We start from the raw sequence: 57,671 nt of genomic DNA on the forward strand, positions 1-57,671 counted from the left end.
CAGCGCCTTCTGCCCGCCGGTTGCAACCCCGCCCATGGAGCGGGTGAAGCCGTACTGATCGCCGGTCGGCTGCTGGATGGTGCTGCCGCCAAGTCCCTTGGCCCAGACGCAGGAGCCATCCGTCAGCATGATCCCGTCGCCCTCGAAGGCGGGGCAGGACAGCACGCTGCTGGCTGCGGCAATGGCGGAAGCGGGCGACAACGCCACGCCGGCGGCTGCCGTCTGCGAGGCGAGCTGCTGCAGATCGTCGGAGAGAGAGCTGGTGGTCGATTGCTGGAACGAGCCGAAGATCTGGCCGATGGTGATCTCGTCGGATGCGGTGGCTGAAGCCGTCTCGCCCGCCGAAAGGCGATCCCAGACCTCCTGCAGCCCGCGGGAAACCTCCGAGGCATTCTTGCCGAGCGACAGCCCGGTATCGGTGAAATGGGCGCTGTCGACCGAAAAGCCCTCCCAGCCATCACTACCCGTCGTCACATCGGTGAAGTCATAGATCAGCGATGACAGCACGGTGATATCGGCAAGATCCGTGCCCTCGACCTTGAGGAAGTCGGTGCGGGTGTTCGGAAGCAGCGACGTTGCATTGACATCCACGCCCCAGCTGCCGGCGAAATCGCCCTCAACCACCAGCGTGTCGCCGGTACCGCTCTCCATATCGACATCAAGGCCGGAGATCAGACCGCCACTGCTGGAAGTCGCTGTGCTCCAGTTTTTCACCGTCGAGCGGCTGTAATAGGTAAAGGCGGTAAAGGCGGCATCAAGGCCGAGCGTCTCGGCATCATAGGTGCTGCCGTAATCGGACGAGCCGATCCCGATGAGATCGCCGGAGAACACCGTCTGGATCACATGGCCTTCACCGCCGAGATTGATGGTGCCCGAATTCAGCACCGTATCAAGGCCGACGATGGAGCCGGTGACCAGCGTCGCTGCGCCGCGGTTGATCAGCAGCGAACTGCCCGAGGCGGCTGTTGTTGAAAGCGAGACAACGCCGTCGGCGGCCGCCACGGTGGTCGAATCATAATTGTCGGAGCTTGTCACGGTGCCTGCGACATTGGTGACGATATTGCCTGAAATCGTTCCGCTGTTGTCGAGCATGACCGTGCCGCCTGTGTCATGGGCCGCATAGATGGCGCCACCGGTTTCTGACGATGTGGTGCTGCCGCTGATCACGCCGGTGGAGCCGACCGTCACGGAAATGGCGCCATCCTGGGTCTGTGTCCAGACGGCCCATGAATTGTCCGATTTTACCTTGACGGTTCCATCGATGGTTATGGCAATGCTTGCATCGGCATTCGAACTGCTGTTGCGGTGCAGCGAACCGGCATAGGTCTTGCCGTTCTTCTGGAAAATACCGCCCGAACCGGCAATCGACTGGGCGATGATGCCGTCGGCATAGTCGCCGGTCGTTAAGATCGATGCGCCATCATCAACCGTCACGGTGACGGTTCCGGATGTGCCATTGGTATCGCCGCCAGCATAGCTGTAGCTGCTGTCGGAATTGCTGACGTAATAGGCATAGAGCCTGCCGGACGAAAGATCGGCAGCAAAGCCACCGCCGCCTGCGACCGACTGGGCAATGATGCCGGCCGCGCCATCGCCGCTGGTGGTGATGCTCCCGCCATCCTTGAGCGTGACGGTCACATCATCGCTGGAAGCGCGATGCTGTGACGTTTCAAAGCTGACAGAGGCGATACTGGTGCTGGAGGCAGACAGCATGCCGCCACCGCCGCCGATCGACTGGGCGACAATGCCGAAGGCGCGTGTGCCATAGGTGGTGATTGCGCCATAGCTGGTGACGTCGACGGTCCCGCCGTTCAGCGTGTCGGAATTCGTCTGATGCGAACTGGATCCAAGTGTCACCGAAATCACGTCGGAGATGGTGTCGTCATTTTCCGTCGCCGATGTGCCAAGCGCCGCAAGGATGATGCCGCCGCCAGCGCCGATGGACTGGCCGATGATGCCGCTGGAATTGTCGCCCTTGGTGGTGATGGTTTCGCTCTTGAGCAGGGTGACTTCGACTTTTCCGCCATAGCTTTCATCCGCGTCCGATTCCGTTGAACCCAGCGTCACGGCAAGCGATGTCGGCGCATAGCCGCTCATCACGCCGATGCCGCCGCCGCCGCCGATCGATTGGGCAATGACGCCGATGGAAGAAAAGCCTGAGGTGTAGATGTTCGAGACATAGGCATAGACGGAACCGCCTGTTCCGCCGGTTTCAGACGATGTCGTGCCAAGTGTCAGTTTGGCGCTGATGGTGCTGTCTTTGCTGATGACGGCGTCGAGTTCGAGCGACTGGTTTGAGGAAAGTGAAACCGAGCCACCGCCCGCGCCGATCGATTGCGCGACAACGCCGCTCGACAGGGCACCGGTCGTGGTGATGGTGCCATAGGCAAAATCGGTCTGATCCTTTTCGGGGAGGCCGAAGATCACGGTTCCGCCATTGCCGCCATTTCCCCCGGATGCAGCGACAGTTGCCGAAAGCGAGGTGTCGATATCAAGAGAGGCCTTGATGGTGACGCCATAGCTTTCGATCTTCTTCAGTTCCTTCTCTATGCCGAAGGAATGGGAAACCGATGACGTGCCGGAGCCGCCAATGCCGCCGCCGCCGCCGATCGACTGGACGACGACACCGCTGGAAGCATCCCCCGACGTGGTGATCTTGCCGGCATTCCAGGCATAGGCCTTGCCGCCGTCGCCGCCGGCGCCGCCTGTGCCGCCAACACCGATGTTGAGCGTCGTATCCGCATCGACATCGCCGTTGCCGGCCGCGCCGATCCCACCGCCACCGCCAATCGACTGGACGATCAGGGCTGCTGAATTATTGCCAGTGGTCTTAATCACGCCGCTGTCGGAGACGCCACCCTTGGCGGTGCCGCCCGAACTGCCCGTGCCGCCGGAGCCGCCGACCGAATAGGTCAGGGTGAAGGTGGAATCGCCGAACAGGCTGAGCGAGCTGCTTTCGCCAGTGCCGCCATTGCCGCCGCCGCCGCCGATGGACTGCACCAGTATGCCGGTGGCGAAGTCACCCGAAGTGGAGACCGTTCCGAGATTATGGGCATAGGCGAAGCCGCCTTCGCCACCGTTGCCGCCCGTGCCGCCGATCGAATTTTCGATGTTGAGGGTCACGGATTTGTCTTCGGCTGCCTTTTCGAATTCGGCCCAGCCGCCGCTCAGTTTTTCCACGACGCTGGCCAGCGTGGCTGTGCCGGAGGCCGCCGTGGAATCACCACCATTGCCGCCGCCGCCGCCGATCGACTGCACCACCAGGCCTTCCGCGCCGTCGCCGGTGGTCGTGATGGATGCGCCTTGCTCAACCCATGCTTCAGCCTTGCCGCCATTGCCGCCATTGCCAGCATTGCCGCCTTGCGATGTTGCGACCGAAAGCGCGAATGTGTTGCCTTCGGGATCGATCGGAATGCCGACGGCAAGCGACTTTGCCACGGACGATCCGCCTTCGCCGCCGCCGCCACCGATCGACTGGACCAGGACGCCGGTCGAATCCGTGCCGCTTGTCGCAATCTTCCCGCCGACATGGGCATAGGCATCGCCGCCATTGCCGCCATCACCACCGGTTCCACCCAGGGCGAAGGAAAAGGACCAGCCGACCGCGTAGGTGTGCGACTTTGCTGTGCCGCCGGAGCCGCCGCCGCCGCCGATCGACTGTACGATGATGGCCGTTGCATTGTCGCCCGACGTCGAAACCGAGCCACCGCTGGTCTTCTCATAGGTCGCCGTGCCGCCATCACCGCCGGAGCCGCCGGATCCACCAACCGCAGCACTAACATGGGTGAAGATCGACCAGGCTGATGCCTTGCCGCCAGCGCCGCCACCGCCACCGATCGACTGGATGATCACGCCTGATGCATAGTCGCCAGAGGTGGTGATCGCCGCGTTGTTATAGACGTAGGCATCACCGCCATCACCGCCCGAGCCGCCAGAACCGCCAACGGCGATAAAGAACCCGCTTTTGTTGCGGCCGGTGCCGCCGCCGCCGCCGATCGACTGGGCGACAATGCCATGCGCTTCAGATCCATAGGTCGTGAGCGCGGCATAGTTCTTGACGGTGACCGTCGCGCCGTCTGAGCCATCGCCGCCCGAGGAGCCGGAGCCGCCAATGCCGCCGATTGCACCCGATCCGGTATTGTCGCCGCCGCCGCCGCCGATCGACTGGGCGAGAATGGCGATGCCGCCGCCGAGTGAGACATTGTCGTCATCGCTGGTGTCGGTGTTGGACGCGGAATAGCCGCCATGGGTAGTGATCGCACCCTTGTTGATGACAGTAACATTGGCGCCATCGGCACTGCCGGCTGAACCGCCAACATTTTGATAGGTGGAGCTGGACGTGATCGCATTATAGCTGTCAGTCGACAGCTTGGAGGTTGATACCAGAAGGCCGCCGCCGCCGCCGATCGACATGGCGACGATACCATGGGAATCGACGCCGTCGGTTACAATCGTGCCGCTGTTGTAGACATAGACGTCGCTGCTGGTATTCGAGGCGATGTTGCTATCGCCCCAGGTGAAGTCGCTGTCGCCGGACCAGGCGTAAACGCCACCGCCAGCACCGGCCGAAATGGCGACAATGCCGTTTGAATTGCTGCCCTCGGTGGTGATGGAGAAGTCGTTCTTGACGGTCACTGCACCGGCCGTACCCCCGGTGTTGCTGGAGGAGGCCTGAGAGGCGATGCGACCGAGGCCGCCCAGTGAGACTGCTTTGATGCCGCTTGACGAGGCACCGTAGGTCTTGATGCTGCCAGCACCGGTCAGCGTGACGGTTACGTTGCCGGATGCGCCGCCCTGTTGGCCGCCGTCATAGCCGTTCTGGCTGGTGCCGCCATAGCTTGCAGCCAGAATGCCGTCTGAGTTGTCGCCAAGTGTTTTCAGCAGCGTCGCCGATGTACCATAGACGAGCACTGTCACATCGGCGCCGTCACCGCCATCGAAGTCAACGCCTGAGCCATTGGTGGTCGTCAATCCCCAGCCGCCGCCGCTGATCGCGGTAATCGCCGCGCCGCTGTCGCGATCTTCCGATTCCCAGGTCCTGGCGATTTTTCCCGACGCTGTGGTGGTGATCGAACCGGCAAAGGCCTGGCTGGAGGAGCCCAGGGTTACACTCACCGTGCCAGCCTGTCCGCCGATGCCGCCATTCATCGTCAAGCCGGGAGCGCCGGTGCTTTTCAGCCCGTTTCCGCCGTAAGAGGCTGCAAATATGCCACCGCCGGCAACTGTCGAGGCAATCGTTTCGACATCGCCGGTGACCGTAATCGTCACCGTTCCGCCGGTGCCGCCCGTGCCGCTATTGGCGGAAGCGCCAGCGCGGCTGATGGCAAGAATGGCGGTATTGTCAGCCGAGATCGAGGCGCTGTCGGTGATCGTTATCGTTCCGGCAGAGCCGCCATTGGCGTCGTCATAGGGGCTGCCACCGGCACTGATGGCATAAATGCCATTGCCGACAGTGTTGGTGATGTCACCGCTATTGGTGATCGTGATGTTGCCGCCATCGCCGCCATTGCTAACCTTGTGCTTCCCGTAATATTTGGAGTTGCCGCCAACCGAAACGACCCGGATCGCGTCAGATTGCTTACGCTTGGCGTCGAAATAATTCGTCCCATAGGGCGGATCAAACGATATCAGCGGCGAGACGGTTGCCGCTTCGGTAATATCGATCGTGGCGTCATTGGTGAACGAAATATTCAGGCCGGGAATGGGTTTCTCAGGCGGCCAGTAATAGCCGGTCTTGTAGTCATAGGGATTGGAGTAGAAAGTCAGCGCGCCGCCATAGACATATTGAGGCGTCGTGACCGTGCTGCCCGAGGGAATTGTGCAGCTGTAGACGCTTGTCGCCTGGGTCCCGTCAAACACATCTGCATGGGGGATCGAAGACGGATTACAGCTCGCCTGGGCATAGGCGCGCGAATAAAAGCCGCGACTGTAGAAAGGCAATGGTACACCGGCCAGCGTGCCTGCAAGCGCCGTGGTCTGGAATAACAGGGAAGATGCAATGAAGCTGAGGCGACGCTTTCTGACCGGGCGCTCGCTGAGCGGTTTCAAGTCATTGTCTTGGGTGGGCGAAGAAGATGAGGTTTGACCTTTATACCGCAACAGTTCTGCCACGCGATTCCCCTGATTATGGCCGTAATATGTTTCGCTGCAGCATATGTTAAGTTTTGTTTACATGTCAGACTTTTTTTGAATACTCGCCGTACTGAAAACCGGATCATTTGAAATTGGCGTTATTCTTTTCTTTTTCCAGCTGGGGGAAGGCGTGGGGCGATTAAGGCTTCAAGCTTGAGGATGCCCGGATGATGTTGTTCCGGAGCCGACTTAAAACTAGAGTGCCGTGCGTCCTTTTTGACGCACGGCACTCTATCTTATTGAATCTACACATTGTTTTTTCGAAAATCGATTCCGACTTTCGAGCCGATGCGCTAGAGCCAAAGCTCCGGCATTTTTGTGCAAACCATGTCCGGTCTGAACCCGCCGGCCTCGAGCTTGTCGAGTTTGTCAAGAAACGCCTCGATCTTCGGCTGCCAGCAATCTGGCCGGTCAACGTGATGAAGCTCTGGGGAAACCTGACACAACTTGAAACCGGCATCTCTCAGTCGCAGAAGCGCGTCATGCGCCAAAGGTTCGCCCGTAAAGCTGTCTACCCAAATCCAGTCGACCCGCTTGTCCTCCTTCTTCAGATAGTCCTGAAGGCGCAGGGCGGTCTCGATGCTTTCAAACTCCGATACGCGAACTGCAAAATTGGGCAGCCCCTGCAGCGCGAATTTGCGGATAAAAGGCAGGCTTTCATCAAGGATGAAATAGTCTTTCACGCCATATTTCTCAAAGAGTTCCAGAAGTTTAGGCTCGAGGCCTTCCTCCTTGACATTGGCAATCATGAAGTGATGGTGGTAGGAAGCCAGCCATTCCTCAAAATTCACTGCAGCATCGTTGAAAGGATCGTGGAACACGATCAGTTCCTTGCCATGATTGCGCAGGTCTATCTCAACGCCATATTCCGGCTTGGTCTGCTGCAGCTCGGCAACAGAATTGCGACGATGGTGAATGATGATCATGGATCTAGTCCTGTTTCCTCAGCGAATCCCGGAATTCGAAAATATAGGCGAAGGTTCTGCGAATGAGCTTTATCCGGGTCTTCCAGTTGCCGCCGCCCTTGGCCTCACCGAAGCGCCTTTCTGCGAAAAAGACAGGAACTTCCAATATCTTGTAGCCATTGGTGACGGCCTGATAGAGCAAAAAGAGATCGAGTGAAAAGTCGTGCGGAGCGCGCTCTTTGACAAAGGTCTCGTAAAACGGTCGGGTGAACACTTTGGGTTGTGCATTGACATCGGAGAGGTGCACGCCAAGCACCATGGATGCGACCAGCTGCATTCCGAACGTGAAAAACTCCTCCAGCTTCTTACGGTTCTGGCGTTTTCCTTTCACGATGATCTTGGCGTCTGCTTGCGCGCTCAGCAAGTCGAAAGCCTTGATAACGTCGTAAGGATCCGTCTGCATGTCTGCATGTGTCCATGCCAGAACATCAGCGTCACTGGCGGCAAGTCCGCTCAGAATTCCGTAGCCATAGCCCTGATTGACGGGCACATGAATGCTGCGGATGAAATCCTTCTCGTTAAGCTCTGCAGCGAGAACCTGCTGCGAGTTGTCGGTCGAGCCGTTGTCGACGAGAATGACCTCAACATCACTCCGCTGTCCGATGGTTTCGCGCAAACGCGACACGATGAGCGGGATGTTCTGGCTCTCATTGTAGCTGGGAATGATAATGGCAAGCTTCATGAAACCCACGGTTCCTTCTTTGCAAACTCTTCCCAATAGCGAATGGTATTCTCATAATTCTCGTATTCTGCAGGCGTTCCCCAGCAGACATAGCGGGAAATCTCGGTGACCCGGACATCACAGCCGCGGTTCACGAGATATTTGAAATTCTGATCAACGTAGAACTCGCCGTTGATGCGATCGTTTTCGGCAATCATTGCTTCGCTCGCCTCAATGAACAGCCTTCCGGTCCTGTACCAGAAGGTGCCGACGACGGCATGATCATTCATCGGTGTATCGCTGATTGGCTGCTTGATCGAAACGCCCGTAACCTGCTCTTCCGCGACCTTGACCCATCCATATGCCTTGGGATTTTCCAAAACGGCGTCATTGTTTCTGAAGGTAAAAATCAGTGCGTCGGCATTATTGCACTGCTCTTCGAAATGCTCACGAGAGATGTCCATGCCGTTATCGCAGGCCGCAATGAGCAGTGGAGCGTCGTTGTCGATATAGGATCGGGCCAGCAGGCAGGTGCTGGCCTGACCTTCGGTCAGCGCGCTGATAGAGACGAAATGCGCGCGCGGAAACCGTTTCAGAAGTATCTGATCGACACCTGCCTCAAGATGAAAATCGCGCACGACGAAAATCAGATTGTTCTCAGGATCGTCCAGATCCACCGGCAGATCTTCAGCAGCAGCCACCACCATCGGCACGGTCTTGTTGACCCAGCGACTGCTGACCGGAATGACCGGCTTATGCTGCTTGTAGCCCGCATCAATGAAGCGCGATCCTGCGCCAGCCATGGGAATAAGGATGTTCATGCTTGGCGCCTCCGCACCACGTCCTGCCAGTAGAGATATTCGTTGAGGTCCTCGGGCGTGCCCCATTGGCAGAAATGCTGGACGTTTGCAGGAACAGCCACAGCCAGCCCGTCCCGGACCAGATGGTTGTAGACCATGCTGACATAATACTCGCCGTTCAGGGCATCATCAGCCTGCATGAGCTTGTTGCAATAGTCCTTCATGATCCGCCCTGAGCCGAAATAATATACGCCGGGAGAATGGAGCGCCTTGGTCTTGTCCTTCTCGAAAGAGTATTTTTCGCGAATTTCCTCAAGCAGGCCGTCTGCATTGACACGGCAGGAGGCATAAAGGTTCTTCGCTGGCAGAAGGTGTGGATGAAAGCCCGTATAGCAAGGGATTGCGCCGGCATAATTGCCCCGCCGCAAGTCGTCCTTGAAGCCTTTGTAGTCCCATTGCATGTAGAAGTCGCAATAGCTGACCAGAACCGGGCGATCATCATCGATGTGATCGGCAGCCTGCATCAGGGCTGCGACCGGACCGAGCTTCGCGCCTTCAATCGCGTGAATACGAGCATCGGGCTTCAGCGTTTCCAGTGTTGCCCGCATGGCGGTTTCATTGAGGTGCTGTTCTCGGCAGATAAATAAGGGAGCGTCCTCCCCCGGAAACATGCGAAGCACCCATTCGATCATCGGACGACCATGCACCTTGATGAGCGGCTTCGGATCTTTATACCCCGCTCTCACAAAGCGGGACCCCAGCCCGGACATCGGGATTACCAACTGCAAATTCATGATCCAGATACTTTCTGCCTATATTTTTCAGATTCCATCTGAAGCAGCCGGTTCCTTTCGGCATCTTCCAGGAATTTCAGTGTCAATCCGATCTTCGGGATGAAACAGGCAAGGAACTGCACGGCCTGCCTTGTCTCAATCCCGGCTCGCGTCTGCTGCAGCGCGGCATTGCTATGATAAACGGCCTGATCGGGGAACAGCAGCCCGTCAACGGCAACAGTTTCGCAAACGGGGAAATCCAGGGCGGTATCAAAATGCGCCCGAATGGTTTCGTTGACCTTTTCATGCAGCGCGAGCGCCGCATCCTCGCTGTCCGCACTCACGATCAGCCCATGATTTTCCAAAAAGAGAATTCCTGGATGCGTGTCATCCGCCAGGACCGCAATTTTCTTGGTCAGGTCCAGGCCTGGTGTCGCGTAGGGAACCCAGAGCATGTCAGGAAAAAGCGCTGACGCCAGTTCTTCGCCTTCCTGCGAGCAATTCAGCAGATTGGCCCAGACCGAATGGCTATGCAGCACGCAGCGGCCGAGAATGGCGTGGAAGCCTGTCTCGATGGAGGATCTGATGGATGGGGTGTCCGACCATGAGCACGCCGTCATCAGCGCCGAATAGTCGTCCTCGCTCATACAGTTTGCGACGTCGCGTTTCATCCGCTGCCAGTCCACAGGTATGAAACCGGTTTCGGCGGAAATCCCGTCCAGCAACCGCCCGGAGGCCTTTACATACATGGTGCGCTCGTCGGTCTTGATCGACGTGTTGCCGCCGCCGCCCTGAACATAGCCGGTGTTCGAGCCCAGATACCGCGAAACATCGACGAGCTTTTGGATATCAGATGCCATTATCAGCCTCCCAGTCGCTGAAGATACAATAGCTTGCGATCAACTGAATGACACCTTGCCAACCCCCTTCCCAGGCGGGATCATATATCCCGAATTGCTGCAGTCCCTTTACGTGCTTTTCACCCAGAGCCGCGATATCCTCCAGCTTTGGTGGCGTGTCGAATTCGATGACCTGGGAGTCGTTCTCGTCATAGTAATGGTGAACTGCGCCTGGATGTGCGTCCATGAGATCCGAAACAACCGGATCAAGGAAATAGGCGTTGGAAAGCGACAGCCGCAGCCATTCGTGGACTTCATAGTCCTTGTTGCCGATCTGGTCTTCCGGAATTTCCTCCTGCAGCATGAAGGAAATGATGATATCGGCATAGCCTTCCTGCTTGATAATGTACTTTTCGGAATCCCCGCGTCGTTGCCGGATTGACGCAAGGACCTCTTCCCTGGGGTAATTGCGATTCTCCATATCCCGTAACACCTTGCGGTGAAGCAGAAGTGTGTGGTCCGGCTTCATGAAGATTTTCAGATCAAAGAGATCGCGTGCCGGCTTCAGGTAGAAGGAATGCAAGCCCTCAAGGATCATCACCGGCCGTGGGTTGACCGGAAGTTCATCCGTGAAGCGACCGGTATCATGGTCATAATGCCGGCGCCGGATCAGCTTGTTTCGCCGAAGCTGCTTCAGGTAAACGAGCTCATGATGCAGTTCATTTGCCCGCGGATCCAGATGAGTCAATTCGCTCCAGCGTTTATGCCCTCTCTGCCACTTGTGCATGTCGTCGCCGCAGATCACCCCGAGAAGGTTCAGGCCGAACAGGTTCTGAAGGCTATCGGAAACCGTAGACTTGCCGGATCCAGAATCTCCGGCGACACCCAGCATGAACGGTCGGGCGATGAGTTTGCTGCTCTGCGGAACATGAATGCCCCTGAAATACATCACCACGCTGCTAAGCAGCAGAAATGTCTGCAGTCCGGTGAAAGCGAGATTCACGAACAGCTCCGGATCCCAGCCGCGCCGGGCAAGCGCGGCATAGGCCGACGGAACGGTAGGCAAGCCCTTAATCTGCAGCAGCTGCGTGAAGTCTGAATTCGGTATCAAACCAAAATAGAGAAAATAGGACCCCTGCAGAGCAACGATCAGCAACTGGTACGGATAGGGAATGCGAGCGTAAAAATAGGCAAAGAACGGGATAACCCAGAAATACCAGCCCTGGGAAGGCGGCACGAACAGCAGAATGATGCTGCAGGCAAAACCGACGAATATCAGGAACAGATCCCTGTTCCGAATATGGATATGGCTGGAATATATGATCAGTCCCGTCAGGACGGACGGAATGATGTAGAAGTGTAGGTCCTGATAACCCGTTGAAATTGCAGCGAGTCCTACCTTGTTCTGCTCGGGGTTCAAGAACACCATGCCGATGAAGCTGCTGCTGGTCAGAAATGGCAGGTTCAAGATGATGAATACTGCGGCCGAGATCAGAAGATATTTGGCGATCGTCGAGCCACGCTGCGCATTCTGCCAAAGATAGACCAGAATGAAGGGCAGCATCAAAAACATGTGCGTTTTGGCACTGATCGCCAGTCCGAACAGGATCGCGGAAGCCAGGGGGCGCCTGGAAAAGAGGAAGTAGGCGGACAAGAGTGCCAATGCCATCGGAATAGCATCAAGCTGTCCATGCAGGTAGCTGATGTAGAACAGGACTGGGCTGGCCCAATAGAGCCAAAGCAATACCTTCACTTTCTGTCGCAGCCATCGGCAAAGAACGAGCAATATTGCCAGATCAGCCAGGAGGAGAGGGATGCGATAGACGAAGAGCAGGAAATTCTCGTTTTCGGAGGTCAGCCCAACAAGTGAAAGCAGCCAACGCGGGAATGCCATAATATAGAGCATCGCCGCCGGATAAGGGAAATTCAGCACATCTCCCCTGGACCAGAAGGTATGATAAGGGTTCCGTGTCGGGTCGGCGACAAAAGCTTCCAGAAACGGAATGAAAAGACCGGTCAGATAGCTGGATCCGAAGAGGCAGGATGCAACAATCTTGATGACCAGAACGGACCAGAAAACCTTCGATCGGATAACGGCCCGAGTCCAGTTCATTATGCGCGCACTGAAGTGCGTGTTTGCTGCTGCTGCCTTTTCGATCATGGCTGAGCTCTGAATACCAACAACCGCGTTCCGAGGAAATTTGTGCAGGTCGTAAGGCAGATCGTGATCAAATTGCCTAAAAGCGGATCCAAGCCAAATACCTCCACCAGCAACCTGAAAAAGGCTATCCCAAGACCAAGAGATACCATGTAAACGGCGACATATTTCGAAACCACCGCGAGGGTGGAGGCTTCGCGCACCTGGAATGTCCAGATTTTGTTGAATATGTAACCGAAACCCAAACCCGCCAGAAAGCCCACCACGAATGCCAGAGAATAGTCGGTGCCGGCAAGCTCAAATAGTACATAAAAAAAACAATAGTTGATAACTGTTGATGCCCCGCCCACGATCAGGAATCTGAGGAGCGGAGAACTGGGAATACTTTTAATCACGCGGCCGCCATTTCATTAAGATCTACCCGATAGCCCCGAATCCCGAGAGACAAAGCGCCTCTCACATCCTTTTTGAAGCTGTCTCCCAACATGATTGCGTCACGCGCATCAATGCCAAGCTTCTGTAAAGCCAGACTGAACATTCGGGCGTCAGGTTTCTCAGCGCCAACTTCTTCTGAGGTGACAAGCTGGTCAATAAATTTCCCGATACCGAGACGGTCGATCTTTCTGATCTGCACATGGGCTGTCATGTCGGTCACAATACAGACAGGGAGTTGCAGTTCCTTGCATCTTGCCAGAAAACCGAGAGCGGAGGCATGGGGTGTCATAACGGACAGAAATGTGTCCCAATAGACCTGATCCAGAGTGAACGCCTGTTCAAAAGGCTTTCTACAGTTGAGGTCTTCGCACATCATTTGAAAGGCGAAAAGCCTTGAGCGGCAGGCACCCTGACCAGCGAGACGTTTCGTCACCGCCGTCCGGCACGCTCTGTATGTGTTGAAGTAGTCATCCTTGGACAGTCCGAGATTGTCTCGTGAAAATGCGGCATCCAGCGCTGAAGCGTGGCAGGGGTCATAGCGGTAGATTGTGTCGTCCAGATCAATCAGAACGCCTCGAACCCCTTCAAGAGCGATATCATCAAATGCAACGGTCCTATCCTTGCATTCCATTCTCGTCCTCCGCATCGCGCTTTCTTTTGATATAGGCAATGATCCGGGCGCTTTGGCCCGTTTGACAGCATTTTCAAGGTTTAGCTAGCTTTTAAACTCAGTTGACCGCCAAGTCATTATGCCTCTTTGCAGGTTTTAGGTTCAAGCGCCGAATGTTGCCGGTCTTCGTTGCAGCCTTATGACGACATCTCGTTCGTCCGTTGACATGCTCGCATGATCGACGACGTCCAGAAAAATGCGCACCGCCAGGCATGCCATGACTGTCGATGCCAAAAGCCATGCTGCTTGGCCGGCCCCCCTGCTGTAACCGAAGGGAAGACGCTTGCCTTGCCTCGTTCACTCGCTCCCGTTCCGTCCGAAAACGAAGCTATAGGGAATTTTCGAATTCTGATCGCGCATTATCTGCACAGGCCTGTCGGGGATCAGCTCAATACTGCGGACATCGGGCACTGGCTTATCGAATGGAATGAACAGCACCCCGCCATTCCCTCCTTTGACCTTGGCATAAAGCGGACCGCGGGCATCAATGGCCTGTCCGTTGACGAGAATGTCGAAGCGCATTGTTTCATCGAAGGCACCGACTGTCCTGACATAGAGTAGAAAGCCCATGACCTCGGCTCCGGGTGCAAGGCGCTGTGTCATGTCGAACTGCATCGGCTGTTCCGGGCTTGCCGTCCCTTCCCAAACCAGCCGGCTCTCGACCGGCGCAGAATCGAGCAGCGCGCAGCCTTTTGTCGAATATGGTGCGTGGAATGTATAGGGTGTGGGAATACAGAAAGCCCGGCCATCCGGGAACTCCACGGAGCGCCAACCATCCTGCCACATCGACGCTGTGGCCTCCGCCCGGTACATCAAATCGGGCGGGGCGATTGACCGGCTCCAGCCGTGCAGCATCGCGAAGGCCAGAACCAGCGGCACGACCCGGGCAAAACCGGGCGCCAGCGGTCCGAGACGACGCGCCAGGCCAGACATCAGGGCATCGACCAGTGCCATGAACAGAACCAGCACGAATCCGTAAACGGGAAACACATGGTAGAACAGCATTCCGTCCGTGGTGAGGGCTGCCCAGTTCAGGAAACGTGTGACCACCATCGCCGCCGCTCCGGCATAGGCCAGGCATATGATCCACGTGCCGAACAGCCCCAGGGCTACGGGGCCACGCCTCAGGTTCACCGCGACAGCGAGTATCAACAGCGCTGCGCCGGCCAGTGCCGCAGCAATGGCAGACAGCCCCTCGACGCCGAGAAGCTGCATCAGTGCAGTGCCAGGAATGGCCAGGCCGGTGGCCAAACGCTCTGGCAGCGTGATGGCCGGGTTCGACAGCCAGGAGCTCATGCCCGGATTGCGGACCGCCACCGTGACGGCAACAGCAAGATTTGCGAGTGTCAGCAGGATCATGATGCCGGCCAGCAGGCGTCCGGTCCCGCGCTGCCGCACAAAGGCCAGCACCTGCAGCGGCAAGGTAATTACCGACAGAATCTTGGTAAGCGAGAGCACGCAGGCAACCATGAGAAGTCGTTCGATCCGCTGCCCCCGCCCCTGGCAGGCGAGTGCAAGGATCAGCGTCATGGCGAAGATCTGTGCATATCCAACATTGTAGACGAAGCGCAGCTGATGATTGCCGATCGTGACCAGGATAACGACGGCGAGCCAGCGCAGCCCGTCAGAACGCACCAGTGCACGAAAGATATTGAGCGCCAGAAGCCCGAGCAGCGCTCCTCGTAGCAGCGCACCGATGACCTGGTAGAAGAGACCCGCCTCGGCAGGCCTGATGTGCAGAAACTCGCCCACTCCGGCCAGCAGGCGCGGGATGAGGGAGATGTAGTTGAAATCCGGCCTGAAGATGGTGCGCAGTCCGTTCCACTCCGCATCCCTGAAAAAGGCCAGCTGGTCGGAAAACAGAGCCGTGCCGGGCTCGAAGAGCTCCGGGTAGCGCAGGTAATCGAGGAACAGTGTGCCAGCGGCGCAGGCTAGAACGATCGCAAACGCATAGCGGGTTCCGAACTCTGCCCGGTCAAAGTCGACCGGTGACAGGATATCCCGTAGCAACCTGAAAACTCGCCGTTGTTCGGTTGCGGCTTGCCTTTGCATGTTGCGCGTCCTCTCACATGCCATTGCGGTGATTCTGAAGCGCAAGTTATCTCAGATTGATGCGGGCGCACAATGTGACTTTCTCATGATTCGAATAGCTAAATACGGTTTCTACTGCTGAAAGCGCAGTATACCGTTTCATCGCCGTTCAGACAGAAAGGTCTCCTCAGATAAAGACGGCAGAAATGGCGATGGAATAGGCTCGCGTATCGCAGCCGCCCTCGGTATCCGTTTTCGTCTCAGAATAGTGACGAAGCTCTCTGCCTGATGGCCCGCAGGCTCATGCGGGGCCCTGAAAGACCGCTTCGATGTTATTTCCGGCCGGGTCGATAATGAAGGCCGCGAAATAGGCATCGTGATACTTCACGCGTATGCCCGGTCCGCCGTTGTCCACGCCGCCGGCGGTCAGGGCGGCTGCATGAAAGGCCACGACCTGCGCGCGGTCGCAGGCGCGAAAGGCCAGGTGAACCGGCGTCGGCTCTGCCCCTGGCGCCCCGCCGATGAAGAACTCGGCACGGTCGCGTCCAAAGCCGGCAATACCGCCCTCGGGTCGATCAACGAAGAACTTCCGCTCAATGCCCAGGGGCGCGAGTGCCGCTTCGTAGAAGCGCTGCATTTCCGTCAGGCGGGTAGTCTTGAGGCTGACGTGATCGAAGATGCTCATTTCGGTTTCCTCTCGTTCATTGTTTATGCGGGCCTGCACGCAAGGGGTCAGGTCGTCGGCAGCATTCCGCCGTCGAGGCGGAGGTTCGAACCGGTGATGTATGCGGCGCGCGGACTTGCCAGGAAGGCGATGGCATCGGCAATCTCATCCAACGTGCCGACCCGTCCGACGGGAACCTCGGCGAACAGCGGCAGGACTTCGGCTTCGATCTCTTTCCATGGCGCATCAGGTGATAGGTTCCTCTTCCGCGCGGCTGCGCGAAACGCCTTGTCGAGCTTTTCGCTGTGGATCGTGCCGGGCGACACGGTGTTCACCGTTATCCCCTCGGCGGCCACTGCCTTGGCCATGGAGGCCGACATTGCCAGCATTGCCGCCTTGGCAGCAGAATAATCCGGGTTCACCGCCGGTGGCATCAGGCCGGCGAGACTGGAGATATTGATGATCCGTCCCCACCGGGCGTGGCGCATCGGCGGCAGCACCGCCTTTGCCAGGCGCATGGCGGCGAGCACGTTGGCATCATAGGTCGATGCCCATGCTGCGGCCTCGGTCGTGCTCCAGTCGGAGCCACCACCCGAACCACCGGCGTTGTTGACGAGGATCTCAATGTCGCCGACAGCTGTGCGGGTCTCGGCCAGCATTGCATCAATCTGCCTTTCGTCAGTGAGGTCGCCGCTGATTGCATGGGCGGCTCCACCGTCCGCCTCAATCTGCCCGGCGACACTGCGGGTCAGGTCCGGGTCGCGCCCGTGGACGATGACAATTGCCCCCTCCCGGGCCAGCCCGCGTGCAATTCCGGCGCCGATGCCCTTGCTGCTGCCGGTTATCAGGGCAATCTTGCCCTTCAGGTCTAGATCCATGATCTGGCTCCTCTTGTCTTACGTCGGTGATGTAGGAGTGCTGTGATGGCTGGCGCAAGAACGCACTAAAAGGTGCCTATCAGTGAACTGGACAGACGCGCCTGTCTCGGGCCGGATGGTGACGTCGCCCATCTGACCCGTTGCCTGATGAGGCGCAAGAATATCCCGTGCGGTATCGCCCTTTGCAGCGCCCGCGATCGCGGCAGTCCCGGCGGGCGTCGGCGGTGCGATCGCAATCACCATTGCGGAATCTTGCGTTCATATGCGGGGTGTCAGGGAGGTGTTCGACCCCGCGGCCCTCCCGATCAGGACGAGACCGATCAGGGCTGGGAGTTCACATTCGCCGACTTTACCGGCGTTTTGAAAGGTGCCAACATCAAGATCTCGTTGGATGGCAAGGGCGCAGGGCGGGTAACAATCATTTTCGACGGGGGGATGTCGTGGCTTCACTGGAACTCAGGCACTGGGCGGCCTTCGTCATGCTCTCGGAAATCCGCCATTTCGGCCTTGCTGCCGAGCGGCTCGGGATCAGCCAGCCGGCGCTGAGCCAGCTCGTCAGGACCGCTGAAACCCATTTCGGAACCAGGCTTTTCGATCGCTCCCGCCGCCGCGTCGGCTTGACCGAGGCCGGCCAGGCGCTGTTGCCGGATGCGCGGGCGACGCTGGAACAGGCCCGCCGCGCCGAGCGGACGGGCGAGCTGTCCGGTCGTGGTGCCAATCGTGTCCTGACCATGGGGTATGTCGGTTCAGCCCCGCTCAATCCGCGCTTTCTCGCACTCGTGCGTGCGCTCAGCAGCCATGCGGAGGGGATCACGCTGTCGCTCGACCAGAGCCCGGTGACCGATCAGGTCGAGGCGGTCACCGAGCGCCGGCTCGATCTCGGCGTCATCCGCTCGCCGATGCCAGCGATCGATCCCTCGCTTGCCTCGGTCAATCTCGCACGTGAAAACATGATACTGGCATTGCCGGCAACGCATGAGCTTGCCCGGGCAGGGGAGGTTGCCCGGCTTGCGGATTTTGCCGCCGAGGTCTTCATCCAGTATCGGCCGCAGACAAGCGGCGGGCTCAACCTTCTGGTCAGGCGCACCTGCGAAATGGCTGGTTTCGCCCCCCGCGTTGTCCAGACCGTGCCGCAGATCGCCACCATGCTCTGCCTTGTCGGCACGGGGCTCGGCGTTGCGCTGGTGCCATCCTCGGCTACCCGGCTCGCGCTGCCCGACGTTGTCTACAAGCACCTTCCGGAACCCGTCGGGACCGATCTCAACCTGATCTACCGGCGCAGTGATACCGCGCCGGCGGTGAGGCTTGCGGTGCAGATAACCCGCCATTTCGATAAGCTGAACTTATGAAAACTACACCCGGCGCGGCTTGGATGCCGCCGCCGCTGGGCTATTCTTCGCAGCGCTCGTCCGTTTGAGGAGTACCGCGGCTCAGATGCCGTGGTGTGACGGAGCGCGCAATGCCAAGGGTTGAGGAGGAACCTGAATGAACGCCTTTTTCAAACTGTCCCTCGCTGGACTGACGCTGGCGCTTGCCGCCGGACCGGTGATGGCCGATGGCTTGCTGCCAGCCGGTGCCCGCCTGGTCGTGCCCGGCCAGCTGACGGTCGCCTATCGCACCGATGACCGCCCGGTCTCCTTCGTCGATGATCAGGGGCGGCCGGCCGGCTTTCTGGTCGATATCGAGACGAAGATTGCCGACGCACTCGGCCTCAAGGTTGAATTCGTTGCCACCGATTTCGCCAGCATGCTGCCGGCGATCCGCAATGATCTCTACGACACCGCCGCCTTTCAGGTTCTGGTGACGCCGGAACGCGAAGAAGTGGTGGCCTTCACCACGCCGGTCGGCTTTTCCCAGGCGCGGCTCGTCTCCCGCAAGGATGCCCCGATTGCCGAAATCACCGGCGCCGTCGGCAAGGCCGTGGCCATCACCCGCGGCAGCGCGCTGATCCCGAAGCTTCAGGAGCTGGCGCCCGGCGTCGAAGTGCGTGAATTTCCCAACATTGCCTCGAGCCTCAACGCGCTGATCGCCGGTCAGGTCGACGGGCTGTTCACCGGGCTCAACACAGCGGCAAGTCTCGTCGAGGAGCATGAGGAGCTGACCGGATCTCAGGTGGTTTCCACCGGCCACAGTGCCTTCCCGGTGGCGATCGACAATCCCGACCTGAAACAGGCCCTCGACGCTGTTCTGAAAAAAATCATGCTCGATGGAACCTTCACCCGCACTTACGCCGAGTGGATATCGGCCTCCGTGCCGATCCCGGATGAGCTCTATGCCCAGTATCCGGGCATGCCGCGACTTGAAACTATCGCCAAGTAACCGGGACGAGGGATGATGTTCGAAAGCCTGAGCCGGGTCCAGCAGACCTTCTTCGACTGGCATATCATTGCCAGGGTGATGCCGCAGCTGATCACAGTGGGGCTACCCAACACGCTTCTTCTTGCCGTCCTTTCCAGCCTGATCGGCGTGGTGATCGGCATGATCGTGGCTGTCGGGCTGTCTTCGCGCAGCCTCGGCATGCGCACGCCCTGTCGCATCTATGTCGATATCCTGCGCGGGCTGCCGCACATTCTCACCGTCTACATCATCGGGCAGGGCCTGCCGATCGCTGGCCTCGCCCTGTTCGGCCGCTCGCCTTACGCCTATGCGGCGATCGCCATCGGCATCATCGAGGCGGCCTATATGGCGGAGATTTTCCGCGCCGGCCTGCAGAGCGTGCAGAAGGGGCAGATCGAAGCCGCGCGCTCGCTTGGCATGTCGAAGGCGAGCACGCTGCGCTACATCATCATCCCGCAAGGGGTGCGCCGCGTGCTGCCGCCGCTGACCGGCCAGTTCATCCTCGTCATCAAGGCGACCTCGCTGGTCTTCCTGCTCGGGCTGACGACGAAACAGCGCGAACTCTTCTCGATTGCCCAGGATGCGGCGATCAATGGCGCCAACCTTTCACCGCTGACCGCCGCCGGCCTTCTCTATCTGATGCTGACGGTGCCGATGACCTATGCCGTCAACGCCTGGGAACGGCGCATGGGGCTTTCGGGATCAAGGGGACAGGCCGATGACTGAAATCACGACAGAAAGGCCGATGAGCGAGATTCGTTTCGACGCGCTCAACAAGAGCTTCGGTGCGCTTCAGGTCCTGTTCGACATCTCGCTCACCATTCCCGCCGCGGCGACGACCTGCATCATCGGCCCGTCCGGCTCGGGCAAGTCGACGCTGCTGCGCTGCACCAACCTTCTCGAACGGCCCGAGAGCGGACGGATCTTCCTCGGCGCGGAGGAGGTGACCGCACCGGCAACCGATATCGACCGGCTGCGTCGCCGGGTCGGCATGGTGTTCCAGCATTTCTACCTGTTCGAACATCTCGACGTGATGGGCAATGTGACGCTTGCCCTCAGAAAGGTGCGCGGCATGGGGCGGGAGGAAGCCGAGGCCCATGCCATGGCCCGGCTGGATTCGGTTGGCCTCAAGGGCTTCGAACGGCGCAAGCCAGCGGCTCTTTCCGGCGGCCAGCAGCAGCGCGTTGCCATTGCCCGTTCGCTTGCCATGGATCCCGACGTGATGCTGTTCGATGAGGCGACCTCGGCGCTCGATCCGGAACTGGTGAAGGGCATTCTCGAATTGATGGGGGAGCTTGCCCGCTCGGGCATGACGATGATGGTGGTGACCCATGAAATGCGCTTTGCCCGCGAGGTCGCCGGCAAGGCGGTGTTCATGGATCAGGGCCGGATCATCGAGGAGGGGGCGCCGGACGATCTCTTTGACCGTCCGCAAAGCCCGCGCCTGAAGCATTTTCTCGACCAGGTTCTGTGAGCGAAAGGCAATTCATGACCCTGAACACCGAAGGGCTACCCACCACGCTCGCCGAGGTCTCCGGCCTGTTCGAACGCCGCGCGACTTGGCAGAGCTGGCTTGATGTCGAAGCCAGTCTGGCCCTGGTTCAGGCGGAGCTGGGGCTGATCCCCGCTGCCGCGGCCCGGGAGATCGCGGCGAAGGCGAATTTCACCGCGATCGATCCGGGAGCGCTTGCCGCCGATATCGAAGAGACCCGGGCGCCGGTGGTTTCGCTCACCCGGGCGCTTGCGGCTGCCTGTGCCGGAGACGCCGGCGGCTATGTCCATTGGGGTGCCACGACCCAGAACGTGATGCAGACCGGGCTCGTGCTGCAGATGAAGAAGGCCGATGCCGCCTTCATGGCGCGCTTCGACGCGCTGCTCGTTGCGCTGGCCGACCTGGCGGAAAAGACCGCGACGACCGTGACGGTGGCGCGCACCAATCAGCGTCACGCATTGCCGGTCACCTTCGGCTTCAAGGTCGCCGCCTGGATCGAGGAGCTGCTGCGCCACCGCGAGCGCTTCGCCGAGGTTCGCAAGCGCGCCTTCCGGGCGCAGTGGGGCGGTACCGTCGGGGCCATGCATGTGATGGGCAGGGACGGGCCGGCGCTCAACCTGGTGCTTGCCGCCCGTCTCGGCCTCGGCGCCTATGAGGTGCCTTCACGCGCCGCCCTCGATGGGCTGGGGGAATATGGCATCTCGCTCGGCCTCTTTGCTGCGAGCGCCGGCAAGATCGCCCGCAATCTCTATCAGCTGATGGGCGACGAGACGGAGGAGGTTCAGGAGGCGCTTGGCGAGGCGGTGGTCGGCTCCAGCACCATGCCGCACAAGATCAACCCGAAATATTCGGTGCGGGTGATCGCGCTTGCCGCCGAGATCCGCGGCCGCGCGCCGGTGATCCTGGAGGCGATGCAGCCGAGCCATGAGGGCGATGCGGCCGCCAATTTCGTGCTCACCGATGCAATCGAGACGCTTTCACCTCAGGCTTTCGCGCTTGCGGATCAGATGGCCGACCTCATCGGCCGGATCGTCATCAATCCGGAAGCGATGCGCCGCAACCTTGCACTCAAGGGCGAACTCATCGCCTCGGAAAACGTGATGATGGCGCTTGCGCCAAAGCTCGGGCGCAACAAAGCCCATGATCTCGTCCATGACGCTGCGACGCAATCGCTCAGGACCGGCGCGCCGCTGATTTCGGTGCTGATGGAGGATGAGGCGGTGGCGGGCCTGGCCGATCAGGAGGCGATCCGCAAGGCCGCCGAACCGGAGCACTATCTCGGCCTCAGCGTTGCGCTGGCCGAGAAGATGGCGGCCCGCGCCCGGGAGGCGGTGGCGGGTTGAAGAGGGGACAAAAGGGAGGGACCCATGACAGTCACGCATCTTATTCTGACCATCGGCAACAGCCACACCATCGGCCGCGACGATGCGCTTTCGACCGACAGCTTCGCGGCAAAGGTGCTGCAATGGACGCAGGCCGGCGTGCTTTCGGCCCCCGGTGCGGGAGGTGCCGCACCAGGGCCGGCCATGCTCGACCATGTCAATCCCTATGACGGTGATTTCAGCCCTGACCTCTCCTTTGCCGAAGACTATCTTGCGGCCAATCCATCGGTCGACCGGCTGGTCTTCGTCCCGCATGCGGAAGGTGCAACGGCATTCTTCTCCGATACCTCCGAGCGCCGCTGGAGCGTCGATGCACTTTCGTCGGACAATCTGCTGAAACAGGCGACCGACCGGTTCAACGCCGCCCATGCCGCGCTCGTTTCGGCGGGCGACACCGTGGTTTCGGCGGCGATCCTGCTGCATTTCGCCAATCCGGACTACGACAACGCCCCCTTGTTTTCGGCAACGCCCTTCACGGCGCATCAGGAACAGATCGAGGCTTTCGTCGCCTATGTCCGTGGCGGGGCGCTCACGGGGGTGACGTCCTCGACGCCGGTGGTGATCGGCGGCGGCATGAACGAGGGCGAGTTCGATACGATCCCGGTCAATCAGGTGCTCTATCAGGCCAATCTCCTGGGATCGCACAAACGCAACGACCATGTCGGCACCTATGATACGATCAATCCGCGCTATGGCTATTCGACCGGTCTGCCCGTGCCGATGGTCGACAGCCATCACGCGACCCGCGCCGGCGACATCACCAAGGGACATTTGCGCTTCCAGGCACTTCAGCGTGCTGCGGCCAACAGTGCCTGCCATGCGCCTTTTTCCGGCCTTTCCTTCTTTTCACCGGCGACGACTACCGCGCTCTGGGATTTCCGCACCGGCACACCGCTCGATATCTCCGGCAATGGCAATCACCTGATCCGCTCAACAGAAAGCAATCCGCCGCTCTACCGGGTCGATCCGAAGACGGGGACGGCGCCGGCGCTCGATGAGCTCGCCTGGACGCGCACCGCCACCTCCACCCATCGGGTGCACCAGCTGCCGATGGCGCTGCCCGCCGCCTACACCATCGCGGTCTATCAGCGCTTCGATCAGCTGACCTCGGCCATGGCCTTCCTGCAGAAGGCCGACGGGGCGACCGCCAGCCAGCACCGCTTCCAGTTCAGCGCCTCCAACAACGATGTCCGCGCCGGCCACGGATCGGCGGCCGATACCGTCTCCTTCTCCGCAGCGGGCGTGCTCGACACGACCAGCTTTCATCTTCTGATGCTGAGTTTCGACGGCACGACGATGCGGCTCTATCACAACGGCACGCTGAAGGATCAGGCGGCCTCGGCCGCGCATGCCTCGCAAGCGGAAAGCTATCTCGGCGCGGCGACCGGCACGCCCGGAAATCCGCTGATCGGCACCATGGCCTTCGCGATGGTCGCTTCGCGCGCATTGACCTCAATCGAGGTCAGCGAACTCTGGACGACTGCACAGTCACTGCTGGCACCCTGAAGCGCCCGGCAATCCCGTTTTGGCACGATGAGCAATGTTCCGTCTCGACGGCTCTGGCTATCGATCAACATGAAACGGGCAATCTACTCCTCCAGCATGGTCATCGGCGAGGCCTGCGCTGCCACCCGTAATGGTGGCGGCGCAAGCAAGGCTGGAAGTCGTTGAGCAAAAGGCAGGGAACTGTTCAGACAACCGTGTCGGTTCTCGGTGTCCAGACGCGCTGCGACACCACGCGCGGGCAGGCGGGGCGGTGATCGGTTGGGCGCGATGCGGTGCTGATCGTCAACTGCCGAAGGGCCCGATTCTGCGCCCGGTGATTGCCTTGCAACACAGAAAGATCATTGCGTTCCGGGGCGTGTTGGGGTAGCAGAAAATCTTGTAAAACGCGTTCGAAGCGGCCTGTATTATTACAGACTACTACATGTCGAGAAGTGATTGATGTCTGATATAAATGATATTGTTATGCTAAAATGTGATGAAGCCGCGGTCAACGCTTATCTGACCGAAGCTGCCAAAAGTGTTTCTGATACGAAGAGCATCGCAGCCGATATCGTTGCGGCTGCTGAGCTCTGCATCGCATCGCTGAAATCGGGCGGGAAAATCATCTTTTGTGGGAATGGCGGCTCTGCTGCTGATGCCCAGCATCTTGCCGCGGAACTGATGGGACGTTTCCTGATTGATCGCGACCCTTTGCCAGCGTTGTCTTTGACCGTCGATACCTCCGCCCTGACGGCGATCGGCAATGATTACGGTTATGAGAAGGTGTTTTCACGACAGCTTCGCGGTATCGCGCAAAAGGGTGATGTCCTGTTTGGCCTCTCGACCAGCGGCAACAGCAAGAATGTCGTTGAGGCATTCGCGGTCGCAAAGTCGCTTGGGGTGAGCACCATTGCGCTGACCGGGGCAAAAGGCGGGAAAATGGCTGAGGGAGCTGATGTCCTGCTTGCCGTTCCACATGACAAGACAAATCATATTCAGGAAGCTCATATTGCCGTTGGACATCTGATCTGTGCTTTCGTAGAGGCCGCATTGTGCTCACCCAAGCTGTAATTCTCTGTGGTGGTCTCGGAACGCGTCTGGGGACGTTGACCGCGTCGACACCGAAACCGATGCTGCCGGTGGCCGGTCGCCCGTTTCTCGACACGCTGATCCAGGAAGTCGCGCGCTACGGTTTCGATGAAATCGTGCTGCTGGCCGGCCGCTTCGGCGAGCAGATCGTCGAACGTTACGATGCCACTCAGGTCCTTGGCGCGACAATCAAGGTTCTTGTCGAGCCGAAGCCGCTGGGGACGGGTGGTGCCCTGCGTTTTGCAGCCGATCATCTCCGTCAGGAATTTGTGCTTCTCAACGGTGATACCTGGATCAATGCCGACCTGACTGTCTTTGCGCAGCACTGGCTGGAGGCGAAGCGGAAAGATCCTGCGCTGTCTGCGCAGCTGCTTCTGCAACATGTGGATGAACCCGGGCGTTTTGGTGCTGTCGAGTTCGATCAGGGTCGTGTCACCGCCTTTCGCGAGAAGGATCCTTCCGCTGCGGCGGTGCCGGGTTACATCAATGCCGGCGTCTACTGTCTGGACCGGAAGATTGTATCGGCCATGGCGCCCGGCGAGGCTATCTCGCTCGAAACCGACATTCTGCCCGGACTGGTCGAAAAGGCGTCGGTGGCAGCTTTTCCTGCGCGCAAGGGCGCTTATTTCATCGATATCGGGGTTCCCGAGAGCTACGCCCAGGCGCAGCGCGAGCTTGAGGAAGAACGGCGGAAGCCTGCTCTCTTTCTCGATCGCGACGGAACGCTGAACGAGGATGATGGCTACACCCACAAGGCCGAGGATCTGCTCTGGAAAGAAGGGGCGCGGGAAGCGATCCGCTTTGCCAATGATGCCGGCTATTATGTGTTCGTGGTAACCAATCAGGCCGGCGTCGCCCATGGCTATTATACCGAGGCCGATGTCATCGCCTTCCACGCCGCCATGAAGGCATCGCTTGTCGAGATCGGCGCTCATATCGATGCCTTCGAGTGGTGTCCCTACCACCCTGAGGCCAAGCTGGAAGATTTCAGGCAGAAAAGCCCGAGACGGAAGCCCGAACCCGGGATGCTGCTCGATCTGGCGACGAAATTTCCGATCGATCTTCCGAACAGTATTATGGTTGGCAATGCCGAATCGGATGTTGCGGCAGGCGAAGCCGCCAATATCCGCGGCATCCTCTATTCGGACGGCTCGCTTCTGGATCTTGTGAAGCGGGAAATACCAAAGCGAGACAACATCAATGTGGATTAGCAAGACCCCCCTGCGTGCCAGTTTTCTGGGAGGCGGGACCGACTATCCGTCGTATTTTCACAAGCAGCCTGGTGCTGTCCTTGGCGGTACGATCGACAAGTTTGTCTACATTCAGGCTTTGCCTCTGGCGCATATCGCCGAGCAGAAGTACCGAATTACCTATCGGACGACTGAGAGTGTTGACAACATCGATGCCATTCAGCATCCGGTGATCCGGGAGGGGCTGCGCCATTACAAATGGGAACAGCCCCTGAATATCGCAACCATGTCGGATCTGCCCGGTGGTACCGGTCTTGGAAGCTCTTCGGCGTTTACCGTTGGGCTGATCAATCTTTTGCACAAGATGCGCGGTATCGAACTGACGCGCTATGAGCTGGCGCGGCAATCCATCTTCATGGAGCAGGAAATCCTGCATGAGAAAGTTGGCGTTCAGGATCAGATCCACGCAGCGTTTGGCGGTTTATCGCGTTACGAATTCGTCGGCGATACGATTTCAATCGAGCCGCTGCGCGTCACCACAAGCCGTCTGACGACACTAAATCGCTCTCTTCTGCTGGTTTATACGGGTGGAGAAAGGCGGGCGACCGAGGTGACGGAAGAGCAGGAAAAGCGCACGCGCGCTGGTGACAATGAGGCCTACTTGCGTGAAATGTACGAAATGACCCGCATTGGCGCCGGTGTTCTGGAAGCCACGGGTGATGATGTGAAAGCGCTGCAAAGGTTTGGCGATCTCCTCAATCATGGCTGGGAACTGAAGCGGAATCTCGGCAATACCATCTCGAATGCGCAGATCGACGAGATCTATCTTGCCGGGCGCGAAATGGGGGCATGGGGTGGCAAGCTGCTTGGTGCAGGGGGGAGCGGATTCGTGCTATTCATGGCCGATCCCGAGCTTCACCCGGCTTTTGTCGAGCGGTTTGGCAAGGATCGTGTGGTTCCGATCGAACTCGTCAGCTATGGTTCCCAGGTGCTCCAGCAAATCTAGTGCATGTTCTTCGGCGGGTGGGATGCGCGAACAGATTTAGAATCCAAAGAGAATGACAGTGAAAGACAATTCAGCAAATCCCTATCGTGAACGCTTGCCTCATTGGCTCGAGGACGAGACTATCCAGAATTTCGGGGATTATCTCTCTGAATACTTTGCCAGCCGTCTTTTTCTGCGGATCCCGCGATTGCCGGGAGAGGTTCGCATCGTCGGAAGCTATCTGGATGACGGTCTGATCTGGCCGACGATCAACGAGCTAAAGACTGATAAATTCCCCCAACGGGCCTGCCTTACGGCATGGGGCGGCGGCGTTCGACAGCCAGGGGGAATCTCGAGTGAAGTTCTGGCCCAGATTGATATATTGTCGGTGCGTGGCCGGTTGAGTGCCAACGAACTTGAACTCGGGGATAGCGTGCCGATTGGTGATCCCGGTCTTTTGCTGCCGGCGCTTTATTCGCCGAAGACCGACAGCCGGTTTCATGGCAAGGGCATTTGCGTTCCGCATTTCAATGATCACCGGGCAGATCTCGAGATTGCGGAAATCACGGGTGCCGACGCGATCTTGAGGCCGACGGTCAAGAGCAATCATCAGGAAATCGAGAATTTCATTGATGCATTGACGACCGCCGATTTTGTGCTTTGCGGTTCTCTGCATGCTGCTATCGTTGCTGCTGCTTATGGAACCCCATTCGCTTTCTGGAACAGCGGGTGCATCGATCTGCCGTTCAAATGGCAGGACTTTGCCGATTCAATCGGGATTCCCTGTCGCTTTGTGGATGATCTCGCCGAGGGGCGGTCCTTTTATCAGACGGACATCACGCCGAAGCTGAACTTTCCATCGATGTGGCCGATGCTTGCCGCAGCACCCTATCCGATCCGCCCTGAAGCGCTGTTGAGCCTGATCGCTTGGGATGCTCAACGTCTGGGTATTTCCGAGACGAGCCTGCTCCGCGAGATTCGCGACAACTTTGGTCGCAAGCGTTGGGCCCAGGACGATATCGCGGCAGATTCGAACCTCCAGGTCGACACACTCTGGGAAATGCATCGGACCAATGCCGAAACGCAAAAGGCCCTGTCCGAAGAGATCGCTGCGCTTCAGCACGAGCGTGCGGAGACGAGCGCCGCGCTAGAGCAGCTGAAAGTTTCTTCTGCCGAAGAACAACAGGCGCTGCTGGAGCGGATTGCCGCTTTGCAGGTCGAAATTGCCGAGCAGGCTAAATCGGCGTCTGCGATAGCGTCAGCAGAGGCCAGCAGCCGGATTGATGAGCTTGAGCAGCAGCTCAGTGCAAGTCGGACAGATCTGTCGAGGGCGGAAACAGTAAAGGCGGAGTATGAAAGGCGAATAGCAGGCCTCATGGGCAAGCTCGCTGCCACGATGAGTGAACTCACTCAGTTGCGGCAGCTCGGCGAGCAGGCCTATTTTCAATTGTACAAGGCCTATCGCCGACCAATGCGGCCGTTCAAACTCTATTTCGAGCGCGCCCTCTTACGACTGGCACTGCTGTTTCGTTTTGCAATGCCGAAGAAAATGTCCCGTCGGTTCAAAAAGTCGCTCAACAAGCGGAAACCGAAAACCTTGCTGCTCGATTGGCAAAAGCGGTCAAGCGATCTCCGTTTGCGGAATGTGACGTCAGAGGCCAACGACGAATCAAGTTTGCTTCTTGGCAGGCCTCCGGCCATGACGGCCGAAGACCGGGTCCGGCAGAACAGCATTCTGGTAATCGATTATCGCTTGCCCCAGCCGGATGTTTCCGCAGGCGAAAAAGCAACCCTGGGCATGCTGCGCGATCTCGCCGCACTTGGATATCGCGTCACTTTCCTTGCAACCGATATGGAAAGACGTTCTCCATATTTCGAGGACGTGCAGGCGCTTGGCGTTGAGGTTGTAACACGCATGAAAGATGTCGAATGGGCTGATCAGTTCATTCGCAAAAACGGACATAAATTCGGCGTTTTCTACATCATGCGCGTCGATGTCGCCGAGCAAACCTTGACTGCCGCGCGCGAAGCTTCTCCATCTGCACGGATTATCTTCCATGCACCGGATCTCTATTTCTTCCGTGAAGGGCGTGCTGCTGCCCTCTCTGGCGATCCGGCTCAGATCAAGCAGGCAGAGGAAACCAAGCTTCGCGAACTATCGATGATGAATGCCGCTGACCATGTCGTTCTGGTCAGTCCGGCGGAGGTGCCGAAGCTCGTCGACAACGGCCTTAGCGAGGACAAGATCTCTGTCTTTCCGGCGCTCTACAGTGCGGTTGTTGCCCAGCCAGCCGGCTTTTCGGAACGCAAGCACATCTTTTTCCTTGGCGGTTTCGGACATACGCCGAATATCGATTCCGTACTCTGGTTTGCACAAAATGTCTGGCCGCAGATCTACGCGGCAAATCCGGAGATCGAGTTTCATGTCATCGGCGCCGAAGCGCCGGATGCAATCCGGGCGCTGGATGAGCAACCCGGTATTCGTTTCATCGGCTTCGTGCGCGATATTGATGCGGCCATGTCTGCCTATCGTCTGTCTGTCGCGCCGCTGATCTATGGCGCGGGTATCAAGGGCAAGGTCGGTGCCGCCATGGGAGCCGGAATTCCGACCATCTGCACGACGATAGCGGCCGAAGGCATGCATATTGTTGATGGAATTCATACGCTTGTAGCCGACAGGCCGGAAGACTTCGCGAATGCTGTACTGAAGCTCTATCCCGATGAGGACCTTTGGAACCGCTTCTCGCAGAACGGGCGCCGGCTGATCGACGAGAATTTCGGCAACGAGGCCAACCGTGCCTCCTATCTGAGGGCGCTTGATCGGGCACGGGCATTGCCGATAGATCGCATCGTCTCCTATTGCCAGGACGAGACACGTACGATCGCATTCCCTGAATATGATGCAGATCAGCCGATCGATGTTTCGGTCATCATCCCGGTCTATAACAAATGGTCGCTGACGAGGGCCTGTCTTGCCTCCGTTGCCCTTGCCGGGCGCGCCGGCGGGATCAGTTACGAGGTGATCATCGCCAATGATGGTTCCACGGACGAGACCGAGCGCGAGGCGGCTCTTATCCCAGGGCTGAAAATCGCGACCACGCCGGAGAATCTTGGTTTCCTGCGCAACTGCAACAATGCGGCCTCCACGGCGCGCGGCAAGAACCTGCTTTTCCTGAACAATGACACGATCGTCATGCCGAACTGGCTGAACGCGCTTGTCGAGACAATGGATAGTGAAGCCAAGGCCGGCATTGTCGGTTCGAAACTGGTCTATCCGGATGGGAAAATTCAGGAAGCAGGCGGTTTGCTGTTCAGCAACGCACAGGGCGGCAATTTCGGGCGCGGCCGGGAGCGTGAAGATCCGGATTGCGTCACCCAGCGCGATGTCGATTACATCTCTGGCGCCTCAATCCTTGTCAATGGCGCGTTTTGGGCAAAGGTCGGCGGGTTTGATGAACGATATCAGCCGGCCTATTGCGAGGATTCGGATCTCGCCATGGCAGCCAGAGCCAATGGCTTCCGGGTTATCTATGTTCCGGGTTCTGAGGTCGTTCATTTTGAGCACAGCTCCTATGGCGATGAACTGTCATCGCGTCCGAAGCAGCTGATGACCGATAACAACAAGAAGCTGTTCCAGAAGTGGCAGGAGCAGTTTGAAAGCGAGCATATTCCGCACCAGTGCGGCGATGTGCTGGCGGCGGCCAATGCCGATCGTCTGCCTTCGCGCAAGGCGCGGGAAAGGCGACGTTCCGGCAGGCTGAATGTCCTCTATTTCAGCCCGTTTCCCCCGCGTCAGGGCGAAGACGGCAGTCAGGCGGCGAGTGAGGCCTTCTGCAAAAACATTCAGGCTCTGGGCCATAAAGTTCATTTCGGGCTCTTGCAGACCCCTTTCTGCGAACGTTCAGTCTTGACTGAGATGTGTTCGACCTGGGATAGCCTCGATATCCTTCCAAACTCCTATCTCCTGAGCGCAAATGGCGAAGACATTCCCTTCGACGGCTGGTATGAGGACGGTCTGGGCGAGAACATCCGTATTCTCTGCGCGCGCTACGATATCGATGTTGTTATCTGTTCCTATATTTTCCAGTCAAAGCTGCTGGAATTCGTTCCGGAACATGTTCTGAAGATTATCGACACCCACGACAAGACGGGTGACCGCTATGACATGTTGCGTAAAAACAAGCAGAAGCTTGAATTCTTTTGCCGCAGTCCGGAAGAAGAAGGCCGCTATCTGCGGCGTGCCGACTATGTCGTGGCCAGAAGACGTGAGGATGCGGAGTATTTCAACGCGGTGAGCGGTCTCGACAATGCGGTCGTTATTCCGCATTTTGAGGAGCCACGGTTCTCTGCGCGCACCTTCTCTTCGCTGAAGCATGTCGGGCTTGTCGCAAGCGCCAACCGCATCGACCTTGACCTGATGCTTGAGTTCCTCAAGTCTCTGGAAAAGAGCCTTCAGGGCAGACCATGTCCCTTCAAGGTTCACATCGCTGGCCAGGTGAAGGACATGGTGGGCGAACTTCCGCAGAAAGATGCTGCCTATTTTGCCGCTGGCCACGTCACCATGCATGGCTTTGTGCGCAATATTGCTGATTTCTACGCATTGGTCGATGTGGTCGTTTCGCCAGTAACGATGGGCACGGGCATCAATGGGAAAACCGTGCAGGCGATGGCGTTTGGCATGCCACTTCTGACCACCGCCGCGGGCAGCCAGGGCATAGAAACAGGCGAACCGTTTCATCATCACGAAACGCTTGATGAATTGTGTGCGAGCCTTCTCGTCCTCAGCGGCGATCCTTCTGCTCTCGAGCGTCTGGCCCGCGTCAGCCGGGAACGCTACAGCGCTTTCCATCAGGATGGTGTCAATGCCATCAACGATCTGATGGCTCGCGTTGAAACCTATGACGATGTTGACCGCGTGGCGGCTGCGCCTGAGCGGGACTTCTACAGTCTTTCCGAAGCGGAGCGCATTGCCGCCACAAAATCGGTGATCGCCACGAAAACAAGTCTGGTCGAACGCTGGAAGATGCTCGGAACGGCCAATCTGGACAAGGAAGGAACGCAACCCTGGTCAGAGCGATCCGCCAAAGCTGCAGATTATCTGTCTGAAGCGAAGTCGGTGACAGATTTCGGCTGTGGAACAATGCCGCTAAAGCAGTTTCTGAAGAGCGATCAACGCTACACGCCCGTCGACATTGTCAGCCGCGATGCGCAGACGATCGTCTGTGATTTCAATGTTGATGAGCCTCCGGTCACGGGAACGGAGGCTGCGGTCTGTCTTGGGTTGCTCGAATATCTCCATGACCCGCTGGCGTTCCTGAAATTTGTCAGCGAACATCATCGCCTGGTGGTTTTGAGTTACTGCACCACGGATTCCCCGATACCGCTGGAGCCGCGGCTTGCGCATGCCTGGGTCAATGCCCTCAGTCAGGCGGAGATCGAAGCGCTGTTTGCCGAAGCGGGTCTGCAAATTGTCACGAGTGAGCAGATCGATAACGGGCAGCGCCTCTGGCAGCTTCTGGGCAAGGCATTGTGATCCTGGCGAAATCTGCTTCCTGCCCGCTGGTTCGCTCTGAGCTGCCGGCGCAGGTGGCGATCCGGGCTGGCGCCCCGCTTGCGCTCGGGGGCGGGCTGTCTGCCCGTCGTGCGCGCACCGCCTGTCGACTGGCTGTGTGATCTGGAAGATGCGCAGTCGGGACGCCAGCGCCCCGGCTGCAAGATCTCTAGGCGGCCGAAATGAACTCAGAACAGGCTAATTTCAGGAGGCCGGGGCGCGGCGGCGAACTTGCTTACGCCACCTGGTCACGACGAAACCAGCAGCAAACCCTTGAGCATCGCGTTCCGCTTTTTCTTGCGGCGCTTGTTGTAGGGCAAAAGAATGTAGCCGGCCATTGCGAACCTTTTGCCGACTCCAACCCGGCTCAGCTTGTCGCGTGAGATGACGCGCTGGTCGCTGTCAGCTGGTGACGCATCGCGGCTTTGCAATGCCAGTGCCATGCAGCGCAGCTTGCGCTTTCTTCGTCCGTTATAAGGTGCGACGATATAAGAGAGCGCCTTAACTCTCGATTTTTTGCGGCCTAGGTGCACCAGTGGTGCTGCCGGGGAGACTGGTACCAGGCTGGTGACATTTTCGGTCTCAAGCGGTTCGTCCGGGTCAGTGGAAACGCCTTCGGTCTCAAACGGCTCGGTCGGGCCAGTGGAATCGCCTTCGGCCCCGGGAGGTTCCGCCTGACCCATGGAATTGCGCGCGTCCGCGGCCTTTTTCTCAAGCCCGGCAAGCGCAAGCTCAAGGTTTCGTCGATAAAGCTCAACGTCATCACGCGACTTCTGAAGCTCTACATGGAGGCTCTCTGCCACATGTGCACTTTCGTTATGCTTCTGCTGCAGCGCTTCAAAAGATGAGCGCAACTCTGACAACTGCCTTTCGAGGTCGACAGTTTCCCTGGAATGCTGGGTCGTCATCTGATCAATTTCGACCTGAAGCCCCCGAGACTGCTCCACCAGCGCAGCCGTGCTCTGCTCGAGTTTCCGCCGCTCTTCTGCCGAGGTCATGAGCCGTTTGACCGCTGCCCAGCTTTCGAGGCCAATCGCAGCCTGAACAGAGGTTCCGACAGAGAGTTCCAGCGCTTCTTCGCCATATCTGCGAAGGTCAGCAATGGCCGTCTGCAGCAGAGGCTGCTGACGCACGGGAAACGGTGCGACGCAGAGAATTGGCAGAAGCGGCGGGATCTTTATTTTCGGCGCAATTTGCTGAGCATAGGCTTCCCTTGCTTCCTCTGCCGTCGCACAAAATATGCAGGGAATACCGACGCTGGCTGAAAAATCCCGCCATTTGAATTCGATATCGATTTCACCACTATCCCAATAGGCAAACGGGATGCCGTAGGCGAGAGCTGCGATTGCCGCATGCAGCGATGCCGTAAGCACAAAATCCGCCGACACCAATTCATCCAGGAAAGCTTCAACCGCCAAGGCGGATCGTTCGATGGATGGGCGCAGGAGTGCGTCGCAGCCACTCATCTTCAGAAGTTCTTCGTCGGATTTTTGGCTGTTGAAATGCGGGACCAATAGCGTACGCCCGGCGAATGTGCGCAGCGTCTTTGGCGTATATAGCGCTGGCAGCAGAAGTCCCGGGTCACCGATCGGAATGCTCTCGCCAAGCTGAAGCGTGGAACGGCTTAGCGGGCCGCGAACGCAGAGTATGGTGCACTCTTCCTTCGCTTCCGCAGACATGCTGTGTTCGGTGCGAAGGCCGCAGCCCCAGAGCGCAACCATATCACCATGGCTGCCGGTCAGTGTAATGTCATGCTCAATGTCACGGCCGATGTGATTGTCATCCAAGGCACTTCCGACAACACGAACCAGTTTGGCCGGCAGTCCGACGCCGTAAAACAGCCGTTCTCTGAAATATTCCGTCAGGTAGTCGCCAAAATTTTGGATCTTTTTGTCTTGCCGCCAGAACGGCATTGCATCATCGAACATTGTGTATTTTTCTTCCGGATCTTTCACCGAAACTAACTCCGTCTATAAGCCACACTTCGGAGAAATCCGTTTCTCCACATTGGAGCCGTTGTGGATCGTCCAAACGCTTCAAGGCGCAAGAAAAGATCCAGAACTGCTTAGTCTGCTCCCCACTAAAAGAGACTTAAGGCATATATCAGGCCGATTCTATCAACATCTGAATGCGCTCTCGATAGTAGCGGTTCGCAACGCCTGCTGGCAATCCAGACATCAACTGGCAGAGGTTGCGGTTTGAGTTTCCGGATCTGCTCACGAAGTCTCGGATCCATTTCAGGAATCCATAGAATGTCTCTTGATTCTGGTTCTCCGAAACAGAGGAAAGAAAATTTATAGCAACTCTTGACGCCTCATCAATTGCGGAATCCTCGCAACTATTGCTCTCCATTCGCCAGATCATATGGCCAAGCAGGCAAATGGCACATTCTTCTTCAAGCGATTTCAGGGAGAATCGTGCAATATTCGAACGGAATCTCTGCCACATCGCGTCATAGCGAAGGACATGCTCACGCGACCAGAATGACCGAGAAATGCTTCCGCCGCGATTGCGATAGCCGATTATGGGGTTCGTTAGAAACAGAACATTGTTTGCAGCAGCATAAAGGAATGGCGCATGACAGAGGTCTTCGTGCTCGCCCGCCGGATAAGCCAGGCCCGTTTCCCGATAGAAATCGAGATCAATCAGCATGCCCCAGGCACGCATTGGCAGATAATTCTCCTTCGACGTTCCCACGGCTGCGCGGAACGCCTCCTGTCCCTTTAGGAACCCACCGCTCGCATTCATTTTCCCGGCGGCGAAATCCGCATCTCTGTCCCGTCTTGAGCCGTCATCCATGACGTCGGTACAGGAACCGACAACGACGTCAGCCCGAGATGCACGCGCATTTTTCGTCAGCAAAGTTAGCGCTGACTTGTCGATAAAAAAGTCATCGGAATCGAGGAAAAAGAGATAGCGTCCGCTTGCGGCCGCCACGCCTGAATTTCTGGCGGGACCAAGCCCCTGGTTCTTCGCGTGGGTCACGATCTTGATGCGTGGATCCGATTTCGCAAAGCGTTCGGCAATCTCGTGGCTGCGGTCCGGTGATGCATCGTCGACCAGAATGATCTCAAGGTTTCGATGATCCTGCTCAACAACGCTCTGCAGGCAGTCCTCAAGATAGGGCTCGACATTGTAGAAGGGAATAACAATCGAAATTAACGGTTGATGCTCCGTTCCAGATGCGTCTTCCGCAGCCAGATCCGAGAGCACTGGTCCGAAGAGGTCAAACATGGTCAATTTGTTCTTGTCGCAGTATTCCGCGTAGATCTGGACGGACTCGTCGCGCAATGCGTCCACCAGCTCCGGTTTGACAACCAGTTCCTCGATCAGACCTGCCAGATCTTCGATCGTCTCCGCGTTATGAAAGCGGCTTTGCGTTTCTATTCCTGCCGCACCAGCGGCCGTGCAGACCAGGGGCACACCGCTTCCAAGTGCCTCCACGGATTTGATCTTTATGCCTGTTCCGCCCCGCTCGGGATTGATAACCACATCACAACGGGCGAAAAAATCTGCCATTGTGCCGACGCGGCCGAGCATCACTGGCTTGGCTTCTTGCAGAAGCTGCGCCCCGCCAGCAACGCTGTTCTCGAAGTCGTCGCAAACACCACCGGCGAGAATCACCTCGCTCTGCTCGCGAAGCGTCTCGCTTTTCAGCCAAGCCTCGAGAAACAGCGCAACATTGGCTTCATTGATCCAGTTGTGAGAGCCGAGATAGCCGATCCTGAGTTTTCCAGTCTCGCTTGGTATGCGCACAAATGGCCAGGTAGGCAGCATTGGCCGGACGATCGGAATCTTAGCCGCCTCGCCGACCAGCTCCTTGAAATACGACGCTTCGTTTTCCTGCAGTGCAACGACAGTGTCCGAGCGAAGGCATGCCAGTTTCTCTCCGCGCCAGTCAAGGCTCGCCCAGCCCTGATCCCCGAAGCCTTCCTTCATCATCCGCCTGTTTCGGTCCGTGAAGGAATCATGCGTAAACAGTATCTTCTCTGTATAAGCCGGAATGCGTTCGAACACTGCAGACATGAAGGGATAGTTCACGACCGCCACATCATATTCAAATTGCTGCGTCATTTCCTCTACGGCGTCGACAAGTTCGGCGCCGCACCAGTCGTCGACGTGAATGTTCAGACCGACCTTGTTTATTTCATACATTTTTGATCGCAGCGGGACCTTCCGGTAAAGGTCGCAGTAGTTCATCGGTTTCAGTTCCTCCTGAGGAGAAACGATCCCGTCATCGACTGCATAATATACAACATGGATCTGATAGCCGGCCGCATGCAGATAGCGCAGCCAGGCCCGCATATTGGTCGTATTGCCTTCTTGGCGTTCCAGATGAAAGCTCGTTATGAAGAGGGCTTTCTTCTGCTTCCGAGGTGCGAATTTCCCATCATCGCGGACGATATCATCAGCATGCAGCGCCGATAGGGGCGCATCCTGGCCAATCCAGCGCCAGGCCGCCTTCTTTTTCAGGGGAAACTGCCGACAAAGATCATAATATGGTGTGTATTCAATACGTTCGGTGAGTTTATGCGCGTCTATATAGTTCCAGATGCTGTAGGTCGTCTCATCAGAACGTTTCCCTGTGATGATGAAATCAACATCGTCCCGAGAGGTCGCTATTTCTCTGAAACAGTTGAGCAGATTCTCGATGCCGCTGCTCTCTTGACCTAGATCTATAGATGCACAAATATATTTTTTGGGGTATTTAAGTTCGACCATATTCAGTTCTTTATGTGCGCAATGATATATATTATCAAAGTTTACATGATCCTCTAATTGCACGAAAGTGGCTTTAGCGCAACTTGACTGAAAAATCCAATAAGCTAATTAGTATAGCTGTTGAATTTCTCCGTTGTCGACATATCCTGATCGTTTTCGGCGAGAATTGTCCACCACTCTGTTTTCATTGTTTAGGTTATTTCGGTGATTTTCGCAGTTCCCGGAAACGGCGTGAATAGCTGGGGCCTCTCGCTGACAGGTCGATTGAAGGACTTATCTTTCATCGTCGCGTAAGTCTCAAGAGGCATATCACGCCGATGCTGCGCTGCACACTCATCTTTTGAGTCTGGCGTCAATGTGCGCATGCGGCGCAAAGCGGAGCGTCGGCGGGGGAGCCTCATAGCCCGGTTGTTGCCGGCTCTCTGGTGAAATTTTAACGATACGATGCCCATCAGATCACGCGTTTGAGGCTTTCCTGAATTTTCAGGAGGGCTGGCAGATAGGTTGTGACGAGGCTTTCGGGATCGTCCTTTGTGGCTGCCATTCCGGTATTCAGGGCTGCGACCGTGCGTCCGCGCCCGTCAATCAGCGGTACGGCGATCGAACGCAGCCCGAGCTCGATCTCCTGATCCACCAACGCATAACCAGCCCTTCTGACGTCAGCGATCCGGGACATTATGGCCTCTGGCGTCGACAGGCTGAAGGGGGTGCGCGGCGCGAGGTTGGCCTGTTCTATCCTCTGGCGGGCATCGGCCTCCGGCAATGCCGACAGGAGGATGCGCCCCATCGAGGTGGCATGGGCAGGAAGGCGCGAGCCCGGCATCAGGCCGATGGACATCACCCGGCGCTGGGCAGCGCGGGCAATATAGACGATCTCGCTACCGTCCAGAAGCGCCACCGAGCAGGACTGAGCGATCTGCTCCGACAGCTGATCGAGCCAGGGCTGCACCAGTTGCGGCAGCGGCAGGGCGTTGAGCGCACTCATGCCCAGCCTGAGCGCCTGCGGTGTCAGGGCGAAATATTTGCCGTCATAGCTGGCATAGCCTTCCTGATGCAGGGTCAGGAGACAGCGGCGCGCTGTCGCCCGGTCAAGTCCCGTTGCCGCGGCGACATCGGCGATCGAAAGGCGCGGGGTGTCCGCCCCGAAACAGGTGATGACGCGAAGTCCCTTGGCAAAGGAGGCAATGTGATCGGTTGGTCTGTTCATGCGATAGGGCCCGGCTTGCCGTTTCACTATGGCGCTGGCCGGGCCATGCTGCAATCACTTAATCGGATATCAGAAGGCCGAAAGCCATGCGGCCATGGCGCGAAACTTCGCCATCGCCGTCGGGCTGTAACCCATGGAACGCAGGTAGCCGTGGATCAGGCCTTCGCCTTCATCGAAGGTGACGGGGACGCCGGCTGCCTCGAGTGCCCTGGCGTAAAGGGCGCCGCTGTCGTGAAGCGGATCATTTTCGGCAACGGCGACGAAGGCGGGCGGCAATCCGGCGTGGCTTTCAGCCAGAAGCGGGGCGATGCGGGGATTGGAGAGCCCGGCCGGATCGGGGCTGTACATCGCATTGACGGCTTTCATGCCGCGTGTCTGCAACAGCGGCGCCTCGGCATTGGCAATCATCGACGGCCGGTCATGTTCGAAATCGCAGGCGGGATAGACCAGAAGCTGGGCGCAATAGCGGACCGCCGAGCCACGCATGTCGAGCGTTGAGGCGGCGGCGAGATTGCCGCCGGCGCTATCGCCGCCAATAGCGATGCGGGCTGGGTCGATGCCGAGAGAGGCGGCCTCGTCATGGGCCCATTTCGCCACGGCGTTGACCTGATCGAGTGCGGCAGGGAAGGGGTGTTCCGGCGTTAGCGCATAATCAACCGAGATCACGGTCTGGCGGTTCCAGTCGGCAATGCGCGCGGTGATATCCCAGTGAGTCTCTGGGCTGCCCTGCATCCAGGCGCCGCCATGGAGGTAAATCAGGCAGGCCTGGGTGCCGCCCGCCTTGTGACGGAAGATGCGTGAGCGCACGGGACCGGCCGGGGTTTCCGTCCATTCGACGCGATCCGTCGAGACATCTTCTGGCGTTGCCAGGCGCATCTCACTGGCGACGATCTCAAAATGGGCACGGCGCTCCTGCGGCGTTGCGCCCTGTTTCAGTCGCGCCCACTTGCCATTCCAGTCGGCAAGAAATGCATCGAGCTCGGGATTGATCATCGGGTCTCCTCCTCCCTTGGTTTTCTGACATAGGCCAGAATGGTCTCAATGACTTCGCGGCGCAGTGCCGCCTGGCCTTTCGCGGTGAAAAGAGCGCTGCCGAAATTGGCGCCGAACGTGTCGGCATTGGCAACGTTGAAAACCGAAAAGGCCGAGATCTGCCAGTGCAGTCGCAGGGGGTCGAGGCCAGCACGAAAGACGCCGTCGGCCTCTCCCCGGGCGATCAGTTTCTCCAGCCGCTCAACGGCCGCACTGTTCATCTTGGGAATGATTTCGGATCTGCGCAGGTAGTCGGCATGATGAATGTTTTCGATCATCACCATGCGCAGAAAATCGGGATTGTTGCGGTGGTGATCAAAGGTGAAGCCGACCAGTTTGGCGATGGCTTCCAGTGGTGGCAGATCATCAAGCGAAAGCTTTTTCTCCCCCTCGCGGACCTTGGCATAGGCATATTCCAGCACCTGGGCATAGAGCCCTTCCTTGTCGCCGAAATAATAGTAGATCATCCGCTTCGAGGTCTTCATCGAGGCGGCGATGCGATCGACTCTCGCGCCAGACAGACCATTCTGAGCGAACTCCGCCATCGCCACGCGAATGATGTCGCGTTTTACCGCTTCGGGGTTCTGCTTCCAGCTCTGTCTTGATTTGTCATTTTCATTCAATGGCTTGGCCAAAGCATCCTCCACTCAATAATTGATCATTATCACGATTGTTTTTAACTATCCAGTACAAAGCGGTTGACATAATTAACTGGCTGGAACAATTTGACGCATGAGGAGGCACCTCGCGAGGTTTGGGAGGACCAGGCGAAGATGACCGAGATGAGCGCAGCCGGCGGCCCGTCTGAAATGGGCCGTTATCCGGCGCAGACTGTCCATGTGGGACTTGTCGGCAAGGGAATTCAGGGATCGCGGACGCCATCCATGCATATGGCTGAAGGCGCGGCCCAGGGGCTTGCCTACCGCTATGATCTGATCGACGTTGACGCCATGGCGGCCGCGGCGACTCTCAGGGAGATTGTCGAGCGCGCCGAGGCAGACGGCTTTGCCGGCCTCAATGTTACGTTTCCCTTCAAGAAGGACGTGATCGCCTTTGTCGATCACCTGTCCGACAATGCAAGGCGGGTTGGTGCTGTCAACACGATTGTGTTTCGTCAGGGCCGGCGTTTTGGTCACAATACCGATTTCTGGGGTTTCGCCGAAAGTCTGCGGCGTGGCCTGGGCGAGGCGGATCGCCGCCATGTTCTATTGCTTGGCGCCGGTGGCGCCGGCGGCGCGCTTGCCCATGCGCTGCTGTCGCTGGGTGTCGTTGATCTGATGATTGCCGACAGCAACCTGCAGGCGGCTGCAGCGCTGGCGGATCAGGTGGGCGGGCGCGTCGCCGTCGATATGGCCGAAGCGGCGAACCGGGCTGATGGCATCGTCAATGCAACACCGATGGGCATGGCGAAAATGCCGGGTACGGCCATTGATCCGTCGCTTCTTCAGCCGCGCCACTGGGTCAACGATATCGTTTATTTTCCGCTCGAAACAGAGCTTCTGCGGCAGGCACGCCTGCGTGGATGCCGGGTTTTGAGCGGCGCGGGCATGGCCGTGTTTCAGGCCGTGCGCGCATTTGAACTCTTCACGGGGCTTGAGGCGGATCCGGCGCGCATGCGTCTCGCTTTCGAAGCATTCGCGAAGACCGATTGAACGCAGCAAGGGAGGAGAGCATGCGTCTCATGACTAACAGGTTCAAGACAGGGGTGGCCGCAATGGCCATGACCATGATCGGCAGTGCGGCACTGGCGCAGCAGCCGATCGAGCTCATCTATTCGGACACGGTTTCGCAAAATGACATACGATCGACCACGCTGAAGGAGCAGTTTGGCGATTGCCTGGGCGATGGCTTTGTTTTCAAACCCTATTTTGGTGCAACCCTGTTCAAGCAGGGCACCGAGCTGACCGCGATGCAACGCGGCAATCTCGATATGGGCAATCTGGCCATCTATGATTTCCAGAACCAGGTTCCCTCGACATCCGTCCTCGGCATGCCATTCCTGTTCCGCGACTATGCCCATATGCGCGCGGTCTATGATGGCGATGTGCTGAACGACATGCTGGCCGAGATTGAGGACAAGGCCAAGGTCAAGGTGCTGGCGTTCCCCTATATCGGCTCGCGCGAACTTGGCTATAAGGGCGACAAGGAGATCATGACGCCGGATGACCTGAAGGGCGTCAAACTGCGCATGCCGCCGGGTGAGGGCTGGCAGTTTGCCGGTGAGGCCATGGGGGCGACACCGGTGCCGGTACCATTCACGGAAGTCTATACCGCGCTTCAGACCGGTGCGATCGACGGGCAGGACAATGCGCTCCCGGCCACCGACGCGATGAAATTCTACGAAGTGATCAACAAGATCGGCATGACCAACCATCTGATTTCGGCGAATCTCTTCACCATCTCGCTGTCCAAATGGAACAAGATGGATGCCGAGCAGCAGGCCAAGGTGCAGCAATGCGCCGATAATTTCGAGGCATCGCTCGACAAGATCACGCTTGATCAGGAAGCAACCCTGCAGGACAAGTTCAAGGGCGTCGGCATCGATATCTATACGCCGGACAATGCCGCCTTCCAGCAGCGCGTGCTGAAAGCCTATCTCGATTCCGACTATTCCAAGGACTGGCCGGACGGTCTCGTTGACCAGATCATTGCCGTCGGCAAGAACTGAAACAGAGAGCAGACGGGCCATGCTGCCCGTCTGCCACGCATCACCAACGCGACAGGAATACGGACATGGCCAGGCTGACAGCGGTTTACCGTTGGTTCGGCAGACGGGCGGAGAATTTGCTTGCCCTTTTGCTTGCCTCTCTTTTTGTGGCATTTCTTCTGCAGATCGTCTTTCGCTATCTGCTGAACCTGCCGGTCGGCTGGACGGTGGAATGGGTCACGATCGCCTGGCTCTGGGGCATCCTGTTCGGCTATGCCTTCGTCATTCGCGAGACGGATATCATCCGTCTTGATATTATCTACAGCGCCTGTCCGCGCGGCATGCGCCGTGCCTTCGATGTCATTTCGGGCGGCATCATTGCGGCGATCTTCATCTACAGTCTCGTGCCGACATGGGATTATATCACCTTCATGTCGATCGAGCGGACCGCATATCTGAGGATCCCGTTCTCCTATGTCTTCGCCATCTACATGCCCTTCGCCTTTTCGGTGATCGTGCGTTCCCTGCTCATGGTCTGGGCGGGACTGAGCGGTTCCGGCCGTCGTCACGACACTGAACATTCAGCCGAAAGTCACGACTATGACTGATCCCTTCGCGCTCTGCCTCATCATCATTGTCGTGCTCTCGCTGATGGGCGCGTCCGTTGGCATTGCCATGGTGGCCGGGTCGATCGTCTATCTCGGCATGGCCGGTTTTGATCCGTCGATAGCATCGGAAACCCTGCTGCAGGGCCTGTTCAACAGCTATACGCTGCTGGCCATTCCGCTTTTCATCCTGGCGGCCGACATCATGAATATGGGCAGCCTTGCAGACCGGCTGCTGGCTTTCAGCCAGGCGCTGGTCGGGCGTTTTCGCGGCGGCCTTGGCCATGTCAATGTCGTGTCCTCGGTGATCTTTTCCGGCATGTCGGGTTCGGCGATTGCCGATGCCGTCGGCATGGGGCGGATCATCATCAACATGATGACCAAGGACGGGCGCTATCCCGCCTCCTATGCGGCGGCGATCACGGCGGCGACTGCGACCGTCGGCCCGGTGATCCCGCCCTCCATTCCGATGGTGCTCTATGCGCTCGTCTCGGATCAGTCGATCAGCTATCTGTTCGCCGCCGGTCTTCTGCCCGGGCTGCTGATGGCGCTGGTGATGGCGGTGATGAATTTCACCATTGCCCGCCGTCGCAATTTCCCGGTCGATGAGGTCGTGCCGATCAGGAAGCTGCCGGGCATCACCTGGCGGGCATTGCCGGCGCTGATGCTGCCCGTCATTCTTCTGGGCGGGATCTATGGCGGCATTACCACGCCGACAGAAGCCGCAGCGGTCGCCGCTTTCTACGCGCTGTTCGTCTCGGTGGTGGTCTATCGTTCGGTCCGGTTTGGCGACTTCTATTACGCTCTTCTCGGCTCGGCGAAATCGACCGCATCGGTCGGCGTGCTTGTTGCCGGTGCCATCACCTTCAATTACGTCATCACCCGGGAGAACCTGCCGGATACGATCTCGGCCTTTATCGCGCACTATCATTTCTCGCAAGTCGGCTTCCTGATTGCCATCAATGTCCTGCTGCTGCTGCTCGGCATGTTTCTGGAGGGCGGCGCGATCCTGCTGATCATCGTGCCGATCCTGATCCCGACCGTGCAGGCCATGGGGATCGATCTTGTTCATTTCGGCGTCATCGTCGTCGTCAACACCATGATCGGCCTGATCACGCCACCCTACGGGCTATTGCTCTTCGTCACGGCCAACATCACCAAGGAGCCGATCAGCGCGATCATTCGCGATGTGGTGCCGTTCATCATCGCGCTGATCGTGGCGCTCGGCATCATTACCTTCTCGCCCGATTTCGTGCTCTTCCTGCCACGTCTGCTCGGATATCAGGGGTAAGCTCATGAAAATGTCGATTGCCACCGTCTCGATTTCCGGCACGCTGACCGAAAAGCTCACGGCCATCGCCGCCGCTGGCTATGACGGGATCGAGATATTCGAGCAGGATTTCATCGCCGATGTCGCCAGTCCGCGGGAGATCGGCAATATGGTGCGCGATCACGGCCTGACAATCACGCTGTTTCAGCCCTTCCGCGATTTCGAGGGCCTGCCCGAGCCGCTCAGGGCCAAGGCCTTCGACCGGGCAGAGCGGAAGTTTGACCTGATGCAGGAACTTGGCACCGATCTCATCCTGATCTGTTCTTCGGTTCATCCCCAGGCTCTGGGTGGCGTCGACAGGGCGGCGGCCGACCTTGCCGCCCTGGGGGAGCGGGCGGCCGCGCGAGGCCTGAAGATCGGCTATGAGGCGCTGGCCTGGGGGCGGCATGTCTCTGACCATCGCGATGCATGGGAGATCGTGCGCCGGGCCGACAATCCGGCGGTTGGGCTGATCCTTGACAGCTTTCACACGCTCAGCCGCAAGATTGATCCCGAGACGATCCGTTCCATTCCAGGAGACCGGATTTTCTTCGTCCAGCTGGCCGATGCTCCGGCGATCGACATGGATCTCCTCTACTGGTCGCGCCACTTCCGGAACATGCCGGGTGAGGGCGATCTGGATGTTGCCCGTTTCATGCGGGCGGTGATGGCGACCGGCTATGCGGGGCCGATCAGCCTGGAAATCTTCAACGATCAGTTCCGCGGTGGTTCTGCCGAAAACATCGCCCGCGATGGCTATCGGTCGCTGGTCGCGCTGATGGATGAGGTGCGGCGTGCCGAACCGTCTCTTGCGATCGATCTTGCTGACATGCCGCCGCCGATCCGTCCGGAAGGCGTATCCTTCATCGAGTTCGCGACCCGTGGCGCTGAAGCCGAAACCCTTGCAAAGGCGCTGGCTGCCATGGGCTTTGTCGCGACAGCCCGGCATCGCAACAAGGCGGTAACGGTCTTCCAGCAGGGCGATATCCGCATCGTTCTGAACGGAGAGACCGAGGGGCATGCTGATACGACCTATCGGGTGCGTGGCACGACCGTCTGCGATATCGGTCTGAAAGTGCCGTCAGAGGCCGAGGCTGTTGCCCGTGCCGTGGCGCTGGGTGCCGAGCCTTTCAGCCAGCCGCCGGGGCCGGGTGAAATGGAGATTCCGGCCATTCGCGGGCTTTCCGGCAGCGTCATCCACTTCGTCAGCTCCCTATCGGGGCGCGACAAGGTCTGGGAGACCGAATTCGTGCCGACGGGTGAACTGCCAGGCCAAGATCTGCTTGCGGTTGACCACATGGCACAGACCATGAGCTATGATGACATGCTCAGTCTGACCCTGTTTTACACGACGCTGTTCGATATGGGCAAATCGCCGATTGTCGATGTCATCGATCCGAACGGGCTGGTGCGCAGCCAGGTGGTGGAAAGCGCCGATGGCGCCCTGCGGGTGACGCTCAATGGCGCCGACAGCCATCGCACGCTGGCGGGCAATTTCCTCACCGAAACCTTCGGCGCATCGGTTCAGCATATCGCGCTCTCCACTGACGACATTTTCGCGACGCTGGAAAAGCTTGCGAAAAAGGGGTTTGCCCCGCTGCCGATCTCGCCGAACTATTATGATGATCTGGCGGCAAGGTTTGATTTTCCGCCGGGCCTTCTTACCCGGCTTCAGGCGATGAATGTGCTTTATGACCGCGATGCAGGCGGCGCGTTCTTCCAGTGCTACAGCCGCTCGGTGCCGGGTGGGCTGTTCTTCGAAATCGTTCAGCGCGAGCCCGGCTATCGGGGTTTCGGCGGGCCCAATGCGCCTTTCCGCATCGCTGCGCAGAAGCGGCTGATGCGACCGAAAGGCATGCCGCTGGCCTGAAGAAAGTTCAGGGCATGATGGCAGGGAAGGGGGCGGCGAGAACCCGCTCCTTCAGCTCTTTCATTTCGCCCGCATCAGCCCTGCCAATGGCTGCGGCAGCGATCCTGCACCAGATTGCGCGATAGAGGATTGCCGCTGTCGCAGTGGCAAAATCATGCGCCTGCGGGCGCGGATCGGCGCATGTCACCAGCTGCTGTCGCCAGCGGTTCCAGCCATCCAGCAGCGCGGCAACATCGCTATCTCCCTGCGACAGCCGGGCAACGAGGCTGGCGAACGCGTCCGCACCGAGGCCCGCCTGATGCGTCAGGCCGCGCGTTGCAATGGTGAGTGCGTGAATGCCATTGGCGCCTTCATAGATGGCGGTGATGCGGGCATCGCGCCAGATCTGGCTCATGCCATATTCGGTGAGATAGCCATAGCCGCCCAGCACCTGAATGCCGAGATCGGCGGCGCGAATGCCTGCTTCCGTCGCGAAAAGCTTCACGACCGGTGTGAGGAAATCGGCAAGCGCAGGCCTTTCGCCGAGACAGGACTCCACCAGCGCCAGATGGGCCATGGCCCGGCTGCCGATCGTCAGCGCCCTCTGTTCGCCAAGCATGCGCCTGATATCGGCGTGGTCGGACAAGAGGGCCGCCGAACCATCCGTTTTTCGCCCCTGCTGGCGTTCGCCGGCATAGGTGCTGGCGATGTGGAAGGCGCGGGCGGCATGGGCAACGCCCTGCAGCGCCACATCGATGCGGGCGTGGTTCATGACGGTGAACATTGCCTTCAGTCCGTCGCCTTCCGCGCCAATCCGTTCAGCCGGCGTGTCAACGAAGGCCATCTGGCAGGTGGGGGAGGCGTGAAGGCCGAGCTTTTCCTCAATGCGGGTGATGCTGAGCGTTTCGCCAGCCGTTATGCGATCGGTCAGGAATAGCGTCAGCCCCTTCACCCCGGAAGAGGCATCGCCGGTGCGCGCCAGCACCAGATGCAGGATATTTTCGCTCATATCCTGATCACCGCCCGAGATGAAGATCTTCTCGCCGGTCAGCCTGTAGCTCTCGCCGTCACGGTGCGCGAGCGTGCGGATGCGCGACAGATCCGAGCCCGCTCCCGGCTCCGTCAGGCACATGGTGGCAAGCGTCGAGCCATCGGCAAGGGGTGGGATCCATCGCTGCCTCTGCGTGTCACTGCCAAAATGAAGAAGTGTCTCGATCGCACCCGGAACGAGGTTGCAGACCATCTGCAGCGCGTGATTGGCGCCGGAAAAAATCTCGGAAATCCCTGCTGCGATCACCGGTGAAAGCCCCATGCCGCCATAATCTTCAGGCGCTGAGAGCCCCTGCCAGCCGGCGTCCGCCAGTTCGCGATAGGCGGCGGCAAACCCCTTCGGCATGCGCACGCGTCCATCTTCGAAATGGCAGCCTTCGGCATCGCCGCCGGCATTGAGCGGTGCGATCACGCCTTCGGCAAAGGCGGCGAAATGGACGAGAATATCGCTGGTCGTCTCCGCGTCGAAGTCGGGCAGGCGGCCGGCATCGGCGATGTCAACGAGCGCGAAAAGGATATCCTCGACGGGAGCGGTAAACGGGATCACCTCAGGCCTCCACACCAAGAAGACGCATGGCATTCTCCTTGAGGATCAACGGTCTGACCTCATCGCGAAACGGGGCCTTGTCGAAGGCGTCGAGCCATTTTTCCGGCGCGATCATCGGCCAGTCGGAGCCGAACAGCATCTTCTTTTTCAGCAGCGTGTTGGCATAACGCACAAGGATTTCCGGGAAGTATTTCGGCGACCATCCTGACAGGTCGATATAGACATTCGGCTTGTGGGTGGCGACGGACAGCGATTCCTCCTGCCAGGGGAAGGAGGGATGGGCGAGGATGATCGGCATGTCGGGGAAATCAACGGCGACATCATCGATATACATCGGATCGGAATATTTCAGCCGCATGCCGTTGCCGCCGCGCATGCCGGAGCCGACGCCGGTCTGGCCGGTATGGAACAGCGCCGGTTTGCCGGTCTCGGCAATCGCTTCGTAGAGCGGATAGGCCATGCGGTCATTGGGGTAGAAGCCCTGCATGGTGGGATGAAACTTGAAACCCTGAATACCGTGATTTTCAACGAGATCGCGGGCTTCGCGGGCACCGAGCTTTCCCTTGGCGGGATCGATCGAGGCGAAGGGAATGAGGATGTCGGATTCCCTGGCGCAGGCCTCTGCCACTTCATAGTTGGAGTAGCGGCGAAAGCCCGTTTCGCGTTCGCTGTCGACCGGGAAGATCACAGCGGCAATGTTCATCGCGCGATAATGGGCGGCGGTCTCGGGAATGGTTGGCGGATGCGCCCAGGGGGCGTTGAAATATTTCGCCATCGATGTCTGCAGATCATCATAGCCATCATCGGCATGGCAGCCGCAGGGCTCTTCTGCATGGGTGTGGAAATCGATGGCGCGGACTTTGGAAAAATCGACCATGGGAAAAGCCTTTATACGCGGATGAGTGCCGGATCCTGGTTGTCATAAAGCCGTTCGAGAAGATCGTGACGGCGGGTGATGATCCGGCGGATATTGAGGGAACCCTTGTCGGTGATCTCACCGTCCTTCAGGCTCGGCGGCTCGGCGAGAATGATGGCGCGGGCGATGCGTCGTGCCGAACCGGTGGCCTTTCGCGCCAGCATCCGCAGTTCCCAGTGGATCGCCGCCTGAAGATGTTCATCAATCACCGCGCCTTCGGACGTGTTGCCATCATGAACCATTTCGGGATCGGGAAAGATGAACAGGCCGATCTCGCCGCGATCATGGCCGCAGACCACCAGATCGCGTACCAGCCCGCGCAGAACCTCCAGTGCTTCCAGGCGAAGGGTTCCGGCCTGCACCCAGGTGCCGGTCATGAGTTTGAAATCCTCCGAGACGCGGCCGTCAAAGACGAGGCCCCGGTCCGGATCGTCGGCGGCAACGAAACGCACCGCATCACCGGTGATCATGAAGCCTTCCGCGTCGAAGGCCTCCGCCGTCTTCTGCGGATCGTCGAGATAGCCTGGCATGACATTGATGCCCTTGACCCGGAGCTCGCAACGCATCTCGTCATCGGGCAGAAGCTTGATCTGTGTACCCGGCAGCGGCACGCCAATGACACCGGAGCGGCCGATCTGCTCATGCAGCATGATGGTCGCTGGTGCCGTCTCGGTCATGCCCCAGGAGGAGATCATCAGCGGCAGCCGGCCCTGAACCTCCATCGCCATATCCTCCAGCCGCGTCCAGATATCCTGCGGCAGCGAGGCACCGGCATAGAAGATCATGTCGAGATCGCCGAAATAGGCACGGCGCAGCGCCAGATCGTTTTCCATGGCATGCACCAGCATGGAAAAGCCGACCGGCACGTTGAAGGCCAGATTGCCGGGATGCATCTTGATGTTTTCGATCGAGGTCGGGAAGGCCTTTGCCGTCGGTTTGCCGTGGTCGATATAGAGCGAGCCGCCATGGGCCAGCATCATGTTGACATTATGCGAGCCGCCAAAGACGTGGTTCCAGGGCAGCCAGTCGCAGATGACCGGCGGGCGCTCCTTGATGAAAGGCAGCACCGAGGCCATCTGGCTCTGATTGGCGCACATCATCTTCTGCGTCGTCATCACCGCTTTCGGGTTTGACGTCGAACCGGAGGTGAAAAGCAGTTTTGCCAGCGTATCGGGGCCGACCCGTTCGTGCGTGGACGCAAGATCGACGCTGGCATCCCCTTTCAAAAGATCGGCGAAGGCGATGACCGGACGCGGCGCGCCTTCAGTGCTGACGGCGATGATGTCGATATCGTCGAATTCCGGGCGCGACAGCGCCGCTGCGTAGCGCGCGGCATCATCGACAAAGGCAAGCGCCGGGCGCAATTTGCCAATCGCATAGGCAAGCCGTCCGTGCGCCTCCTCGATCAGCGAATATTGTTCGGCAAGCGGCGCTGTCGGAATGCCGGCATATTGCGCGGCAAAGGACAGGATGGCGTGATCGACGCCATTGCCGGACATGATCAGGATCGGCCGGTCCGGCCCGTAGCCACGCCCGACAAGGGCGCTGGCAACCGCGCGCACCATGTCGCTGATTTCGCCATAGCCATGTTCGCGCCAGCCGGCGCCCGCTCGTTCTGCCAGAAACACCCGCGACGGCGCCGTTCTGGCCCAGTGATCAAGCCAGATGCCGGTATGGGCGACAACCGGATCCAGCGGCACATTGGATGTGGCCAGCAATGCCCCGTCGGCCCTTTTCTCAAGGTTGACCGAATGCGCGATGAGTGTCAGCTCTTTGGCAAGAACTTCCATAAATCCCTCCTCCAAGGCCATCCCTCCCCGGATCGCCTTTCATGGTCTGTCAGCAGATGGCCTTACCCGCCCTTTAGCCGCTCAGGAGCCAGTGCCGATGCGGCGCAGAAGATCGCGCAGCAGGTTCTGTTCATTGGCGTCGAGCGTGCCGGCAAAGAGTGCCGTTTCATGGTCGCGCACCGTCTGCCGGGCCTTTTCAAACAGCCGTCTGCCCTTCGGTGTGGCCCGCAGCGCGTAGGTGCGGCGGTCGCCGGGAACGCGGTTGCGCGAAATCAGCTCGGCATCTTCCAGTGCGTCGACAAGCACGACCATGCCGGAGCGTTCCAGTTTCAGCGCCTGGCTCAGCTGGGTCTGCGAGATGTCCGGATTTTCGACGATGATCGACAGGACGGAGAAATCCATGATCTTGAGGCCGAGCGGCTCCAGCACACGGCGCATGTCGTCACGGATCAGCAGGAAGGCGCGCTTCATGTTGTAGCCGATGAACTCGCGCAGAATGTCGTCGCTTGGTCCTGTGGCGCTATCCTGCTGTGTGGGTTTCATCCTTGCAGTCTCGCTCATCGTTTCTCTTCCTCTTGCTATCGTGCAACCAGATCCACCAGCCAGAAGCTCAGAGCCGGGAAACTGATCAATAGGATGATGCGCAGCATCTCCGACAGGATAAAGGGCACCGTGCCGATAAAAATGGAGCGCAGGGGTATGTGTTTCGCCATTGATGAAATGACGAAAAGGTTCATGCCGACCGGTGGCGTGATCATGCCGACTTCCACCACCACCAGCGTGATGATGCCGAACCAGAGCGCGGTATGTTCCGGCGTCATGCCGAAATCCAGCGCCATGATGGTCGGGAAGAACACCGGAACCGTCAGCAGGATCATCGACAGGCTGTCCATGACGCAGCCCATGATCAGGTAGAAGACCACGATTGCCAGCATCACCACCATCGGCGAAAGACCGGCCGTGCCGAACCAGGCGGCGATGTCGCTCGGCATGCGGCTGAGCGCCAGCGCGACGTTGAAGATATCGGCGCCGAAGACGATGGCGAAGATCATCGCCGAGGATGCCGCCGTATCGATCAGCGATCCGATAATATCGCGGAAACCGAGGCCGCCGGTCACGACGCCGACGATCAGCGTCAGCACGACGCCGATGGAGGCGCCCTCGGCAGGGGTGAAGAAGCCGCCATAAATGCCGCCCAGAACGACGACGAAGATGCCGACAATGTGCCAGATGCCGAGTGTCGCCCGGATGCGTTGGCCGAAGGGCACCGGTTCATGATCCGGGCCCTGATCGGGGAAAAGCCGGACATAAAGGGCGATGGCAATGAAAAAGCCGATGACCGCGAGTGTTGCCGGTATGGTCGCGGCGAGAAACAGCTTGACGATATTCTGCTCCGTCAGGAGCGCATAGATGATCAGCACGACCGAGGGCGGGATCAGAATGCCGAGCGTGCCGCCGGCAGCCAGTGATCCGGCCGAGAGTGCGCCGGCATAGCCATGGCGGCGCATTTCCGGCAGGGCGACGCGGGCCATGGTCGATGCGGTTGCCAGCGATGATCCCGAAATCGAGCCGAACATGGCACAACCGGCAACCGCCGCCATGGCGAGCCCGCCACGAAAATGGCCGACCCAGGCATTCGATGCGGAGAATAGCCGTGCCGAAATGCCGGAGCGGGTGGCGATATGGCCCATCAGGATGAAGAGCGGCACGATCGCAAGCTCATAGGACGTGAATTTGTCGACCCAGGCGGTATCGATGTAAAAAAGCAGGCTTTGCGGCGTCGACAGCAGCATGTAGCCGACGGCTCCGACCCCACCCATAGCAAGCGCGATCGGCATGCGCAGGAAGATCAGCGCCAGCAGCACGACAATCATCAATATGGCAATCACCATCGGTGTCATCACGACACCTCCGTCGTCTGCCACACCGGCCGGCGCGCACGCAGATCGTCAATCCCGGTCGCCAGCGCGATGATCGCTGAAAGGCCGGTTCCGATAATGGCTGGCAGATAGATCATCCAGACGGGGAAGTTCAGCAGCATTGTTCTGTCGCCATAATCCAGCATGGTCAGCATGCCGTGGCAGAGACGCCAGCTTAAGATGGCCCAGGCAGCGGCGAACAGCAGTGTCCAGAGACCATCCAGACGGCGCTGGCCGCGTGTTGGCATCCATGTGGTGAACAGGTCCACCATCACATGGCCCTTGCTGTATTGGCACAGCGGCAGAAACAGCGACGCACAGGCGGCGCAGACAAGCTGCATGGCCTCGAAATCGCCGCGTATGCCGCCAAGCCCGAGCGCGCGCAGCAGAACCGAGATGGTGACCATGATGGCGGCGGCAAAGGCGGCCAGGCCGCCAAGGCCTGCCGAGACAAGGCTGAGCCGATAGAGCCAGAGGAAGCGGGGACGCAAGTCCCCCGCCGCCTTCAACTCGGCTGGTTTGGTCTCAGCCATTTTCAGCCCTGATCCAGCAGTTCATTGGCGCGTTTCAGGATTGCCGCACCGTCATAGCCCTTGTCATCGAGCTTGCTCTGCCAGGCGGCGACAATCGGTTCGGAAGCCGTGCGCCACATCGCGATTTCCTCGCTCGGGATCTCGACGATCGTGTTGCCATTCGCTTCCACCACGGCCCTTCCGGCGGCTTCGAACTGATCGAAGTTTTCACCCATGCGCTTTGAGAGCGACGGACCGGAATGATCATCGATCACCTTGCGCAGATCATCCGGAAGGCCTTCATAGCGCCGCTCATTCATCACCAGGGCAAAGGTGTTGGTGTAGAGACCGCGTGCCCCTGGGGCCGGGGCTGCGGAGAACTCGGTCAGTTCCTGCAGCTTGTAGGCCGGGACGACCTCATAGGGCAGGCAGCAACCGTCAATCACGCCATTGGACAGGCCGACCACCATCTCCGTGACCGGGAAGAAGACGACATCGGCGCCGAGTTCGGTCAGGAGCGCGCCGGTGGACTGGTTGGGCGCGCGCAGCTTCCGGCCCGCCATATCGGCCTTGGACAGGATCGGCGTATTGCGTGTGTGCAGTTTTCCGCCTGCATGGGTGTGGAAAGCAAGCGGCGTCATGCCCTTATATTCGGCCATGCCGAATTCGCGCATCAGCTGGTCCATGACGATCGAGGTCTTGGCGGCATCTGTCACCATGAAGGGCAGGGCCATTGTTTCAGCGACCGGATAGCGGTCTGGCGTATAGACCGGCAATGTCCAGGCAATGTCGACAATGCCCTGGCGCGCCTGATCGGCAAGTTGCGGTGCCGCGCCGCCAAGCTGCATGGATGGATAGAGCTGCACTTCGATCGCGCCACCCGATGCATCGGCGAGTTCCGCGGCCCAGATCTCGAAGAAATTCTTCTGGATCGGTGCCATGGCGGGCAAAAAGTGATGCAGTTTCAGGGTCACCTCGGCCGCATGGGCCTGGCGCAGAAAGGCGGGGGCCGCAAGCGTTGCACCCAAGGCTGCAAGTGCCGTGCGGCGGGTCATTTTCAGGCTGTTTGTCATGTCGGTACTCCTCCCAGAACCGGTTGATCCGAAACCGCTGCGGCCCGCTGGAGCAAAGCAGAGGCTTCGGCATGTCAAAACCGCGCAGACGTCCAGAGCACAAGCGAGATCAGGCTCCTGCGGCTGCGGCGGGCATGCATCCCGGCCCTCCTCAAGGCCAGGTCTGCGGATCGGCCTAACGAAAGACCGGTGCGCGTTTTTCCAGAAATGCGTTGAGGCCCTCCTCGGCATCAGCGCTTGTCTGGGAAAGGGCGGCGCAGAGGCTCTCGGTAAAAAGTCCGTCGGCGCGCGACATATCGGCGATCCGGCTGATCGCCTGGATCATCATGTAATTCGAGAGCCCGGCATTGCGGGCGATCCTGCCAGCGAGTTTGCGGGCCAGGTCCATCGCCTCGCCATCGCCGACGCTGTAATGGGTCAGGCCGAGGCGCAGGCCGTCCTCCGCGCCATATTTGCGGCCGGTCAGCATCATTTCGCGCATCCGGTCGGCGCCGAGAATGCGGCCGACGCCGACCGTGGCGCCACCACCGACAAAGATTCCGCGCATGCCCTCCGGCAGCTGGAAAATCGTCGAGGGTTCGGCGATGCGCACATGGGTGGCGGAGGCAAGTTCCAGCCCGCCGCCAATCACCGCACCGAACATGGCCGAGACCACCGGCAGGCCGGAAAACTGGATTCGCTCCATCACCCGGTGCCAGTTGCGGGAGTGATACATGGTCGTTTCGGCATCGCGTGCAACATGTTCGGAAAGATCGAGCCCGGAGCAGTAATGACCGCCGGCACCCGTCAGGATCACCACCCGCACCGCTTTCGGCGGGTCCGAGAAAAACCGGTCAAGCGCTTCGAGAAGTGCATCGCACATGGCGTTGCGTTTCTCAGGCCGGTTCATCGTCAGTGTCGCCACCGGTCCGTCAATCTCGATCTGCAGTGTGTCGGATGTTTCCATGTCCGCTTCTCTTTTCATTCCGTTTCATTTCGGCGGCATGCGTGCCCCGCCATCCAGGCGGATCACGGAGCCATTCAGCATCGGATTATCGATGATCTGTTCGACAAGCCGGGCATATTCGTCAGGCAGTCCCATGCGGGACGGAAAAGGAACGGCCTGCAGGATTTCGGCGCGGATATCGTCCGGCAATCCGGCGCTCATGCCTGTCTCGAACAGTCCCGGCGCAATCGTCATCACCCGGATGCCGAAACGGGCCAGTTCACGCGCTGCCGGAAGGGTCATGGAGGCCACGCCGCCCTTTGATGCTGCATAGGCCGCCTGGCCGATCTGCCCATCCTCATAGGCAACGGAGGCGGTATTGATGATCACGCCGCGGGCGCCATCTTCATCAACGGTTTCCGCCGCTGCCATCGCCCGGGCACAGATATTCATCACCGTATAGGTGCCGATCAGATTGACCCGCACAGCCTGTTCGAAAGACGCAATTGTCAGCGCACCGTCACGCGGCAGAATACGGCTTGCCGTGCCGATGCCGGCGCAGGACACCACAATGCGCGGCACGCCGAGGGCGGCGCTGGCGCTGGCAAGAATGGCTTCCATCCGGGCACTGTCGGCGACATCGCCGGCAAAACCGAGCCCGTCCGTTGCCTGAGCCGTTTTCGCAGCGGCATCGGCGGACAGGTCAATTGCGACGATCTTCGCGCCTCTTGTCGCAAGCCTTGATGCTGTGGCCGCACCAAGTCCGCTACCGGCGCCGGTGACAAGTGCCACGCTGCCTTCGATCTGCATGTCTCCTCCCGATCTCCCTGATGTGAGATTAGATGGTGAATTAATTGTTTTGTCAATGAACAGTTATTCGAATAACGTATCATTCCGTAAGGCAGAGGCATGCATGAAGGGGAGGAGACTTTCATGGACACTGAAGTCGTTATCATCGGCGGCGGGCCATCTGGCCTGCTGCTGTCACAGCTTTTGAACCGCAATGGCATTGCGACCGTCATTCTGGAGCGGTCGTCGCGGGCCCATGTCCTGTCGCGCATTCGTGCCGGCATTATCGAATGGGGCGCGGTTGAAACTTTCCGGGAGGCCGGCGCTGGCGCGCGCATGGATCGCGAGGGCATTCCCCATAATGGCTGCGTTCTATCCCATGATGCGCTTGCCGTCAGGATTGATTTCGAGGAACTTACCGGTCGCAAGGTGATGGTCTACGGTCAGACGGAAATTACCGCCGACCTCTATGCCGCCCAGGATGCGATCGGCACGCCGATCTTTCACGATGTTGATGATGTCGTCATCGAGGATGTGCTGACGTCGCGCCCGGCGGTCAGCTTCACGGTCGACGGTGAGCGGCGGCGGCTTGAATGTGCCTTTGTCGCGGGCTGCGACGGTTTCCATGGTGTCTCCCGACAGGTGATCCCGGCGGAAAAGCGCCGTGAATTCGAGCGCATTTATCCCTTCGGCTGGCTCGGTCTGCTGGCGCATACGCCACCGGTCCATGAGGAATTGATCTATGCCGGGTCCGAGCGCGGCTTCGCGCTGGCATCGATGCGCAGCCAGACACTCAGCCGCTATTATATCCAGGTTCCGCTTGCCGACCGGCCGGACGACTGGAGCGATGCGGCGTTCTGGGAAGAGCTGAAACGGCGGCTTCCGGCGGCGGCCGCGCAGCAGCTGGTCACGGGACCGTCCATTGAAAAGAGCATCGCGCCGTTACGCTCTTTCGTGTCGGAGCCGCTGCGCTACGGCAGGCTGTTTCTGGTGGGCGATGCCGCGCATATCGTCCCGCCAACGGGCGCCAAGGGGCTGAACCTTGCCGTCTCCGATGTCTTTTATCTCGCGGAGGCCCTGGTGCCGGCGCTGAAACATCAAGCCAGTGCGGGCATTGATGGCTATTCGGCGCGCGCGCTTGCCCGAATCTGGAATGCCATGCGTTTCAGCTGGCAGATGACGCTGATGCTGCATCGCTTTGATGGCGAGGACAGCTTTGCGGCGGCCATGCGCAAGGCGACCTTCATGCATCTTCAGCGCTCCGAGACGGCAAGGCGCGATCTTGCCGAAAACTATATCGGGCTTCCCTATTGATGATCGGCCTGTCGAAGATCGGCCTGTTGATGGCTGAGGCTCTCGGCGGCGTGGACCAGCGCTTCGAGAAACAGCTTCTGCTCGGCGGTTACGGTGCTGTTCATCCGCATCGAGACGCCGACAGGGCCGCTGAGCAGATTGTCCTCGATCGCCATTTTCGTGAGCAGGCCGCGCGACAGTTCATCGCGCACGACGCCCTCGGAAATGAACCAGACCGTGTCGGACAAGAGTACGACGCGGCGGCCGAAGGAGAGACTGACGCTCTCGTAGGCCGGTTCGGGGCGCGTCAGGCCAATGGAATGAAGATAGGCGCTGACGAGCGGCGCGATCACCGCGCCCGGTGGCGGCAGCATCAGCGGGAAGGCGGCAAGGGCCGTGGCGTCGGGGGGCTTTCCGGCGAGCGGATGATCTGGCCGGACGACGGCGATGATCGGTTCGCTTGCCAGCGGGCGGAAGGACAGGCCTTCCATCACCTGGGCGCCGGCCATGCGGCCGACGACCATATCGAGTGTCCCTTCGCGCAGCTGCGACAGCAAAAGCCAGTTCGGCCCGGTCGTTACCCGCAGCATGCATTCCGGCGCCGTGTCGTGAAGGCTGAGGGCGGCGCGCGGCACCAGATCAGTCGAGGCGGTCGGCAGGGCGCCGACGATCAGCCTGGTGCGCCTCACCGGGCGTTCGCGCACCAGATCCTCCGCCCGGCCAAGATCGATAAAGGCAGCGCCGACATGCTGCTGGAACGTCTTACCTGCGGGTGTGAGCGTCAGGCGACGCGAACTGCGCGCAAACAGGGTGACGTTGAGGATATCTTCCAGCTCACGGATCGTTTTCGATGCCGCCGGCTGGCTGACATGAAGACTGGCCGCCGCCGCGCTCAGCGAGCCGCCACGGGCGGTTTCGAGAAAGCAGCGGAGATGGCGCATGCGAATGCGGGGATCAATCATCCTTAAC

The 57,671-nt window shown here is 59.0% G+C and carries 41 protein-coding genes and 1 pseudogene; 15 read left to right on the plus strand and 27 right to left on the minus strand.

The window, feature by feature from the left end:
• The 12 genes from HCK86_RS20770 to HCK86_RS20825 all read right to left on the minus strand — a co-directional run.
• Positions 1-6,048 (minus strand): autotransporter outer membrane beta-barrel domain-containing protein (locus HCK86_RS20770; protein WP_176086405.1); only part of this gene is annotated, 6,048 nt, incomplete at its 3' end.
• Positions 6,049-6,425: 377 nt separating this feature from the next.
• On the minus strand, positions 6,426-7,058 hold the full coding sequence (locus tag HCK86_RS20775) for a hypothetical protein (RefSeq protein ID WP_176086406.1): 633 nt from the start codon (positions 7,056-7,058) through the stop codon (positions 6,426-6,428).
• Between the two features lie 4 nt (positions 7,059-7,062).
• Positions 7,063-7,779 (minus strand): glycosyltransferase family 2 protein, encoded by a 717-nt coding sequence (locus HCK86_RS20780; RefSeq protein WP_176086407.1) that lies wholly within the window; start codon positions 7,777-7,779, stop codon positions 7,063-7,065.
• Positions 7,776-8,645, minus strand: a complete 870-nt coding sequence (locus tag HCK86_RS20785; RefSeq protein ID WP_246739704.1) for a nucleotidyltransferase — start codon at positions 8,643-8,645, stop codon at positions 7,776-7,778. Before HCK86_RS20785 ends, HCK86_RS20780 begins: the two co-directional genes overlap by 4 nt.
• On the minus strand, positions 8,576-9,352 hold the full coding sequence (locus HCK86_RS20790; RefSeq protein WP_176086408.1) for a glycosyltransferase family 2 protein: 777 nt from the start codon (positions 9,350-9,352) through the stop codon (positions 8,576-8,578). Before HCK86_RS20790 ends, HCK86_RS20785 begins: the two co-directional genes overlap by 70 nt.
• A complete protein-coding gene (locus HCK86_RS20795; RefSeq protein ID WP_176086409.1) occupies positions 9,349-10,191 on the minus strand; it encodes a class II aldolase/adducin family protein in 843 nt (280 codons plus the stop codon). The genes HCK86_RS20790 and HCK86_RS20795 overlap by 4 nt, the downstream gene beginning before the upstream one ends.
• Complete coding sequence (locus tag HCK86_RS20800; RefSeq protein ID WP_176086410.1) at positions 10,181-12,331, minus strand: hypothetical protein; 2,151 nt, start codon at positions 12,329-12,331, stop codon at positions 10,181-10,183. Before HCK86_RS20800 ends, HCK86_RS20795 begins: the two co-directional genes overlap by 11 nt.
• A complete protein-coding gene (locus tag HCK86_RS20805) occupies positions 12,328-12,723 on the minus strand; it encodes a GtrA family protein (RefSeq protein ID WP_176086411.1) in 396 nt (131 codons plus the stop codon). The genes HCK86_RS20800 and HCK86_RS20805 overlap by 4 nt, the downstream gene beginning before the upstream one ends.
• Positions 12,720-13,394 (minus strand): HAD family hydrolase, encoded by a 675-nt coding sequence (locus HCK86_RS20810; RefSeq protein ID WP_176086412.1) that lies wholly within the window; start codon positions 13,392-13,394, stop codon positions 12,720-12,722. The genes HCK86_RS20805 and HCK86_RS20810 overlap by 4 nt, the downstream gene beginning before the upstream one ends.
• Before the next feature lie 336 nt (positions 13,395-13,730).
• Positions 13,731-15,443: a hypothetical protein gene (locus HCK86_RS20815; RefSeq protein ID WP_176086413.1), complete on the minus strand. Its 1,713-nt coding sequence runs from the start codon at positions 15,441-15,443 to the stop codon at positions 13,731-13,733.
• Positions 15,444-15,765: 322 nt separating this feature from the next.
• A complete protein-coding gene (locus tag HCK86_RS20820) occupies positions 15,766-16,149 on the minus strand; it encodes a VOC family protein (RefSeq protein WP_176086414.1) in 384 nt (127 codons plus the stop codon).
• Between the two features lie 47 nt (positions 16,150-16,196).
• Positions 16,197-17,006 carry an SDR family NAD(P)-dependent oxidoreductase gene (locus tag HCK86_RS20825; RefSeq protein WP_176086415.1) on the minus strand — a complete coding sequence of 270 codons (810 nt, stop codon included), beginning with the start codon at positions 17,004-17,006 and terminating at the stop codon, positions 16,197-16,199.
• A gap of 440 nt (positions 17,007-17,446) precedes the next feature.
• On the opposite strand from HCK86_RS20825, the gene HCK86_RS20830 reads away from it, so the two are divergent.
• The 9 genes and pseudogenes from HCK86_RS20830 (at position 17,447) to HCK86_RS20875 (ending at position 32,499) form a co-directional block, all read left to right on the plus strand.
• Positions 17,447-18,355 (plus strand): LysR family transcriptional regulator, encoded by a 909-nt coding sequence (locus HCK86_RS20830; protein WP_176086416.1) that lies wholly within the window; start codon positions 17,447-17,449, stop codon positions 18,353-18,355.
• A 136-nt stretch (positions 18,356-18,491) separates the two neighbouring features.
• Positions 18,492-19,325, plus strand: a complete 834-nt coding sequence (locus tag HCK86_RS20835; RefSeq protein WP_176086417.1) for a transporter substrate-binding domain-containing protein — start codon at positions 18,492-18,494, stop codon at positions 19,323-19,325.
• Between the two features lie 15 nt (positions 19,326-19,340).
• Positions 19,341-20,817 (plus strand): annotated as a pseudogene (locus HCK86_RS24255) (amino acid ABC transporter permease/ATP-binding protein).
• Positions 20,818-20,831: 14 nt separating this feature from the next.
• Positions 20,832-22,178 (plus strand): lyase family protein, encoded by a 1,347-nt coding sequence (locus tag HCK86_RS20850; protein WP_176086419.1) that lies wholly within the window; start codon positions 20,832-20,834, stop codon positions 22,176-22,178.
• 24 nt (positions 22,179-22,202) lie between these two features.
• The gene (locus tag HCK86_RS20855; protein ID WP_176086420.1) at positions 22,203-23,723 is read left to right on the plus strand and encodes a LamG-like jellyroll fold domain-containing protein; all 1,521 of its coding nucleotides are present in this window, start codon (positions 22,203-22,205) and stop codon (positions 23,721-23,723) included.
• A 438-nt stretch (positions 23,724-24,161) separates the two neighbouring features.
• Complete coding sequence (locus HCK86_RS20860; RefSeq protein ID WP_246739705.1) at positions 24,162-24,773, plus strand: D-sedoheptulose 7-phosphate isomerase; 612 nt, start codon at positions 24,162-24,164, stop codon at positions 24,771-24,773.
• A gap of 35 nt (positions 24,774-24,808) precedes the next feature.
• Positions 24,809-26,002, plus strand: coding sequence for an HAD-IIIA family hydrolase (locus tag HCK86_RS20865; RefSeq protein WP_246739706.1), 1,194 nt, complete (start codon positions 24,809-24,811; stop codon positions 26,000-26,002).
• A complete protein-coding gene (locus HCK86_RS20870; RefSeq protein ID WP_176086422.1) occupies positions 25,992-26,987 on the plus strand; it encodes a galactokinase in 996 nt (331 codons plus the stop codon). The genes HCK86_RS20865 and HCK86_RS20870 overlap by 11 nt, the downstream gene beginning before the upstream one ends.
• A gap of 58 nt (positions 26,988-27,045) precedes the next feature.
• Positions 27,046-32,499, plus strand: coding sequence for a glycosyltransferase (locus HCK86_RS20875; RefSeq protein WP_176086423.1), 5,454 nt, complete (start codon positions 27,046-27,048; stop codon positions 32,497-32,499).
• 266 nt (positions 32,500-32,765) lie between these two features.
• Here HCK86_RS20875 and HCK86_RS20880 read toward each other — a convergent pair whose 3' ends face one another.
• The 5 genes from HCK86_RS20880 to HCK86_RS20900 all read right to left on the minus strand — a co-directional run bounded on the left by HCK86_RS20880 (position 32,766) and on the right by HCK86_RS20900 (position 40,113).
• Entirely contained in the window at positions 32,766-34,472 is a 1,707-nt protein-coding gene (locus HCK86_RS20880; RefSeq protein ID WP_176086424.1) for a polysaccharide pyruvyl transferase family protein, read from the minus strand.
• Positions 34,473-34,620: 148 nt separating this feature from the next.
• The gene (locus tag HCK86_RS20885) at positions 34,621-37,239 is read right to left on the minus strand and encodes a glycosyltransferase (RefSeq protein ID WP_176086425.1); all 2,619 of its coding nucleotides are present in this window, start codon (positions 37,237-37,239) and stop codon (positions 34,621-34,623) included.
• Between the two features lie 451 nt (positions 37,240-37,690).
• Positions 37,691-38,446, minus strand: coding sequence for an IclR family transcriptional regulator C-terminal domain-containing protein (locus tag HCK86_RS20890; protein WP_176086426.1), 756 nt, complete (start codon positions 38,444-38,446; stop codon positions 37,691-37,693).
• A gap of 69 nt (positions 38,447-38,515) precedes the next feature.
• A complete protein-coding gene (locus tag HCK86_RS20895; protein ID WP_176086427.1) occupies positions 38,516-39,439 on the minus strand; it encodes an alpha/beta hydrolase in 924 nt (307 codons plus the stop codon).
• A complete protein-coding gene (locus HCK86_RS20900) occupies positions 39,436-40,113 on the minus strand; it encodes a TetR/AcrR family transcriptional regulator (RefSeq protein WP_246739708.1) in 678 nt (225 codons plus the stop codon). Before HCK86_RS20900 ends, HCK86_RS20895 begins: the two co-directional genes overlap by 4 nt.
• Positions 40,114-40,260: 147 nt before the next feature.
• Here HCK86_RS20900 and HCK86_RS20905 point away from each other — a divergent pair, with 147 nt between their 5' ends.
• The 5 genes from HCK86_RS20905 to HCK86_RS20925 all read left to right on the plus strand — a co-directional run bounded on the left by HCK86_RS20905 (position 40,261) and on the right by HCK86_RS20925 (position 45,909).
• Positions 40,261-41,130, plus strand: coding sequence for a shikimate dehydrogenase (locus tag HCK86_RS20905; RefSeq protein ID WP_246739717.1), 870 nt, complete (start codon positions 40,261-40,263; stop codon positions 41,128-41,130).
• Positions 41,131-41,159: 29 nt separating this feature from the next.
• Positions 41,160-42,146 carry a TRAP transporter substrate-binding protein DctP gene (gene dctP, locus HCK86_RS20910; RefSeq protein WP_176086428.1) on the plus strand — a complete coding sequence of 329 codons (987 nt, stop codon included), beginning with the start codon at positions 41,160-41,162 and terminating at the stop codon, positions 42,144-42,146.
• Between the two features lie 65 nt (positions 42,147-42,211).
• Positions 42,212-42,733: a TRAP transporter small permease subunit gene (locus HCK86_RS20915; RefSeq protein ID WP_176086429.1), complete on the plus strand. Its 522-nt coding sequence runs from the start codon at positions 42,212-42,214 to the stop codon at positions 42,731-42,733.
• Positions 42,726-44,021, plus strand: a complete 1,296-nt coding sequence (locus tag HCK86_RS20920) for a TRAP transporter large permease (protein WP_176086430.1) — start codon at positions 42,726-42,728, stop codon at positions 44,019-44,021. Before HCK86_RS20915 ends, HCK86_RS20920 begins: the two co-directional genes overlap by 8 nt.
• A 4-nt stretch (positions 44,022-44,025) precedes the next feature.
• A complete protein-coding gene (locus HCK86_RS20925) occupies positions 44,026-45,909 on the plus strand; it encodes a sugar phosphate isomerase/epimerase and 4-hydroxyphenylpyruvate domain-containing protein (RefSeq protein WP_176086431.1) in 1,884 nt (627 codons plus the stop codon).
• A 7-nt stretch (positions 45,910-45,916) separates the two neighbouring features.
• Here the strand turns inward: HCK86_RS20925 and HCK86_RS20930 are convergent, their stop codons facing one another.
• The 9 genes from HCK86_RS20930 to HCK86_RS20970 form a co-directional block, all read right to left on the minus strand.
• Positions 45,917-47,485, minus strand: a complete 1,569-nt coding sequence (locus HCK86_RS20930; protein ID WP_176086432.1) for an acyl-CoA dehydrogenase family protein — start codon at positions 47,483-47,485, stop codon at positions 45,917-45,919.
• 1 nt (position 47,486) lies between these two features.
• A complete protein-coding gene (locus tag HCK86_RS20935; protein WP_176086433.1) occupies positions 47,487-48,362 on the minus strand; it encodes an amidohydrolase family protein in 876 nt (291 codons plus the stop codon).
• An 11-nt stretch (positions 48,363-48,373) separates the two neighbouring features.
• Positions 48,374-50,191 carry a feruloyl-CoA synthase gene (locus HCK86_RS20940; protein WP_176086434.1) on the minus strand — a complete coding sequence of 606 codons (1,818 nt, stop codon included), beginning with the start codon at positions 50,189-50,191 and terminating at the stop codon, positions 48,374-48,376.
• Positions 50,192-50,272: 81 nt separating this feature from the next.
• Positions 50,273-50,752 (minus strand): MarR family transcriptional regulator, encoded by a 480-nt coding sequence (locus HCK86_RS20945; RefSeq protein ID WP_246739710.1) that lies wholly within the window; start codon positions 50,750-50,752, stop codon positions 50,273-50,275.
• A 17-nt stretch (positions 50,753-50,769) separates the two neighbouring features.
• Positions 50,770-52,092 carry a TRAP transporter large permease gene (locus HCK86_RS20950; protein WP_176086435.1) on the minus strand — a complete coding sequence of 441 codons (1,323 nt, stop codon included), beginning with the start codon at positions 52,090-52,092 and terminating at the stop codon, positions 50,770-50,772.
• Positions 52,092-52,643 carry a TRAP transporter small permease gene (locus HCK86_RS20955; RefSeq protein ID WP_176086436.1) on the minus strand — a complete coding sequence of 184 codons (552 nt, stop codon included), beginning with the start codon at positions 52,641-52,643 and terminating at the stop codon, positions 52,092-52,094. The genes HCK86_RS20950 and HCK86_RS20955 overlap by 1 nt, the downstream gene beginning before the upstream one ends.
• 2 nt (positions 52,644-52,645) lie before the next feature.
• Positions 52,646-53,695: a TRAP transporter substrate-binding protein gene (locus tag HCK86_RS20960; protein ID WP_210259988.1), complete on the minus strand. Its 1,050-nt coding sequence runs from the start codon at positions 53,693-53,695 to the stop codon at positions 52,646-52,648.
• Between the two features lie 175 nt (positions 53,696-53,870).
• The gene (locus HCK86_RS20965; protein ID WP_210259989.1) at positions 53,871-54,641 is read right to left on the minus strand and encodes a crotonase/enoyl-CoA hydratase family protein; all 771 of its coding nucleotides are present in this window, start codon (positions 54,639-54,641) and stop codon (positions 53,871-53,873) included.
• Positions 54,642-54,665: 24 nt separating this feature from the next.
• The gene (locus tag HCK86_RS20970; RefSeq protein WP_176086438.1) at positions 54,666-55,430 is read right to left on the minus strand and encodes an SDR family NAD(P)-dependent oxidoreductase; all 765 of its coding nucleotides are present in this window, start codon (positions 55,428-55,430) and stop codon (positions 54,666-54,668) included.
• A 123-nt stretch (positions 55,431-55,553) separates the two neighbouring features.
• On the opposite strand from HCK86_RS20970, the gene pobA reads away from it, so the two are divergent.
• Positions 55,554-56,723, plus strand: a complete 1,170-nt coding sequence (gene pobA, locus HCK86_RS20975; protein ID WP_176086439.1) for a 4-hydroxybenzoate 3-monooxygenase — start codon at positions 55,554-55,556, stop codon at positions 56,721-56,723.
• Here the strand turns inward: pobA and HCK86_RS20980 are convergent.
• Positions 56,717-57,664 carry a LysR substrate-binding domain-containing protein gene (locus HCK86_RS20980; protein WP_176086440.1) on the minus strand — a complete coding sequence of 316 codons (948 nt, stop codon included), beginning with the start codon at positions 57,662-57,664 and terminating at the stop codon, positions 56,717-56,719. The genes pobA and HCK86_RS20980 overlap by 7 nt on opposite strands.
• Positions 57,665-57,671: the final 7 nt, after the last annotated feature.

Source organism: Martelella sp. HB161492 (genome assembly GCF_013184775.1).
Taxonomy (GTDB): Bacteria; Pseudomonadota; Alphaproteobacteria; order Rhizobiales; family Rhizobiaceae; genus Martelella.

What these genes read in the sequence shown, in the direction of transcription:
- HCK86_RS20775 (WP_176086406.1), bottom strand. Translation starts at nt 7,058, where the DNA reads ATGATCATCATTCACCATCGTCGCAATTCTGTTGCCGAGCTGCAGCAG.
- HCK86_RS20780 (WP_176086407.1), bottom strand. Translation starts at nt 7,779, where the DNA reads ATGAAGCTTGCCATTATCATTCCCAGCTACAATGAGAGCCAGAACATC.
- HCK86_RS20785 (WP_246739704.1), bottom strand. Translation starts at nt 8,645, where the DNA reads ATGGGGCACGCCCGAGGACCTCAACGAATATCTCTACTGGCAGGACGT.
- HCK86_RS20790 (WP_176086408.1), bottom strand. Translation starts at nt 9,352, where the DNA reads ATGAATTTGCAGTTGGTAATCCCGATGTCCGGGCTGGGGTCCCGCTTT.
- HCK86_RS20795 (WP_176086409.1), bottom strand. Translation starts at nt 10,191, where the DNA reads ATGGCATCTGATATCCAAAAGCTCGTCGATGTTTCGCGGTATCTGGGC.
- HCK86_RS20800 (WP_176086410.1), bottom strand. Translation starts at nt 12,331, where the DNA reads ATGATCGAAAAGGCAGCAGCAGCAAACACGCACTTCAGTGCGCGCATA.
- HCK86_RS20810 (WP_176086412.1), bottom strand. Translation starts at nt 13,394, where the DNA reads ATGGAATGCAAGGATAGGACCGTTGCATTTGATGATATCGCTCTTGAA.
- HCK86_RS20820 (WP_176086414.1), bottom strand. Translation starts at nt 16,149, where the DNA reads ATGAGCATCTTCGATCACGTCAGCCTCAAGACTACCCGCCTGACGGAA.
- HCK86_RS20825 (WP_176086415.1), bottom strand. Translation starts at nt 17,006, where the DNA reads ATGGATCTAGACCTGAAGGGCAAGATTGCCCTGATAACCGGCAGCAGC.
- HCK86_RS20835 (WP_176086417.1), top strand. Translation starts at nt 18,492, where the DNA reads ATGAACGCCTTTTTCAAACTGTCCCTCGCTGGACTGACGCTGGCGCTT.
- HCK86_RS20850 (WP_176086419.1), top strand. Translation starts at nt 20,832, where the DNA reads ATGACCCTGAACACCGAAGGGCTACCCACCACGCTCGCCGAGGTCTCC.
- HCK86_RS20855 (WP_176086420.1), top strand. Translation starts at nt 22,203, where the DNA reads ATGACAGTCACGCATCTTATTCTGACCATCGGCAACAGCCACACCATC.
- HCK86_RS20860 (WP_246739705.1), top strand. Translation starts at nt 24,162, where the DNA reads ATGTCTGATATAAATGATATTGTTATGCTAAAATGTGATGAAGCCGCG.
- HCK86_RS20870 (WP_176086422.1), top strand. Translation starts at nt 25,992, where the DNA reads ATGTGGATTAGCAAGACCCCCCTGCGTGCCAGTTTTCTGGGAGGCGGG.
- HCK86_RS20885 (WP_176086425.1), bottom strand. Translation starts at nt 37,239, where the DNA reads ATGGTCGAACTTAAATACCCCAAAAAATATATTTGTGCATCTATAGAT.
- HCK86_RS20890 (WP_176086426.1), bottom strand. Translation starts at nt 38,446, where the DNA reads ATGAACAGACCAACCGATCACATTGCCTCCTTTGCCAAGGGACTTCGC.
- HCK86_RS20895 (WP_176086427.1), bottom strand. Translation starts at nt 39,439, where the DNA reads ATGATCAATCCCGAGCTCGATGCATTTCTTGCCGACTGGAATGGCAAG.
- HCK86_RS20905 (WP_246739717.1), top strand. Translation starts at nt 40,261, where the DNA reads ATGAGCGCAGCCGGCGGCCCGTCTGAAATGGGCCGTTATCCGGCGCAG.
- dctP (WP_176086428.1), top strand. Translation starts at nt 41,160, where the DNA reads ATGACTAACAGGTTCAAGACAGGGGTGGCCGCAATGGCCATGACCATG.
- HCK86_RS20915 (WP_176086429.1), top strand. Translation starts at nt 42,212, where the DNA reads ATGGCCAGGCTGACAGCGGTTTACCGTTGGTTCGGCAGACGGGCGGAG.
- HCK86_RS20920 (WP_176086430.1), top strand. Translation starts at nt 42,726, where the DNA reads ATGACTGATCCCTTCGCGCTCTGCCTCATCATCATTGTCGTGCTCTCG.
- HCK86_RS20925 (WP_176086431.1), top strand. Translation starts at nt 44,026, where the DNA reads ATGAAAATGTCGATTGCCACCGTCTCGATTTCCGGCACGCTGACCGAA.
- HCK86_RS20935 (WP_176086433.1), bottom strand. Translation starts at nt 48,362, where the DNA reads ATGGTCGATTTTTCCAAAGTCCGCGCCATCGATTTCCACACCCATGCA.
- HCK86_RS20940 (WP_176086434.1), bottom strand. Translation starts at nt 50,191, where the DNA reads ATGGAAGTTCTTGCCAAAGAGCTGACACTCATCGCGCATTCGGTCAAC.
- HCK86_RS20945 (WP_246739710.1), bottom strand. Translation starts at nt 50,752, where the DNA reads ATGAGCGAGACTGCAAGGATGAAACCCACACAGCAGGATAGCGCCACA.
- HCK86_RS20950 (WP_176086435.1), bottom strand. Translation starts at nt 52,092, where the DNA reads ATGACACCGATGGTGATTGCCATATTGATGATTGTCGTGCTGCTGGCG.
- HCK86_RS20955 (WP_176086436.1), bottom strand. Translation starts at nt 52,643, where the DNA reads ATGGCTGAGACCAAACCAGCCGAGTTGAAGGCGGCGGGGGACTTGCGT.
- HCK86_RS20960 (WP_210259988.1), bottom strand. Translation starts at nt 53,695, where the DNA reads ATGACAAACAGCCTGAAAATGACCCGCCGCACGGCACTTGCAGCCTTG.
- HCK86_RS20965 (WP_210259989.1), bottom strand. Translation starts at nt 54,641, where the DNA reads ATGGAAACATCCGACACACTGCAGATCGAGATTGACGGACCGGTGGCG.
- HCK86_RS20970 (WP_176086438.1), bottom strand. Translation starts at nt 55,430, where the DNA reads ATGCAGATCGAAGGCAGCGTGGCACTTGTCACCGGCGCCGGTAGCGGA.
- pobA (WP_176086439.1), top strand. Translation starts at nt 55,554, where the DNA reads ATGGACACTGAAGTCGTTATCATCGGCGGCGGGCCATCTGGCCTGCTG.
- HCK86_RS20980 (WP_176086440.1), bottom strand. Translation starts at nt 57,664, where the DNA reads ATGATTGATCCCCGCATTCGCATGCGCCATCTCCGCTGCTTTCTCGAA.